Origin of the sequence: Brevibacillus agri (assembly GCF_004117055.1) — a bacterium.
GTDB classification, from domain to species: Bacteria; Bacillota; Bacilli; order Brevibacillales; family Brevibacillaceae; genus Brevibacillus; species Brevibacillus agri.
This window is the reverse complement of the sequence record NZ_CP026363.1, coordinates 2,015,647-2,071,253: the sequence shown is the minus strand read 5'-3', so window position 1 is coordinate 2,071,253 and position 55,607 is coordinate 2,015,647. Positions and strand designations below refer to the sequence as shown.

The window sequence follows — 55,607 nt, the reverse complement described above, 5'->3', positions numbered from 1 at the left end:
GTCTGCATTGATCTGGGTCAGCAAATAGTTCGCATCATCGACAGGGCCGTTGTACAGGTGCGCGTTTCCTTTTACGACATTGAGCGCAAAAGCGAGCCAGTGAGCCGGAGCGTAAGAGCTGCGGAAGCCGACGACGAGAATGTGCTTGGCGGACATAATGCGCGTGATCGCATGCTGAAGCTGCTCCTTTTGCAGCCCGCCCAGCGTTTGCCGGATGTAGGCGACATCTTGTTCCAGGTTGAAGGAGAGCAGATCGTCCTGTCCGCGCAAATTTTCCGCCGCCGCCCGCAGGCTGCTGATGGCGTCTTCTTTTTGCACTCGTTCGAGCAAGGAGCTGCGAATTTCATTTTGCAATTCGCTGTACCCGGAGTAACCGAGCGCGTAGGAGAGGCGAATGACTGTCGTTTCGCTCGTCCCACTCAGCGCTCCGACCACTTTGGCGGGCTTTTGGGCTACGATTTGTGGTTCGGCGAGAATGTATTTGGCGGCCAGCTTCTGCTGGTTGGTCAATTCCGGATAGTGCTTGCGAATGCGCTCCTGTACGTGTTCCATCGTTTTCTACTTCCTTGTCAGTTGTGGTAGGTTCGGATCGGTAATCGGATCGAGCGGGTAAAGCGGCCGGTTCGCCCGTTTGTACTCGAAAAAGCGGAAGTTCAATGTCGTCAGGCCAGGCGAATCGACCGTGATGACTTTGGCGCTGATCGGCTCGAAGGCGGCGCGGAAGTGCGTGCTCGATTTGAGCGCAACGATCTTGTAGCGCGTGACATCAATCCCGTGCAGTTGAAAAATTTGCTCATCGAGCACCTGCGACTTGACGGAGCAGACGATCACGTCCACGCCCCCGATTTGCAGGCGAACCGACTTGCCGTAGTCGGCCCGGGTGCCCCGCCCCATCGGCGTCGTCGCCACGAACTTGCCGTCGGTCAGCGCTTTGACATACGCCGTGACTTCAAGCGGCTCGCCGTGCAGGTCGTCTGTTTTCCCGCCCAGGCTCAGCTCGAGCGTGGCTCCGACTCCCGCCGCGAACGCTTGCTGCACCACCTCGGGATCGTACATGTAGCCGAAGCAGGCATCGGTCAACTGCGCTTCGAGCATGGCCCGCAGCAGATGAGTTCCGTCGCCGGGGGTTCCGCCGCCCGGGTTGTCCGATGTCTCGTTGATGACGATCGGCCTGCCTTCTGTCGCCAGCGCTTGCGCGATTCCCTCGGCAGGCGTCGGCATGATAAGCTCGAAGTCGTCCCGCCGTTCCCACACGAGCCGCGCCACATCCTCGCTCACTTTTCGCGCCAGCTCGCTGTCGTTGTTCGTGACCGCCAAAACCGCCACTCCCAGCTCGGGAATGTCCGTGTACGGAAAGCCGTGAAAAAACGCGCAGTCGATGACGTTTTCTTCCTTCTCCCAAGCCCAGCACGCTTCGTTGATTTCGCTTGCCGGAAAGTGGTGGGTAGCAGAGGTCGGGATCAACAAGGGCAATCTGGTCAAATGCATCGTCGGCTTCCACTCGCCGGCGACCATTTTGCGCGCGACATCAATCGCCTCCTGTCCACGCTCATAGCAGTCGACGTGCGGGTACAGATGGACGCCGAGCAGCGCGTCTGCTTCTTCCACCATCTGCGGCGTCATGTTCGCATGCAGGTCGAGCGTGCCGACCAGCGGAATCTCGTAGCCGACTACGCCGCGCACGGCCGCAAGCAGGTCGCCTTCCATATCGTCAATTCCTTCGGCGACGCCAGCCCCGTGCAGGGCAAGACAGATGGCGTCGGCGCCCTGTGCCAGACGCAGCCCTTCCAGCAGTTCGGCCTTCATCCGCTCGTACGTGTCGCGCGTGATCGTGCCTGCCGGATAGGCAAACGTGGAAAAGGTCGGCAAAAGCTCAATGCCCAGTTCCTCCGCCCGGTCGATCATTCCCCCTAAAAAGTTTCTCACTTTGCGGTTGCGATCCAGGATGACTTGCTGATGATCCCACTCCCAGCTCTGGAACAGGTCTAACGTGGAAGGAACGTTGGAAAACGTGTTCGTTTCGTGCACGACGCCGCCGATTGCCACTTTCAATCCGATCTCCTCCTCAATCGCTTTGCATTTTGAAGTTTAGACTTTAAATTTTGATTTTTTTGAAGTTATTCCTTTTGGCAAATTATATCGGCAAAAAAATCACGAATCAATGATTAATTCATGAACTTTTTTCCAGTTGGAATGTACTCGTTGAGCGGCAAAGGACTTGCCCCTTCCTTTTGGCAAAACGTGTTCCCGCCTGTTCGCGCCTCTGCCCGCGCACGCAAACAAAGGCCCTCCCGTTTTCCGGGAGAGCCTTCTGTCTAAGCGCTGCGAATTACGATGTTTTCCACTTCGCCAGTTCGGATGGGAACTTGTCGTTGAGCACTTTGATATATGTACCTTTCATGCCGAGCGAGCGGGACTCCAGCACGCCTGCGCTGGCCAGCTTGCGCAGCGCGTTGACGATGACGGAACGAGTCAGACCCGCCTGGTCTGCCAGTTGACTGGCGACGAGCAAGCCTTCGCGCGCGTCGAGCTGCTCCATAATTTTTTCAATGGCGATCTGTTCGCTGTAGGACAGCGAAGACAGGGCAATTTTGGCGAACGTTTTGTCGCGCACTTCATTTTCAATCTGCTCTGTGCGCTGGCGAACGATCTTCATCCCGATGACGGTCGCGCCGATTTCGCCCAAAATCAAATCCTCGGTTTCAAACTCGCCATACGCCCGCAGCAGCACGAGTGTACCCAGGCGGCTGCCGCCTGCATTGATCGGCACGATGGTCGTCATCATTTGCGGGAACAGCCCTGCCAGTTCTTTTGGCACGAAGCTGTACGGACTTTCGATCGACTCGTTTGCGAGCGTCTGTGTCACTTCCAGCAGTTTTTGATGTATGCCGCTTCGCAGTTGAGTGGAAGACTGGCCTTCTTCATTCAGCGAAATTTCCTGGTTCAAGCCGCTGCCGAGAATCGTGCCGTCCGCCGTAATGATGTACACATTTGCCGAGATGACCTCTGACAGCAACTTGGCGAGATCCTGGAAGCCTACGCCGCTGCCTCCCATTGTTTTTTGCAGCATCACATTAATTTTCCTGGTTTTTTCCAACAAATTCATAATAATATCCTCCTTGGATTTCTTCATGCTCACAGTATTGTCAGAAAAATCCAGCCCTATACATCCAAATCAAAAAATTAGAAAGACACCTCATGGAACCGGCTTTTGCCCCAAAAATAGGTGTATGCCTGCACACGTTTGCCCTGGCCTTCGACTATGTTATAGAGGGAACAAACATCACGTCACGAATTATGGGAGGATTTCAAATGGGGCTGTTTAACGGAGGCTTTAACGGATTTGCACTGATTCTCGTCTTGTTCGTCCTGTTGACCATCGTTGGCGTAGACGACTAATCGTCCGCCTTGTCAATCCACGAAAAAATGGCTGTCTGGTTCGCATCCCAGACAGCCTTCTTTTTTGCTTTCCCTTGTTTAACGCAGTTGTTGCTTGATCTTCTGCTCGATGGCATCGGCAATCACGCGAGTCGGCTTTTGCAGATCGGCCTCGTAAAGCCGGAAGCGGACATAGCGTTCGTCGAGGTTAAACGCTTCTTCCCAGGCGCCCAGGAAGCCACGCGCGCGCTTGTCGAGCTCCAGCAGCACTTCCAGCTCGCCTTCGCGCAAGTAAAAGACGACTTCCAGCTCCTCCAGACGGCTACGGTATGCCCCTGTCGGACGGAACTCAAATTCCTGCACAAACGGATACGTGCGGCCCAGGTGGCGGTTGTACTCGCAGTCGACCTTGTACAACTGGAAGCCAATCGACTGGACCGCCTCCAGTACTTTTGCCATCAAAGGATGCGGACGCACTTCGATAAAGTCGGAGTCGCCCGGATCAATCGCGTTTTTAATATCCAATCCCGTCCGCAAATAAACGGGTTGACGTCCCATAGTCAGCGGTGTCTCATAAGGAAGCTGGAACGCAAAAGGCAGTACCTTGTCCTCCTTCGGCTGCAAATAGACGCGCTCAGTCAGACGGTACTTGACCAGCGTGCACTCTTCCTTCACCTTGTTGTCATTCACTTCGCGTTCGTAGTGTGTGATAACGTACATGTAGATTTCGTCGATTTCCTGCGCTACGTCTCCACCGGAGATGTGCACTTCGCCTTTTACGAGGTCTCCAGGAACGAGGGACTCCTGCTCCAAACGGGCATCGACTTTGGCCGCTCCGATTCCGACACTGGCCAGCAACTTTTTGAACATGGACATGTACTCGCCTCTCCTTTGCGTTCACCCCAGATCTTGCGACAGATCTGCCTTCAGGTTTCTATGTAGAAATATACGGGGGAAGAAAAAGAAAGTTTCGCGCTATCTTTTGCCAGACATCGTCGGATATGACCTCTGCCGTCACAAACACTTGCAGCGTCCGCGCGATAAACACGGTCTTGATCCGCACCTCCACCATCGTCTGGTCGGACAAGACATACTCCCGGCGGCGCAGCATCTCGTGCAGCACCTGGTGAACCTCCGCGACCTGCTCTGCTTTTTTGCCTTTGAGCGAGGCGAAGTCTTTTTCGATCAAATCGACCACCTGCACGACGATCGTCCCGTGCAGCGGCTGCTTCTGGTCCGCCGTCAAGACAAAGGCGCGGACTTCCTCGATGACCTGATCCTGCTTTTTGCGATAGACCCGCTGGTTTTGCTTCAGCTCCTGATTTTCCTCGTACAGCTTTTTATTTTGCAGCTCCAGGCTTTTGCGGACAAGCATCATCTGCTCCATCTCGCGTCCGTACACAAACAAAACCGCCGTTCCGCCCAACAGGCAGCCGATGAGCAGGAGAGCGAGATAGCGTTTCCACAGGACGATCATCATGAGCGCACCTGCACGAGCCACTGCACGCAAATCGTCCCGATGTGCGCGCCCAAAAACGCGACGACGATCATGACGAGCTGTTTGAACACAGGCGAAAAGTTGCCCATCAATATTTTCTCAATCTGCAAAAACGAGTCAAAGGTGCCGCCCAGAGCACCGACCAAGCCCCAGATTTTCAACTGGTCCGCAAGCTGGACCATCGAAAAAAGCGGAGGCTTTTCCGTCAAAAAGGCGCCCAAGCCGCCGCACAAAGATCCGCCCACGACGATGCCATAGGCCACAAAAAAGGTCAAAATGACTTGTGCCATGCTGTTTTCCCACCCTCTCGACTGCGCTGCCTATGCTTATCCCTACGCAGCTTGTCTGGCTTTTATGATTGAAAAGCCGCTGCCAGGCCCGCGCGAAAGGATCGGCTGCTTGGACAGGAAAAAAAGATGGCATGCTTTTGTCGGCAGCATGCCACATGCGCTCACGGCTTGTTCTTGCCCCACCTGCGCAGACGCCTCTGAATGCGCGGCGAGTTCATCACCATGAGATCCATAAACAGGTTGACCATATTCGGGTTGCTCAGCACCTGTTTGAACACTTCCGGATTTTCCTTAAACCATTGCTCGTTGGCCTTGATCCAGGCTTTGAAGCCCTGATTCGAGCGATAGTGATTGTTCAAGCGGCGAACCGGCCGATATGCGCTCATCTCAATCTATCCCTTCGTCAAAGAATATGGAGAGGAGAAAGATGATAACGATAATCCAGATCACCGTTTCAAAGCCATCCTGGTTGAAAAAGCCGAAACCTTTCATGACAGATCCCCCCTTCACGCTGGCTCGAACCGTCGCACCTGGCATACCGCCCATGGTACCTTTCTCTATAGGTATATGTATCGGGGAAAAGTTTGGATTGGACATATGCCTGCCTGTCGCGCACATTTGTACGCTCGCCCAATTTTGTTGCATAGAGACAAACCTCTTTCACTCATACTAGAAGAGACGATACCAACAAAAGGAGGCGATTATGACAGCCTCGAGTGGAGCTCTCTGGCGTAACAAGCCTTATTTGATCCTGCTATTGCTCGTTTTTTTCATGCACCTGGCCTCGTATCTGGTCATTCCGGTCTTTCCGATCTTTTTGCAGAAGGTGCGGCAGTTGCATCTCGCCCAGGTCGGCTTCATTTTGGGCGCGGGCAGCATTGCGTACCAGATTGGCAGCCTGATCGGCGGGCCGATGTCGGATCGCTGGGGCCGCCGCGCGATCATCACGCTTGGCGCACTGCTTCAAGGAGGGGCCATGCTCGGCTATCACTACAGCGCGTCGTACGGGCTTTTTCTGCTGTTTTCCTCCGTGAACGGTCTGGGGCTTGGCCTGTTGGCCCCCACGATCAAGGCGATGATTGCCGATGAGGTGGCGGAAGCACAGCGTACAGCCGCTTTTTCGTGGCGGGGGATTCTCGCCCACAGCGGCATTATCGTAGCGGGTCTGGTCATTACCTGGATGACGTCCGTCGGCCAGCAACCGTTTATGATCGCAGCCGCGGTATTTGGCCTGCTCGCCGTGCTGACGTTTTTTTCCTTGCCAGATGATCGCTGTGTCGGGCCTGCCTGCCGCCACACGCCGATCTCGGAATACCGGCATATTTTGAAGCACCGCAGCTTCCTGTTGTTTTCCGCGATTACTTTGCTGATTTGGGCGTTGTATGCGCAATTTACGATGATCTTGCCTTTGCGCGGCGAGCACGTCCTGCATTCCGCGACGCTCATCGGCCTCGTCTGGACGATCAACTCGCTCGCTGTCGTCCTGCTGCAAGGCTTCGTCTCGCGCTTTGTCCTTTCGCGAATCAACCCGTATGTGGCGCTTGCCGCCGGAACGACCTTGCTCGGCGCGGGCCTGACCTTGATGGGCTGGGCCAATCAATTCGTCACGCTCAGCGCCGCAGCCGTCGTATTTATTGTCGGCGAAATGCTGTTCATGCCTGTCCAGGATTCGCTCGTCACTCATTTTGCCAAGGAAGAATGGCTCGGAGCGTACTTCGGCTTCTCCAACTTCGTATCCGGCGTCGGCACGGCTCTCGGGACGAGCATCGGCGGCACGATGGTGGAAAAGCTCGGGGGAGTCGGCAGCCGAAGCCCATGGATCGGCTACGGGATCATCACGCTTTTGCTCGCGGCGCTGCTCGGCTTATTCGCGATTTATGCGATGCCGCGCCACAAAAACCCGGAGCAGGCTCCCGAACCGAAATCGGGAAGAAAGGAAGGTGCCACGTAAATGAGCAAGCAAAACAACCAGGATCAAGCGGGGAAAATGCGGGAGGCAGACCGCAGCCCCCAGCCGAAATCCGTGCAAAACGACGCCCCCGGCTACGGGGACAAAAAGCTGGAAGGGCCGGATCGCCCTGCTACTTGACGGATTGCCTGTGCTGCATCGCCGCAAGCCGATGCGCAGACGAAAAAGCCATTTCCCCTGGATCGGTGGAAATGGCTTTTTTTCTTGCTCGCCTGTTTTGGCCTGTTCAGTTGATCGACACGAGCCTGTACGGTAGCGAAAACTCGTCGAGCTTTTGCAAAAAGGCCTGGCTTGCGCTCTCGTCAGGAGCTATCAACTGCAAATAGCGCGTGAAGTAAAACACAATCCGGTCCTCGCTGCCCTCCTTCAAGCGGTAGTGCGAGAGCGTGGCAATGTCTGTGAGCCCGTAAAAAAACGCATAGCGCTCAGGGGTGAGCGGCGCCTGAAACGAGCGGCTGACGACGATGCCGTTGCTGCGGTTTTCCTTGCTGTTGTCTTTCGTCGCCCCGAGAAAACGCAGCGTCTCCGCAGCGCGTCTCGCCCCCAATTTTTCCGCCAGCATGCTGTCGTTGTACTCCACTTCCACATCGGTCAGCCGCTCGCGTACAGACTCCAGCATGGACATCAGCACTTTGCGGACAGCCAGATTTTCCGTGGCGAACTGGTTGTCGAAGACGTTAAATTCGTAAGACGTCGCCTGGCCCTGGCGCTTCGTGTACAAAACAATCGCGTTCAAAAGCGCCACCTCCCCTCATTATCTCGGCAAAATCGACGCAAAGGTCGCCCGATCCAGCTTGCGCACGATGGAGAACAACAGCCGCTTGGCCGCTTCGTAATCGTTGCGGTCAATGATGGACGCATGGCTGTGAATGTAGCGGGAAGGGATGCCGATGACAGCCGACGGCACGCCTTTTCCGTGGTTTTGCACGACATTGGCGTCCGTAGATCCTTTGGCCACGTAGTACTGGTACGGGATGTTCTCCTGCTCGCAGGTCGAAATAAGCAGTTCGCGCAGTCCCAGCGGCATCATGTACAGCGGATCGTATATGCGCATCAAAAGGCCGCCGCCCAGTTTGCCGCCTTCGTCTCTCACGCCGGGAATGTCCGTGGCCGGGCTGGCGTCCAAAGCGAGGAACAAATCAGGCTCGATCGCAGCCGCGGCTGTTTTCGCCCCGCGCATGCCAGACAGCTCTTCCTGGACCGTAGCCCCGACGTAGACGACGTTCGGATGGCCCGGGCGCTCGTGCAGCTCTTTTGCCAGTTCGACTGCCAGGCTGCAGCCGTAGCGGTTGTCCCACGCTTTTGCCATGAGGCGGTTCGGATTGGCCATGACCTGCAGCGGGCATACCGGAACGATCTGCTGTCCCGGACGCACGCCTGCCTGCTCGGCTTCCGCGCGCGAGTCGACGCCGATGTCGATAAACATGTTGCGAATGTCCATCGGGCGATTCCGCTGGTCTTCACTCAGCACATGCGGCGGAATCGAGCTGATGACGCCCTCGATCGCGCCTTTTTCCGTGATGATCTGGACGCGCTGGGCAAGCAAAACTTGTCCCCACCAGCCTCCGAGCGTCTGAAACGAAATAAAGCCTTGGTCGGAAATGCGCGTCACCATGAAGCCGACTTCATCCATATGTCCGGCCACCATGATTTTCGGACCGTTTTCATCGCCGCGCATTACCCCGAGCATGCTGCCAAGGTTGTCGTAGACAAATTCGTTTGTATAGGCACCTATGTATTCCCGCATGATAGCGCGGACCGAACCTTCGAAGCCTGGCGCTCCCGGCGCTTGTGTCAGCCGATTCCACAGCTCCCATTGAAAGTCGTTTTCCATCGTGGTCAAGCCTCCTGTCATCCCTAGCAGATGTTTGTCTGTCTCTCCTATTATCCGCAAGGCTGCCGGGGGATGCAACCGTTCCCAAGCAGGAATGTGCCTCCCTTTGTTCGAATGAAGTAAAAACGAAAACCTGGATAGGAGGAAAAAGCAAATGGCAATCACCTTGCGAAAACTGACCGAGGCGAGCGAAATCGAGCAACTAGAAACGATGGAAGGAAAAATATGGGACCCTTCGTCGGCCATTCCGTACCACATGACGCTGACGATGCACAAATTTGGCGGACTGTTCCTCGGGGCGTTTGACGGGGACGAGATGATCGGCTTTTTGTACAGCTTTCCCGGCTATACCAACGGCGAGACGCATCTCTGTTCCCACATGCTCGGCTTTTTGCCCGCGTATCGCAAGCAAGGACTCGGAGTGAAGATGAAGTGGCTGCAAAAGGAAGAAGCCAAAGCGCTGGGCCATTCCAAAATCACCTGGACGTACGACCCCCTGGAAACGGTGAACGGCGTCCTGAATATCGTCAAGCTTGGCGGAATCGTCCGCACGTATTTGCCCAACTGCTACGGCGACCTCGACGACGACTTCAACCGCGGCCTGCCGACTGATCGTTTTCTCGTCGAGTGGTTCATCGACAGCGGACGCGTGGAAGCCCGCCAGGCAGAAGGCGCACCGCGCCGTGCCTACGACGCTGCCCCTGACATTTTGCGCTATGAAATAGTCGACGGCCTTCCGGCTCCAGTCGCTTTCGACACCGCGCATGAAGAGCCTGTCTTGCTGCTTCCAGTCCCGGCCTTTTTCCAGCAGGTGAAGCAGGCGGACATGAACATCGCCTCGGCCTGGCGCGAGCAAACCGGCGAGCTGTTCACCAGCTACTTCGCCAAAGGCTACATCGTCACAGACATCGTCCGCGATGAAGCGGTTGTCAGATACGTGCTGGAGAAAAAGCCGCTGTCTGCGGTACTTGGGTGAGTTGGCGTTGGGGTGGGGTTCAAACAGTCTCGCTCTTTTTGGGTAAAAGCACCCTGTCTTTTTGGCGCGTGGCAGGCGCGGTGAAAAGCGTCCTGCCCTTTTTGGCGCGGTATGCTGGCTTGTGCTTCCAACGTTCCCACCTTTTTGGCGCGACATGCGGCCTGTGCTCCAAACCCTCCACCTTTTTTGGCGCGGTATGCTGGCTTGTGCTTCCAACGTTCCCACCTTTTTTGGCGCGACATGCGGCCTGTGCTCCCCACCTGCCCCCTTTTTTAGCGCGACATACACGCTTGTGTTCCCACCCTCCCCCTCTATCTGAGCGCTAACATAGCCTCTTGTGGTAAAATGAAGGATGCCCTACCCTACAACATAAAAGGACGAGAATACATGAATCGATCACAGTACGACTATGACGTTATCATTATCGGCGGCGGGCCGTCCGGGCTGATGGCCGCTGTGGCGGCGTCGAGCCGGGGAGCGCGCGTCTGCTTGGTGGAAAAAGGCGGCAAGCTGGGACGCAAGCTCATCATTTCCGGCGGCGGCCGCTGCAACGTGACCAACGCCAAGGAGCAGGACGAGCTTATCAAGCAAATGCCCGGCAACGGCCGTTTTATGTATAGTGCGCTTGCGCAATTCGGCAACCGCGACATCATTCAGTTTTTTGAGGAACTGGGCGTCGCCCTGAAGGAAGAGGACCGCGGGCGGATGTTTCCCGTCACCGATAAAGCAGTGACGGTCGCCCAAGCGTTGATCGACCGGTTGAAGCAGCAGCATGTCGACATCCGGCTGAACGCTCCCGTGAAGGAAGTTGTCTACGAAAACGGCCGAGCCGCAGGCATTTTGCTGCAATCCGGCGAAAAGCTGACAGCCTGCTGCGTCATTATCGCCGTCGGCGGCTGCTCGGTGCCGCAGACAGGCTCGACGGGAGACGGCTACGCCTGGGCCAAGGCGGCAGGCCATACGATCACGGACCTGTATCCGACAGAAGTGCCGCTCACCGCAAACGACTCCTTCATCCGCGACAAAACGCTGCAAGGACTGTCCCTGCGCGACATTACAATGACCTTGTACGCGCCGAACGGGAAAAAGATCAACACCCAGGAAGGCGATATGATTTTCACCCATTTCGGCCTGTCCGGGCCAGCCTCGCTGCGAATGGGGCACTACGTCTCCATCAGCCAGCGCAAATACGGCGCCGTCCCGCTGGCGCTCACGCTTGATCTGATGCCTGCCAAAAGCCAGGAGGAAGTCAGCGCAGAAAGCTGGAAACTACTGGAGGAACAGCCAAAAAAAGCGGTCAAAAACGTGCTCAAAGGCTACTTGCCGGAGCGAATGATTCCGCTCATCCTGTCGCTCGCCCAGATTGCCGAGGACACGACGTTGAGCCATATGAAAAAGCAGGAGTGGGCAAGTCTTGCGGGCATCATCAAAGCATTTCCGCTGACGATCACGGGAACGCTGTCCCTGGAGGAAGCTTTTATTACAGGCGGCGGCGTCAGCGTCAAGGAAATCGACCCGCGCACGATGCGCTCGAAGCTGATGGACGGCCTGTATTTTGCCGGCGAAGTCATGGACGTGCACGCCCATACCGGAGGCTACAACATTACTATCGCCTTTTCCTCGGGACATGCGGCGGGCACGCACAGCGCCGAAGAAGCTTTGGAATTTTTTTGCGAATAACGTTTAGGAAAACACGAATCGGGGAAACTAGGAGGCAGGTACTCTTTTTTGCGAAAGAGTAATCAGCACCTTACTCCCCCCTAGTTGTAAGGTGCTGGTTATCAGACCTTTACTCCCTTTATCTTCCCTATATGGAGCATCGCCTCGTGAGCGGTGCTTCTTTTTTTGTTGCGCAAAAAAACACCTGCCGCCCGCGAGAATCGCGTCCTCGTTGCTCGTGCGACAGGTGTTTTTGCTTGTGCTCTTATCCCTATCCGGCCAACCGGAACAAATAAGCGAAGCCAGCCAGCATAAAGGCCAGGCCGAGCAAAAAAAACGTGTTGGCCCGCTGCTTGACCCGCTGTTCATTGCCCCGGAAATACGCGTTCATTCGCGCCTGCCATCTTTTGGTGCGCGGCTGGAGCATGACGAGAACGCCCGCCGCGATCAGAAAAACGGGAAGGAGTTGCATGGATGCTCACCCCTTTTTCTTTCTGCGCAAAAGCCAGCGGTTATCCGCCTCGGCTGGCGCACCTTCCACGACGAGACGCGCCTCCTCCGCCAACTGGTAAGCTTCCGTGAAGGCCAACTGCCTGAACGCCTGCTCCGCTTTGGTCAACAGCTCATTGACGTGCCGGTTTTGCCGGCGGTAGCGGTTGGTGTACTGGATGGCTCCCTCCGCCAACTGGCAGGAGGAAATCGTCTGCTCGGCCATCCGCTCGGTTTCTACGACCAGTTCGCGCGCATCCTGAATCAAAATCGCCACTTCCTCCAGATCGTAGCGGTATTGCTCCATCACCATCTTGATCCGCCCCAAAGTCTGGACGACTTCTTCAAACATATATTTGAGCTGATCCGGAATGCCCGGCAAATAGCTTCGCTTGATCTGCTGGCGCACGCGAACGAGCGTGCTGGAGATGCGCTCCAGCTCGTCGAGGGCATCGTCCTCGGTTTCGATCAGCAAATAATCCGGCTCTTCCTCCAGATGAGGCTCCTCCAACTCCGGCTCCGCCTGACTCTTCGGAATGACCAGCTCGTATTCGGTTTCCTCTTCGTGCTCACGGCTTGCCTGCTGGGCGGGCGCATGGGGCACCGAGGTTTTCTCCGGCTTCGCAGGCCGCTTGACTGCCTGCAACAGCACAGCCCGTTCTGCCTCGCTCAACTGGTCGCTCGTCCCTGCCTCAGCCTCTGCGTGTGCGGACAGATCCACCGCTTCCTCCTGCTTGGGCGCAGACAATCCTTGCGCCTCGCGCCCGAACGCTTGCGGCTCTCTGTCGATGACAAGTGGCTGCGCTGTCTCCTTGCCAGCCAGGTTCCACGCCTCCGCAGCCTGCTCGATGATCGCTGCGACCTCCGCTTCGCTGACTTCCCGTTCTTTTTCTGCCAATGCACTGTTCGTTCTTTCCGGCTCTGCCTCATCTGCGAGCGGCTCCTCTGCAAGCACAGGCGGCTTTTCCAGGGCTGGCGCCGCAGCGGCTGCTGCCTCGTGCTGAGCGAGCACGCCTTCTTCAATGCTCTGGTACGTCGTGTCAAGCAGCACGTCAAACGCCTTGGAATGAGTCATGACCATCTCCAGATTGCCCTCTTCCAGCGCGGTTTTTGCGGAGGAAAGCAACTGTTTGGCCTGCAGCAGCGCCTTGTCCAGCGAATCCTGCTTCAAGTCGAAACCGTCGCGCGTCGCCTGGCTGATTCCGTCCTCCAGTTGCTTGAACTCTTCCGGCATTTCCTTTTTCACGCGCTGCACCAGCGCCGGAATCTGCTCCATCGCTTGGCCGACCCGCTCCAGAATCTGCTGGGCCTTGAGCGTCGTATCGTAGGCGCCAATATCGTCGCCCGCCGCCCGCGACGTTTTCACGAGGTTGCGCATCGTCTCTACTTCGTCCAGCGACGCTTTCAGTTCGTGAAAAGCCAGTCCGTATTCCAGCCGCAAATCGGACAGGCGGCGCTCCATCTGCTCCACCTGCTTGCCGATCTCCGGGATGACGACCTTGTTTTCCTGTTTGGCAATCGCTACCTTTGTCGTGTCTTCCTTCAGGTCGTTCAGCTCATCCTCGATCTGCGTCAGCGTCTGCCGCGCTTCATCGAGCATGCCCAAAGCCAGGGAAAACCGGAAACGGTCGCACGCTTCCTCCGCATCCAGAATCATCATCTCCACGTCTGGAATGCGGATGCGCAGCAAGTTTTCTTTTTTGTCAGCCAGGTGGTGGTAGCGCACCTCTGTCATTCCGCTGGAGCGGCGCAACGGCTTTTCCACCTCGATGACGTTGATTTTTTCGACCAGCTCGTCCTTCCAATCCTCTACATCATCGACTTGCTTGAAGATCCCGCGGCGGCGAATCATGGCGTAGATCAGCATGACGGACAGCACCGCGAACACAGCTCCGAGCGCGTATATCCACCACGGAATGCCGCCGAGCGCGTCTTTTTCTTCCGGCTGCTCCTGCGCTGCCGCATCAGCCGCGCCCGCAGTCGTTGCAGCCTGCTTGTCGGAAAGGCTGCTCAGCTCCCGGTTCACTTCCCCGATCACAGTCTGAATGCCGGTCAAATACTGCTTCTGGTTGCGAAAAGGATCGTAGTACGACGCGATTTTGTCGTGCAACAACTCCATCGTCACGCCTTTGTTCTGCAACGCAGGCCCTGCGTACATCCCGATCTGCTCCGTGTTGTAGTCGAGCACGACCATCATCGCGTCATCAGCCAAATTGTAATTGTCAAACAGCTTCTGCGCGTACATGTCAGGGGATTCTGCTTCCGGAGCCGTGCTTTCCACCACGACAACCTTGTAGCTGCCAGGCAAGTTTTGCATCGATTTTTCAAACTTCGCCTTTTCGTCTTTTTTCAAATAGTTGTCGGCGTCCTGCACGACCTCATCGGTTTTGTCCGGAAAAGGCGTAGCGTACGCCGGATTCGTGTATAGCAACATGCCTGCCAGACAGAGCAGGAATAGTCTTCGTTTCACTTGTCAAACATCCCCTTTAGAAAACTTGGCTGCGCCAAAGCCATTGGCGGAGCCTTCGCTGCACTTGTGCAAAATAAAGTCACAGGAGAGGGCACATCCTATCCGGGCAGCAAAATCCCGCGCAAAAAGCGCATGATGGAATCGTGCAGCCATCTGGCGAACTCCTCGGAAAACAGCTCCAGGTCGTAAACCTGGCGAACCATTTGCGGTTGTAAAAACGGATATATCATCTGGCTGCTTACGGCCAGCACTATACGATCAACAGAGACAGGCAAAAAATCACCCGATGCCACGCCGCCCTCCAATACGCGCGAAAGGCCGTGCTTCCATCGGCTCATGTACAGCGTCATCACTTCACGGGCAAGCATCGACTCGACGCTCAACTCCCGGTGAACCAGCCGGGTAATCGGCGCATGCTCCATCTGGAAGCGCAAATACAACTGGATCACCTGTTCAAGTCGGTGAATGGCAGAGACATGCTCCTGCTCGGCTTCCTGTTCTTCCAGCAGCCGAAACAGCGTCTCAAAATAAGAGGCGATCAAGGTCTCCAACACTCCCTGCTTGCCCTGGAAGTGATAAGAAATCAGCGCGGAGTTCACTTTTGCTTCAGCAGCGATTTGTCTAACGGAAGTCCCTTTGTAGCCGTACGTGTCAAACAGCTTCGCGGCTGCGGACAAAATGCGCATTTTCGTCTGATCCATCGCTGGTTCCCATCCCCTTTACGCTCCGGCTTCACCAGGACCGGAAGCGACGATTGCCCAAAAGAGAAGCGACCGCGAAAATCGCAGAAGTCTCGTCTGCAAAATGCCTGATGCGGTCGCCGCAGACGCTTGGTTTCATCAGGCATCTTTCCCATTGTACCGATTATTCGACGCAAAAAGATAGACCTGTTGTTAGTTCGACAAAGTTTTCCAGTATTCCTTCTAGGAATTAAGACTCCCTCGCAAAAAAGCGCAAAGGAAAGCGGCCCGTTGTGCACATCTTCACAATGAGTAAAGACGGACAAAGTCCGCAAAGCGTTACCTCATCCTGCCTGAAAATCTTGCGAGCCAAAGCAGGCGGGCACGCACCTCCGGCCCATCCGTCACAGCAGCCGCCTTCCCGCCGCTTTTGCCATCGTCCGCGCCGCTTCGCAAACCGTCCGCCTCACGGAAAAAAGACGCTCCCTGTCCGCTGACATGGAAGGTAAGCGTCTTTTTCTTTGCTTGCTTATTTGCCGCCCTCTGCCGGGGCCGGAACCGGCTTTGCCCGCCCGTAGTTTTGCAGGTAGGTCTCCACCTGGGAATGCTCTTTTACCCGCTGGTCGTTCAAGTCGTATGCGGAGCGAATCGACATCGTCATGTTGGTCGGAAGCATCGTCGTTTTGTTGTAGTAAATCGTGTACTCCGCTTCGACGTCCATCTGATCGACCAACGCCTTCACGTCCTGGGACGGTTTCGCCTGAATCGAGGTGCCTCCCTGCCGCACGCTCGCACCTGCCCAGTCCCCATCAGAAAGCTGCATCGCCAGCTTCAGCTTCGGCTTGTGCCCGGGAAACGGCCCTGCGGCGGACTGAATCCGCGAGCCGGTGGCACTCTGCTCCTGCAGTTGCGCGGCCAGCCACGCCTTCAGCTTGGCTGAATCCAGCGTGACGCCGATCGCTTCCAGATCGTCCTCGGGGTTTTCGTCCGGCAGTTGACGGATGCCTTTTTTCATCTCATCCATTTGCTGGAAACAAAAACCAGGACTCCAGTTGTCCATCTCCTGCCGCAGCGCAACGCCTTCTCCCGGTACGGGCTTCCATTTTTCCCCTTGCCCTTGCTTGGCGTACAGCTCGCTGCCCTCGCGCAAAAGGGACAAAGTCTCCACCCGCTTTTCCTCCGGGACGGAAATTTTCACATTCATATACTCCGCTTCGCCGTCTTTTCGCCCGGAAAAGTTCACCATGTTGGCATTGGCGCTGTTTGCTGTCAACAGCTTGGTCCTGCCGTAAAACGCATACGAGCTTTGGGCCGCAAACTGGTCGCGCACCTGTTCAAAGGTGGAGCTGGGGTTTTGCTTGACGCCCATCTGATTGCAGCCGGCCAAAGCCGTGCAGGCTACAGACAAAAGGCATATCGTCCAATACTTGCGCATAGGCTTCCTCCCTCGGTTACCCTTTGGCCACTTCCAGGTGGTTCAGGGTAATTGTCCCTTTTATCGTTTCCGGGGAGGAATAGGCTTATTCTGCTTGGACAGCCAATGACAGGGATTCGTCTGGCTACAGGTGGTAGTACAAAACGCCGTCTTTCTCCTTGACTTCGACCTGGTGCAAAATCGTCAGCAGATCAATGTGCCCGATCGTCTCGGAAAGCGTCAACGGCAGCTCTTTTTCGTACAGCGTAGGGAACAGCAGCGTGGTCAGCTCGTAGGCGGTTTTTTCGCCGTCGGCAAGCAGGCTGCGCAGCGTGTCTGTGCGGCTCCAGTTTTTTTGCAGCCGGGCCAAAATCAGCTCCCGATGGTCGGTGACGATCTCGCCATGGCCGGCCAGCACCCGCTCCACCTCCATGTCTGCACACATCTGCAGCGCCGTCCGGTATTGGACGAGCGTGAGCGGCCGTGCGCCCGAACGATCCCGCGGTGGTTCGATAAAGGCATTGGACGAAATATGTCCGATGATGTGGTCGCCGCCGATCATCGTTCGATCCCGCTCCCGGTACAGGGACAAGTGGCTTTGGCTGTGCCCCGGCGTGTAGAGCACCTGCCATTCCTCCAAGTTCGGCACCCGCTGCTTGTGCTTGAGCAACACGTCAATGCGGCTTGGCTCGGAGAAGGTCTTCATCAGCTTGTGAAACTTGGCGATGATGACCAGCATGTCGCTCGGCACGCCGCTTTTTTGGTACAGCTCCAGAAAAAACTGGTCGTGAAAATGCATGAAGTCCTCATCCAGCTCCACGTACGGCGCTGCTTGCGGATGGGCCAGCGTCACGGCGCCGGAGAGCTGCCGCACCTTTTCCAGTTGACCACAATGGTCAACGTGGTGGTGCGTCAGCACGATCTGCTCGATCTCCTCCACGCGGACTCCGGCAGACTGCAATCCTTCCGTCAGCGCCTGCCAGGCCTCGTCTGTCTTCGGCCCCACATCCACCAGCGTCAGCTTGTCGCCTTTTACCAAATAGACGTTGACCGCTCCGACACTGAACGGGGTGGGGATTTCCAGACTGTATATATCCGGTGTGATTTGTGTCGCCTTGGTGCGCAGTTCGCGTGTGTCCATGGGTCAACTCCTCCATCTGCCTTCAAGTTTGTTCCCTCTTTTACCGATATATCTTATACAGAAACAAATCACGCTGCAAAAAGGCATACCGAAAAGAGAAAAGAGCCATTGGTTTGGCTCTAGGCGAGTACAACCTGGTTTCTGCCAGAATTTTTTGCTTCGTACAACGCGATGTCCGCCTGGTGGAACAAGGCTTCGACGCTCAGATTGACGTCCATCTCCCTGTTCCATTTCGCAAGACCGCACGAGATCGTCACCCGCGGGGACGTCTCCTGCTCCACGCACTCCCTGATTCGCTCGGCGACAGCGCGAGCCGTTGCCTTGTCTACGCTCGGCAGGTAGACGGCGAGCTCCTCCCCGCCCCAGCGCGCCGCAATATCGCTGTCTCTGATACTGCGGCGGATGAGGTTGGCCACCTGAATCAGCACTTCGTCTCCTACCTGGTGGCCGAATGTATCGTTTACCGTCTTGAAGAAGTCGATGTCGATCAAAATCAGCGAGCCGTAGCTGTCCTTGGCAAGCGAGGCCCTGACCTGTTCGTTCAAGTAGCGTCTCGTGAACAGTCCGGTCAAGTTGTCCGTAATGACCATTCGCTCCATTTCGTTGTGCAAAACGGCATTCGTCATGGCGAGGCTTGCGTGCTGGCCGAAAATTTCGAGCAGCTTGTAGTCGTCAAAACTAAAAAAATGATAGCGGGAATCTGCGACTAGAAGCACTCCGCTAATTTCGCCCTCGACAACAAGCGGTACCCCCATGAGCGAGCAGCAGGAATAGAGTGAAAACGGCAGCGGACCCGCGCCAGGCTGAGCCAGAAGCAGCGTCTGCTTGCTTTGCATGATCTGCTGGAACGGCTTTTCGAGCGCATTGACGACGGTGCCGTTAAAGTCGGAAAGCGACGACGAGAGTATATCGAACTTGTCTTCTCCCGGCTGCTTTCGCAAAATGGCGCAAAACTCCGCATCGAATGTCGCCTGCATCATTTCCGTCACAAAATCGAGAATTTCCTTCAAATCAAGACTTTTGTTAAGCTGTCTAGCCATTTCGTTGATGAGGCGCAACTCGCGGATCAGATTGCGCGATTGCTGGTACAGTTGCGCATTTTCAAAAGCGGTGCCTGCTGTGTCGGCCAAGATGGAAATGTAGTCCTTCTCGTGTTGGCTCAACGAAATCGGCTGCTCCGAAGTCACCTGCAAAACGCCGTAGATGCCTTGCTTGCCCAACAGCGGCGCGGCAATCACGGTCGCCCGCTGCTCGCCTTCCCCTACTTCTTCCGCGATCAAGCGGCCTTCCAGGTACGCTTTCGTGCTGGTGGACGGCTCCACCTCCTGGAACGACAACTGCTTGACAGGCGTAGTAGCATTCGGCTCCACCGTCAGGAACAGCTCGACCGAGAAATACGGATACAGGCTCGGGATGCTGGTGACGATCTCGTGGAGAACGTCATTGACGTCAATCGATGCCTGAATCTTTGACATGAGCTGGTAGAGCAAATCTTTTTTGCTCGCTTCGCGGCGCAAATCGTCAGACATGATCGCGCGCCAGAGCGCACAGCTCGCCTTTTCCGCAATCTCCTGCAGGAAAGCGACGTCCCGGATATCGTAGAAGCAGTCCTGCTCCTCGGGCGGCAGGTGCAAAAACAGGGCGTACAGCGGAACCGCGTTCAGGCTTACCGGAACGACGATGACCCGGTGGTTGTCCAGCGCCATCGGCGTGACTGGCTTATTCCCCATGCGCATGACCAATTGGGCGATATGAGCCTGACCTTGCTCCGCTTCTTGCGTCGTGACGCAATCCTGGGGGATCAGCACTCCCTCCTCGGAGAGCTTCACCGCCGAGCAATAACCTTTTGAAATAATGCTGCTGATTTGTCTCGTCAGGCTGGTCAGCAAATCCCGCGCGGTGTCGTGCAAGGTCAAATCGGTGACGATCTGGCTGGTTGCGTGCTGGATGTACGCATCGTAGCCCATGCGGATGAGCGGCTCTAATCCCCGCATGTAGCCCCGCAAATCGAAATCAATCTCTTTTTGCGGGATGAGCATGCCAATGACGGCGCGGACACTGCCGTCATGCTCCTTCAGCGGAAACGCTCCGCAGACGAGCTCGCTTTCGTTTTTGGCCTTGACGACAATCTCCTTCGTGCCGAGCGCTTCCAAAACATAATCGCAGACTTCCCCGGTCTGGACATACTGGCGCGCCGCCATAGACAGAGAGTTTCCAGATTGACTATCATGCATGTCCATGAAGTTGATTACACGGCCCCCGGAATCTGTCAAGAAAAGGATGCCTGGGCGCTTTTCCGGCCAAGATTGTATGATAAAATGGGCCGTGTAGGAAAAGACCGTCTCTAACTTCCCCAACATTTTACTTGACACGAGAAACTCCCTCTCTCAGCATTTTCTCAAGCTTCCAAATGGTCAGTATCATTTACCTGGAGCACTTCCCACCTGCGATCGGCATAGCGGAAAACGGAAATTCCCGTGTTGTCGATGCGCGTAATGCCAGTTCCCTGCTCCCCTGCTGTTACGTAGTGCAAAAAGCTGTTGATGAGACCGCCGTGCGATACCACCACAATTGCCTCATTCTGATGCTTCGCTGCCAGTTCGGTCAGAGCGGCCACCGCACGCCGCTGCATGTCCTCGAATGTCTCGATGCCGCAGGAAGCCTCGTCCTGATTTTCAAAGCGCGCGCGAATCTCCTCGTAGGTAAGCCCCTCCCACTGCCCGTAGCAACGCTCGCGCAAGGTAGGATGCGTGCCTACGGAAATGGAGAAATTTTCCGCAATTTTCGCAGCGGTCTCACGCGCGCGACTTAAATCACTGGAATAAACAGCGTGAATCTTCTCGCGCCGGAAGCGTCCGGCTACCAGCTCTGCCTGTCGCATGCCGATCTCGTTCAAAGCGATATCGCTGTGTCCCTGAATGCGCCGAATCTGATTCCACTGTGTCTCTCCGTGGCGAACGAGGTACATGATGGTTTCCAAAACGCAATAGCTCCTTTTCTGTGAAAACCGCCCTTCGCAGCCTGCAGGTCTGACGCCGAGCGGAGATTTATTCGAAGAATAGAGATGACCGCTTGCGGTCAATCAAACAGTCAAGGCTGTCTTTTTCAAGTTGAGATGGATAAGTACTACTTAATTATATAAGATGGTTGTTCACAATTCTAGTTTGATCCGTTAACATTTGGTACAAAATTCCTATCTTTCTTGCCTGTTCGCAAAATCGCTCTCTATTTTTTCTCAGGGTGAAATGAAACGATTTCGCTTTTCCCCTCGTCAGAGGTTGTAAGCAAATGCTACTACACCTCGGGGGGAATCTTTCATGAAGCCTTGGATGATCCGATCCAGCTCATTCGTATTGACAGCAAGCCTGCTGCTTCCGCTTGCACAAGCACACGCCCAGTCGCCGGAAGCTGCCACGAGCAAAATGGTCAACAGCACGCAAATGGACAAGGCGACCTTGGCTGCCACGAGCAAGGTAAAGCTGTCGAAAGAAGCGGCGCTGACCCTTGCAGCCAAGCTTGTACCCACCAGCGGGCTTACGCTGACAAACGTGTCGTTCCGTTCGGCTGACGGCTGGCGCTCGTTCCCGGAATGGTCGTTCGGCTGGAACAAAAAGGACCCGAACAACGAAAAAGTACTCCTGTCCTACAGCGTCAGCATCAACGCCAACACCGGGGAGCTGACCTCCTATTCCCACTACGACCAAAGCCGGAACAACCTGCCTTACGCCAAACGGGTGTCCTATGCCGACGCCCGCACAGCGGCAGAGCAGTTTTTGCAAAAGCACAACCCGGGCAAAGCCGCAGAAACCCGTCTCTACCTGCGCGAGCTGCCCGAGCCGAAAACGCCGCTTTCTGCCGACGTCTCCTACACGTTCCGCTTCGTCCGGGTCGTAGACGACGTGCTATTCCCGGACAACGGGGCGGACATCACCGTCAATGGCGCAGGCGTCGTCAGCGATTTTTCCTTGTCGTGGAACGACGTGAAGTTCGAGAAGCCAGACAAGCAAATTTCGTTGGAGGAAGCGGAGAAGCTGTTCCAGGAGCAGGCAGACCCGAAGCTTTCGTACCTGCTTCCGTGGAAGCGAACCGGCGCTGAGAAAAACACCGTCACGCTCGGCTATACCAATCCGTTTACGTTCTACCTCGACGCCCAGAGCGGAAAAGCGTTGAACCAATCGCTCTCGCCCCGCAGCGAAAGCAACGAGCCTGTCGCGGTCAGCAGCAAGCCGCTTTCCCCGCGCCGCTCGGGAGGAGCGCTCAGCCAGGAGGAAGCCATCGCCTGGGCGGCCAAGACGTTTGACCTTGGCAATTACGAGCTGCGCTCCGCCAACTACAGCGAGCGAGACTACCAGGGCAACCGTTCCGTCTGGAATCTCGAATACACGGAAAAAGGCAAGGAAAAGGATGGCTACGTCTTTGTCGCCTTTGACGCTGTCACCGGCGACGTTTACTCGTACAGCAAAGACCGGCCGCTGCGCAAAGAGGAAGAAAAGCCCGCCAAGACGGTCGACCCGAAAAAGCTGCAAGCAGCGGCAATGGAAACGATCCGCAAATGGACGCCGACCTCGGCCCACCAGTTGTACCTGGTCGAACGCGACGAGGAAGGCGTAGAACTGTTAAAATCCAGCCGTTACCGGATCACGCTGGAACGGTACATCGACGGAATCGCGGCTGCCAGCGGCTCGGCCTACCTCAATTACGACGCGCAGACAGGCGAACTTTTGTCCTACAGCGCTGACTTTGGCAGCGAAACGTACCCTGCCAAAGTACCTAAACATCTGTCTGGCGACGAAGCCGTCCAGGCGTGGTGGAAGGAGTCGGAGGCAGAAGCGGTGTACGCCCTGGAGCCGCTCAGCGAGGAAGACAACAAAAAGGTACAGGAGCAGCCATCCTACATTCCGAAAAGGACGGCGAAGCTCGTTTACCGCGTAACGTCCACGCCGTTTGAGCAGCCTTACTACCTCGATGCGGCTACAGGCGAGTGGCGCTCTACTGCATCCGGAAAAGTGCTCAACCTGCACCGCCAGGCACCGCTCGACCTCAAGGGCCATCCGGCCGAGAAGGAACTGCTTTTGATGTACGAATACGATGCGCTCTCGCTGGAGGATGGCAAAATCTTGCCGCAAAAGCCGATCACACGCGGCGAAATGATCGAAATGCTGATGATTAGTCTGAACCAGGGACGCCACTACCCGATGTACTCCCTGGAGCGCAAGGCGACCTACAGCGACGTGGCAAACGGCTCGCGCTTCTTCTCTGCCGTCGAAGGCGCCGTGGACCGCGGCCTTTTGGACAAAAACGCTTCCAAGCTGAACCCGGATGAGCCGATCACCCGCGAAGAACTGGCCGACATGATCGTGCGCGCGCTCGGCTACAACAAGCTGGCGGACTACCCTGGCATGTTCCAGTCGCCGCTCACCGACATCGGCAACGCCAAGCATCGCGCTTCGATTATTATCGCTACGACACTGGGCATCGTGCCGACCGACAAGACGAAGTTCCAGCCGCAGGGCGCGGTGTCGCGGGCGGATGCAGCCGTTACGTTTACCCGCTTCCTGGAAAAACGCGGCAACGCAGATACGGAGTCGGTCTTCATCCGGGATTAAACGGGAGCAACGAGGAACAGCGCCATTTCTTCCATGAATGGCGCGTTTCTTTTCTCTTGACTTATCCATACCTCGCCTAGTATGATTGATTGTATGTGTACAGGGTAGCATTGATTGTAGGTAAAAACGGAAGGATGTACCCTCTTAGTTCCCTCCCTTTACAGACTGCGGCTGAATATCTGTGAGGAGCACGATGCGGAAACGCTACCGTCCGAAGTTCGTGTAGATAAAGTAGGAACTAACCTGCCGGAAGTAAACACCTACGAATCCAATTTAAAGGAGACTGAATACATGTCACGTTACACAGGACCTCGCCACAAACTGGCTCGTCGTCTGGGCATCTCCCTCGACGGTACAGGAAAAGACATCAAGCGCAACTTCCCTCCGGGCCAACACGGTCACAACAACCGTCGTAAACTGTCCGAGTACGGAATCCAACTGCAAGAAAAGCAAAAACTGCGCCACATGTTCGGCCTTAACGAAAAACAATTCCGCCGCACTTTCGACCAAGCTAGCAAAATGGCTGGCGTAGTCGGTGAAAACTTCATGAAATTGCTGGAATCCCGCCTGGACAACCTGGTGTACCGCATGGGCTTTGCTCCAACTCGCCCTGCTGCTCGTCAGTTGGTAAACCATGGTCACTTCCTGGTAAACGGCAAAAAAGTGAACATCCCATCCTACCGCGTACAACCGGGCGATGTGATTTCCATCCGTGAAAAGTCCCGTGGTCTGCAACTGATTAAGGACTCTCTGGAAAGCCGTAACTTCCTGCCAAACTACATCTCTTTCAACGATGCTGCTGCTGAAGGTACTTACACTCGTCTGCCAGACCGTGAAGAAATGCCTTCCGAAATCAACGAAGTTCTGATCGTTGAGTTCTACAGCCGTTAATCGTCTGAAAACAAAAAGAGCAGTGCCGCCCGTCGGCCTGCTCTTTTTTATTTGTCCGGATTCCTTTGCCGCTGAAAGCGGGCAGCTTTTCCTTTTCGGACATTTTGCCTACTCTAGCTCCCCTCTCCCGGGTCGCCTCATGACACCGGGTAGTAAATCAGCATGCTGACCTGGGCCAGCCCCTTCCCCTGATTGCGATAGCTGTGCGGTCTGTCGGCCTTGAAGCGGATCGAATCGCCAGCGTGCAACGTATGTGTTTCTTCCTGGATCGCAACCGTCAACTCCCCGGAAAAAACAGTCAAAAATTCTTCCGTCCCCTCTCTGTGCGCCCCGGAGCTTAACAATCCACCCTCCTCGATCTCGACCGTGTACAGCTCAAAGCGCTTGTCCGCCTCAAAAGGAAAAGCGGGATAAATCCGGTATGCCCCGGCCTGCTCGTCCGTCAAAGCCTGCACCTCTGCCTTGCGCACTACCGTCGTGTCCGGCTGCGGCTTTTGGATGAGCGAGGTAAAGGAGATTTTCAAGCCGTTGGCAATTTTCCACAGCGTCGTGATCGTCGGACTCGATTCGCCCCTTTCGATCTGGCCGATCATCGTCTTGCTCACGCCGCTCAGCTCCGCCACCTTTTCCAGACTTAGCTTCTGCTTTTCCCGTATCTCTCTTACATTTTTGGCCAGCACGCGCTGAATGTCTTCCATGGCGCCAAAACCTCCCGTGTACAATATAACGACCGTATTGTAAAATAAAACGCATACAACATAACGACCTATACGGTCATTATAGCACACGATAGAGGAGGGAGATTCACGATGCCTGTCTTGTCCTTTTTGCTTTTTGTATTTGTGTCCCACTTCACGCCTGGTCCCAACAACATCATGGCAATGGTGTTCGCCAACAAGTACGGCCTGAAAAAGACTGTCCGCTTTTGCCTCGGCGTGAGCAGCGGATTTTTGGCCCTCATCTTGCTGTGCAGCTTTTTTCACCTGCTGCTCACGAGCTACATCCCTACGGTTACGCCTTATTTGACCTTTTTCGGCGTCTTGTACATGTGGTATTTGGCGTTCAAAATGCTCACCAGCATCCGCGGGGAGGAAAACAGCGAAGCGGACGCCAAAAACATGTTTGCGACAGGCGTCCTGCTACAGTTCGTCAATCCGAAAGGGGTGCTGTACGGGCTGAGCGTCGTCGGCACGTTCATCCTGCCCTACTTTTCCACGGCGACCAGCCTGCTCGGCTTCTCCCTGCTGCTCGGCGCCGCAGGCTTTGCCAGCTCGTTTTGCTGGAGCTTGTTTGGCTCCCTTTTTCAAAATGTTTTGTCCAGGCACAAGCGCGCCTTTCACGTCGCGATGGCCCTGCTGCTGGTGCTCAGCTCGGTTTTGCTGCTCGTGTAGCCCCTACGCTTCAACAGTTTTTGACACATTGTGACGCGGCGCGGAACTTCTCGATTGTCCCTTTCATCGCTTGTACCCTCAAGGTTCCTCGTATGGTATAATCAGGAGGTATGCTAGGGGGTCGTAGACTATGTCGAATAACCACACATCTTCCTCTGAACCGTCGAAAAAAAAGCGACGCCGTAGCCGTGGCAGACTGATATGGGTCATCGTTCAGATGGTGTTTCTGCTTGGACTCATGGGAGCTGCTGTCGCCGGAGGAATCGTGACAGGTTATGTTGCCGCACTCGTGAAGGACGAGCCAGTGCGCAGCAAGGAGGAACTGGAGGACAAAATTTTCACCAATTATCTGACTGGATTCGCCTACTACAACGACGGCTCTCTCATCGGCCAACTGCGGGCTGAGGAAGGCGACCGGCGCTTGGTGAAAAAAGCAGACGTTTCTCCTTATTTAATTAACGCCATTATTGCAACAGAAGACAAAAACTACTACCACCATTCAGGCGTTTCCTTCCAGTCCACGCTACGCGGGGCGATTCAGGAATTTACCAACCAACCTGTCGTGACAGGCGGTAGTACGATTACGCAGCAGCTTGTAAAAAATACGATCCTCTCCGCTGAAGTGAGCCACACCCGCAAAGCGCGGGGAATTTTCAGCGCCATCCGGATCGAGCGCATGTTTTCCAAGGACCAGATTTTGGAAGCCTATATGAACGAAATCTACTTCGGAAAAAACGCCAACGGCTCGAACGTTTACGGCGTTCAGGCGGCCGCCAAAGGGATTTTTGGCAAGGATGTAAAGGAATTGAACCTGAGCGAAGGCTCTTATCTCGCGGGCATGATTCAAAACCCTGGCGCCTACTCGCCATTCCGCGCCGAGAGCTACCAGCGCGGCAAGGAACGCCAGAAAATGGTGCTCGACCGCATGCTGGAAAACGGCTACATCACGCAGGCGCAATACGACGACGCGCTCAAAGCCGATCTGAAGGCGCAGTTGGCCAAGCCTACCCAGCAGGCGTATCGCGAAGTTCCGTTTTTGATGATGGAGATCGAGGAGCGGGCCGCCCGTCAGCTCGTCGATGCCGATCTCGCGGAAAAAGGGCGCGACAAGTCGACTATCGGGCGCAACGAATACCGCCAACTGGTCGAGGACAAGCGCCGCGACATTTTGCGCAAAGGCTACAAAGTGCACACGACGATTGACAAAAACGTCTACAGCATCATGCAGGCCGTCGCGGCCGACCCGAAAAACTTCGGGAAAAACCGCACCTACACGATCCGCCGCTCGAACGGCAAGACGGAAAAAATCGAGAACGCGCTGGAAGAAGTCGGCGCCATGCTGATCCACAACAAAACGGGAGCGATCCTGGGGATGATTGGCGGACGCGACTTCTCGGTCGAGCAGACGAACCACGCAACGGTTCCTCGCCAGCCTGGTTCGGCCATGAAGCCGCTGGCGGCGTACGCTCCGGCCTTTGAGCTGGGACTTTTGCAGCCAGCCTCGCCAATCGACGACGCACCTGTGCTGCTCGCCGACGGCCAGAACGGCTCTCACCTGCCGAAAAACTGGAACAACAAATGGCAAGGGATCATGAGCGCGCGGGAAGCGCTGCGGATGTCCTGGAACATCCCGGCGATCAAGACGTATTTGAAGGTCGGAATCCCTACCGCGCTGGAGTACGTCAAGAAAATGGGCATCACCACGCTGGTCGACGCAGACAACTACGCTGCGACAGGCGTAATCGGCGGACTTACATACGGAACGACGGCAGAGGAAATGACCAATGCCTACGCCACGTTTGCCAACCACGGCTCGTTCGTGGACGCCTACCTCATCGACCGGATCGAGGACAGCCAGGGCAAAGTGATCTACCGTCACGAAGCCCAACCCGTGCAAGTGTACAGCGAACAAACCGCTTATTTGATTACGGACATGATGCGTTCCGTCGTCAATGCCGGAACAGGTACGCACATCCGCAAATTCGTTCCGCGCAAGGTCGACGTGGCAGGTAAAACCGGGACTACGAACAACAGCAACGATTTGTGGTTCGTCGGCTACACGCCGGAGCTGTCCATGGGTGTCTGGGTCGGCTTTGACGAACCGTACCCGATGCCGGACGCAGACAAATACGTGCCGATGGTCGTCTGGGGCAAGGTCATGAAGGAAATTATCGAAAAGCACCCACACCTGTCTCCTCCTGACGCTACGTTCCAGAAGCCGTCGGGGATCGTCACAGCGACAGTCGACTCCAAATCCGGGCTGCTGCCAAGCGAGCTGTCCAAGCAGGCGGGACATTTGATTACCGATCTGTTCAACCGCCGCTTCGTTCCGACGAAGGTGGACGACTCGCACCAAAAAGCGCGCCTGATTACCTACAACGGCGAGCGCTATCTGGCGAAGGAAGGCACTCCGGACGATTTCGTAACCGAAGGCATCTTCTACCGCTCCCCTGATCCGCTCCCTTCCAAGGAGCAGATTCAGGCCAAAAACAAAAGCGTTGCCGTCCAGCCGCCAGATTGGGAACAACGTCTGCCGGACAAGGAAGACCCGCGCACAGAGGTCGGCGGAACGCCAGCCGCTCCAGGCGGCGTCGTCGCAAGCGGCTCCGGCAAGCAGATCGCGCTTTCCTGGCAGTCGGCAAAAGAGCCTGACCTGGTAGGATACCGCATCTACCGCGCCGATGCGCAAAACGGCTTCGTCAAAATCGCCACGGTCAAAGATCCGGCTGAGCTGACTTTCACCGATACGACCGCAAGCCAAAGCGACGTAGGCTACTATGTCACAGCGGTCGACATCGCCGGAAACGAATCTTCGCCGTCTGCCATCGCTTCTGTCGGCGCCCAGACGTGGGAGATTCCAGGCGCAAATCCGGGCACGACGCCGACTGACAACAGCGGAAACGGCCAAACCACTCCTGGCCCATCAGGGTCGGGAGACGGCGGAAACGGCAATTCGAACTCCAATGCGGGCTCGAATACGAACAGCCCGTCTGCCGCGCCGCCTTCCGCTCCGAAATCGCTGTCGATCAAGACGAGCGGAAACAGCGTGAAGCTGTCCTGGAAAGGCAACAGCCAAGCGGAGCAGGTCATCGCCTATAACGTGTATTTCAGCCCCGATGCGGCAAGCGGCTATTTGCTGCTCGACACGGTATCCGCCACGAGCTATACACACACGGCATCTGTGCCGAACGGCAGCTACTACATCACCGCCGTCAACAGTTACGGAGAATCGCCACATTCGAACAACGTAACAGCAACCACCACAGAATAGACTAAGGTAAGGAAGAATCAGCAGAGATGGTTACAATCGCCATCTCTCTTTTTCTACAAGCATTAGGGGGGGAACCGATGGAACACGTCAAACGCTATCACTCTGCGAGCATGGTCGTGAACGGAAAAGAACTGCTTATCGAAGGACCGATTACGGGGAGATATTTGGCTGACTTGCGCTTCGATGAAGGACTCAAGGCATTTCGCATCCCCGAGCAACAGCATGAGGCCCTGATTGAAATAGCGGATCTCCCGGAAGGCCGCATCATCATCGCCCGGGAAGGGGACCTTGTGCTCGGTTACGTCACCTTCCTCCACCCCGATCCGCTGGAACGCTGGTCCATGGCCAAACTGCCCGATCTGCTGGAGCTTGGCGCCATCGAAATCAGCCACAAGGTACGGGCTGGCGGCGTAGCCAAGAAACTGCTTGAAGTCGCCTTTATGGATGACGCCATGGAAGACTACGTCATTATTACGACCGAGTATTACTGGCATTGGGATTTGAAAGGAACGGGACTCGATGTGTGGCAGTACAGAAAGGTCATGGAAAAAGTAATGGGCAGCGTCGGACTGACCTGGATGGCGACAGACGATCCGGAAATATGCTCGCACCCCGCCAACTGTCTGATGGCCAAAATCGGAAAACGAGTTCCTGCTGAAACAATCGTCGCTTTTGATGCCATGCGCTTTCAGAATCGCTTTCTTTATTAGTCTGGACATCTTTTCCATAGGATGCAAGGAGGCCCTCATTCATGCGCGTAGAAGATATCATGCGAAAAAACGTCGTTTCCATTCAGCCTGCGACTACCATCGGAGAATCCCTACTGCTGCTCAGAGCCAATCGCATCAGGCATTTGCCCGTCATTGAAAATGACATGCTGGTCGGCATCGTCTCAGACCGCGATCTGCGCGATGCCCTTCCCTCCCGCCTGCTTACCCATGATGACGACGACACCGTCCTGCACAAGCCTGTGGCTGACATCATGCAAAAACAGGTCATCACCGCCCACCCGCTTGACTTCATCGAAGACGCCGCCCTGCAAATTTACGAGCATAAAATCGGTTCGCTGCCGATCGTGGAAGGAAGCCGCCTGGTCGGGATTGTGACGGAATCCGACATGTTTTCCAGCCTGATTGAGCTGTTCGGCGTCAACAAGCCCAGCTCCCATATCGAGGTAGAAGTAGAAGATCGCGTCGGCATGCTGGCAGAGGTCAGCCAGGTGTTTCGCGAAGCCCAGGTCAACGTCACCAGCGTCATTGTGTTTCCAGGCAAAAACCCCGGGAAAAAGAACCTGGTCTTCCGCGTCCAGACGATTGATCCGCGCGTCGTGACCCAATTGCTGCTGCAAAGAGGCTTTGACGTCATCGGACCGACAGACGGGGGGGTACTCCTGTGAGCCGGAACGCTCGTCTGATCTACTCCCCCGACTACACGAAGTATTACTTTCACGATGACCACCCGTTTAATCAGCGCCGTCTGCTGCTCATGCACGATCTGATGAGCAGCTACGGCCTGCTCACAGAGTCAGACTTGCTGGCGCCGCGCATGGCAACGGACGACGAGCTCGCCCTCGTCCACGACAGGCGCTACATCGAGTTCGTCCGCGAGCAGGGGCACAGCGAAGCAGAGCTGCCGCAGGCGATGAGCTACGGCCTTGGCACCGAGGACGTCCCCTGTTTTCGGAATATGCACGAATCGGCTGCCCTCATTGTCGGAGGGACGCTGAATGCCGTCGATGCTGTCATGCAAGGAGAGGCAGCGCACGCCTTCAATCCGGCGGGCGGGCTGCACCACGCTTTTCGCGGACGCGCTTCCGGCTTTTGCATCTACAACGACTGCTCCGTCGCCATCGCCTATTTGCGCAAGCATTGGAATGCCCGCGTCATGTACATCGACACGGATGCGCATCATGGCGACGGCGTCCAATGGGCGTTTTACGATGATCCTAATGTCCTGACCGTTTCCATCCATGAGACGGGAAAATACCTGTTTCCAGGAACGGGCAATCTGTCGGAACGCGGGGATGGAAGCGGTTACGGATTTTCCGTCAATGTCCCGCTCGACGCCTTCACGGAAGACGATTCGTTTTTGGAGGTATACGAGGAGCTGGTAGCCAAGCTGGCGCACGGCTTCAAGCCGGACGTGATCTTGACGCAAAACGGCTGCGATGCGCATACGTTTGATCCGCTGACGCACCTCTCCTGCTCGATGAAAATTTACCAGTCGATTCCCCGGCTTGCCCATCGGCTCGCCCATGAGTATTGCGACGGCCGCTGGATCGCGGTAGGCGGCGGGGGCTACGACATTTGGCGGGTCGTGCCGCGAGCGTGGACGCTGCTTTGGAGCGAAATGAGCGATCAGCCGCTGGAAGACGGCGACCTGCCGCCCGGCTGGCTTCAGCGCTGGCAGCCGCAGACTGATTTGCAGTTGCCGCTGCGCCTGTTTGACGAACCGTTTCCGGCGATTCCCCGCCGGGCGGAGATTACCGAAAAAAACCGGATTACTCTGGAGCGGGCAATTCTGTACGCGCCGACTGGAGCAGGCAAATGAGTTTGCTTGCTCTTTTTTTGCTCTCCTGTGCGTGGCAAGAGGCAAGAGGGAACAAAAAAAAGCGGGCAGACCGCGCATCCCCTTGCGATGCCGTTCTTCCCGCTTCTTCGTTTTTCGCTATTTTTGCACAAGTGCTTCCAACTCAGCCGGTGCAAAGCCTTTGACCGCTTTGTCGCCGACGACTGTCACCGGAACGCCCATGAAGCCAAAGCGCTCGACTTCCTCCTGGTAAGCGCGGCTGGTCATGACGTCGCGCACTTCGAAGGAAATGCCTTTTGCCGTCAGCCATTGCTTGACCATGTCGCAATCGACGCAGTTTTTCGTCGAGTAGACGATCACTCCCGGTTGCGCCGCGCCTGTGGAGGCGATCAGCATGTTGCGGACAATCGCGTACGAGCGCTGCGAGGCGAGCTTCGTAAACTCGACAAAATTGACGTGCGCAGAGCCGTCTGCCTTGTCGGACATGGAGCGCACCACGACAAACGGCACGCCGTTCATCGCACATACTTGTCCGACCGCGGCCCCTTCCATCTCTGTGCAGTGAGCGCCGAACTGCTCATACAGCCATTGCACTTTTTCCCGGCTCGCCACGAACTGGTCGCCGGACAAAATACGGCCGCTCACGACCTGGACGCCTGCTTCCAACTCCTTGCCCGCTTCGATCGCCTGCTGCATCAGCTCTTGGTCGGCTTGCCACGTCCACTGCTCGGTAAAAGGAATTTGCCCTGGGGCAAAGCCGAGCGGCGTCACGTCGATATCGTGCTGGAGGCAATCTGTCGAGACGACGATATCACCAATGTTCAATTCCGGGTGAACCGCTCCGGCCACCCCTGTAAAAATGACTCGTTCCACCTGGAACTGGTCGATCAAGATTTGCGTCGTGACCGCAGCGTTGACCTTGCCGACGCCCGATTTGCACAGCACGACTTCTTTTCCTTCCATCTTGCCCGTATAGTAGGTCACTCCGGCTTTGACGGTCGTAGCCGTCTGTTCCATCGCTTCCAGGTACAGCGCAATTTCTTCATCCATGGCGCCGATAATTCCGTACCGCATCATCCATCCTCCTATGCTGTCCATCCGCAGAACGATTACGCCTGCTGTGGCTTCGTGCTCTCCCGATACTCGATCCGGTGCGGCAGCAGCACCACGTGCTCTTCCACGTTTTCGTTGTTCATGTACTTCGTCAACAGGCGCATCGCCACGGCCCCGATATCGTACATTGGCTGCACCACGGAAGTCAGGCGCGGACGCACCATTTCCACGAGGCGGATGTTGTCGTGGCCGATGACTTCAATATCGCCCGGCACGTTCAGGCCGGAGTCCTGGATGGCGTGGATTGCGCCAATCGCCATTTCGTCGTTGGCGGCGAAAATCGCCGTTGGCGGCTCGGACAGAGCAAGAAATGCCTTCGTCGTCGACAAGCCTGACTCGTAGAAGTAGTTGCCTGTCGCCACCAGTTCCTCGTCCAGCTCGATGCCGCCGTCCTTCAGCGCCTTTTTGTACCCTTCGTAGCGCATCAGGCCGTTGAGCGGGTCGTTAGGCGGACCCGCGATCATCGCGATCCGCTTGTGGCCGCGAGAAACAAGCGCTTCTGTCGCGTCGTAGGCAGCCTGGAAGTGGTCGATGCTCACCGACGGCAGCACGTTGTCCGCATCGCGGGTCGCAGCCAGAACCGTCGGCACCGACGTGCTGGTCAATGCCTGCAAATGGTCCTCCTTGATCTCCGCTCCCAGGAACAACAGCCCGTCCACCTGCTTTTCGAGCAGCGTATTGATGAGCTGCAGCTCCTTTTCCATCCGCTGGTCAGAGTTGCAGAGGATAATGTTGTACTTGTACATGGTAGCAATGTCTTCAATCCCTCGCGCCAATTCGGAAAAAAACAAACTGGAGATATCCGGGATGATGACACCGACGGTTGTTGTTTTTTTGCTGGCGAGACCGCGGGCAACGGCATTGGGTCGATACCCCAGACGTTCAATTGCAGCCAGTACCTTTTTTCGGGTCAACGGCTTTACGTTCGGATTTCCGTTGACGACACGGGAGACGGTCGCCATCGAAACCCCCGCTTCTCTTGCCACGTCGTAGATTGTAACCGGCATCACACACCCTCACTTTCCCTATATATTGGTTTTCATAGTTATTTTCATAAATATATGCACCTATGATACGACAAGCCGTATATCGATGCAATCGTTTTTGCGGCCTTTTCCGCCGTTATTTCATTAGTTTGTTCATCGTTTTCAAAAGCTCGTCAATTACTTCGCTATCGCCTTGCTGGATGCGCTCGATGACACAGCTTTTCATGTGTCCTTCCAGCAGCATTTTGCCCACGGCATTCAAGGCGGACTGCACAGCCGCGATCTGGTTGAGAATGTCGTCGCAGTAGACGTCCTTTTCCACCATCCCGCGTATCCCGCGAATTTGCCCCTCGACCCGGTTGAGCCGGGAGACGAGATTCGATTTGATTTTATCAGGCCGCACGGTGGCGCGATCAGACGAGCAGCAGTGGTCACGATCATTCATCTGGCATTGCCTCCTTTGCCGATATCAGCACTTAAATCCTAGCTTACTTGGTCGGCCCAAGGTTCGTCAAATAAGAAAGGCCCTTCCCGCGCGCAGGAAGGGCCAGCAAACTCACTTCAAACTGTTTCGTTATCCTCTTGCAGCTACGACTTCGCCTTTGTACAGGCCGGAAGCGAGCAATTCGTCCACGAACTCGTTGAATTGAGGAATGTTGAGCTGTTGCTTCGCATCGGACAGCGCTACGTCAGGGTCCGGGTGAACCTCGACCATGACGCCGTCGGAGCCGATTGCAAATCCTGCTTTGGCGCAAGGCAGCAACAGGTCGCGGCGGCCAGTGGAGTGTGTCACATCGACGAATACTGGCAAGTGCGTTTCCTGCTTGAGCAGCGGCACAGCCGAGATGTCGAGCGTGTTGCGCGTCGCTTTTTCGTAAGTGCGGATACCGCGCTCACACAACATCACTTGCGCATTGCCTTCGGAGACGATGTACTCGGCTGCGTAGATGAATTCCTCGATCGTTGCCGCCAAGCCGCGCTTGAGCAGGATAGGCTTGTTCACGCGGCCCGCTGCTTTCAGCAATTCGAAGTTTTGCATGTTGCGCGCACCGATTTGGATGACGTCGATGTACTCGGCAGCCATTTCCAGATCGGCAGGCGTCACGATTTCGCTGATGGTTACGAGGTTGAACTCGTCCCCGATGCGCTTCAAGATTTTCAAACCTTCTACGCCAAGACCTTGGAAGTCGTATGGAGACGTACGAGGCTTGTATGCGCCGCCGCGCAATGTTCTCAGACCGCGCTTCGCGTGGTTCTCCGCGACAGCTCTCACTTGCTCGTAGCTTTCTACGGAGCAAGGGCCAGCGATCAGGATCGGACTCTTTCCGCCGAACTCGACGCCTTTTACCGTAATCACGGTGTCTTCCGCTTTTTTCTTGCGGCTGACCAGCAGTACTTTTTTCTTGTCTTCGTTTTGCAGTTCCAAAGATACTTGGAAAATTTGCTTGAACAGGTGGCGGACTGTGCTGTCGTTGAACGGACCTTTGTTGTTTTCCACGATCAGGTTGAGCATTTGGCGCTCGCGCTCAGGATCGAAGCGGCTGCTGCCCTGCTTTTCCTTTTCTTTGCCCAGCTCTTGCACCAATGTCGCCCGCTGGTTGATTAAATCCAAGATTTGCAGATTGATTTCGTCTATCTGCTTGCGCATGGTTTCAATTTGGTCGTGTGCCATGTGTCTCTCCACTCTCCTCTTTTTATATGGGTCAACTAGGTGGTTGGCGATAAATTAGGGTTATTATAATCGATTCATACTCCCTTGTCAGCAGTTTAGCGCCAAAAAGCGCGAAAGTAAATTATTTATGTTTTTTTACCTTTGCAAATTCTTCGCCAAAAACGGGAAGATTCCTTGTTTCGACAGGATTCTTTGTCGCTTGGGTCGAATCAAATGGATATATGTTCTAACTGCTTTCTTCATCTATTCCTGCAGATTTACACGAAAACGAGGGAGTGACTTGCCTTTGTCAGCCTATACAGAACCAGGCTCCCCTGAGCTGATTTTTTCCTTAGATATCGGAACGCGCAGCGTCGTCGGACTGATTGTGGAATCGACAAAAGACCAGTTTCGCGTGCTGGATTGCGCGATTCGCGAGCACGACGAGCGCTCCATGCTGGACGGTCAGATTCACGACGTCGTCGCTGTCGCGAAGGTCATCAAGCAAATAAAAGAAGAACTGGAAGAAAAACACGGCCCGCTGCACCAAGTAGCCGTGGCGGCAGCCGGCCGCTCGCTACGCACCCGGCGCGTGCGCGTGGACATGCCGTTGTCCAGACACGCGTTTATTACGCGCGAGGATGTCGTGGCGCTGGAGTTTGCCGCGGTGCAGGAAGCACAGGCTGATCTGGCGAAGGAGCTGCGCGAGCAAGATGTCACGCGCTATTACTGTGTCGGCTACAGCGTCGTCAACTACTATCTGGACGAAGAGCTGATCGGCAGCCTGATCGACCAGCGCGGCGATACGGCCAGCGCAGACGTGATCGCGACGTTCCTCCCGCGGGTCGTCGTCGACTCGCTGATCGCCGCCCTGAAGCGGTGCGATCTGGAGATGCAGGCGCTCACGCTGGAGCCGATTGCCGCCATCAACGTGCTCATCCCTGTGACCATGCGCAGGCTCAACATTGCCCTCGTCGACATCGGCGCGGGCACCTCTGACGTCGCCTTGACCGAGGAAGGCGCGATTACGGCTTACGGCATGGTCCCGGTAGCCGGAGACGAGATCACAGACGCGCTGATGAATGCCTTTTTGCTCGATTTTCCGATGGCAGAAGAGGTCAAGCGCCTGCTCTCCACCCGTGAGTCCGTCACCTTCACGGACATTCTCGGCATGGAGCATACGATGAGCGCAGCCGAAATAACCAGCGCGATTGAGGCTGACATCTCGCAGCTCGCAGAGAAGATCGCGACGAAAATCATCGAGCTGAACGGCAAAGCGCCGCAAGCTGTCATGCTGATCGGCGGCGGCAGCCTCACTCCTGGCTTGACGGGAAAAGTCGCCCAGTTTTTGAACATGCCTGCCGCGCGCGTCGCGGTCAGAGGCGGCGATGCCATCAAGCAGTTCGTGGGAGACAATCCGGCGCTCAGCGGCCCGGAGTTTGTGACGCCAGTCGGAATCGCGGTTGCCGCACGCCGCCATCCTCTGCGCTACGTCACCGTCACGGTCAACGACACGCCGCTGCGTATTTTCGACCTGCGGAAAATGTCCTTGGGCGATTCCTTGATTGCCGCCGGGCTGGACATTCGCCGTCTCTACGGCAGACCGGGCCTGGCGATGAGCGTCACCGTCAACGGCAGGATGAAAATGATTCCCGGCGGTCACGGCACGCCTCCGGTCATCTTGAAAAACGGCGAAGCGGCGAGTCTCGACTCGCCGATTGCCGACGGGGACAGCATTACAGTGGTCGCCGGAACTAACGGCGCGGACGCCAGCGTCATGGTGCGCGACCTGCTCGACCAGTTGGACACATTGGACATCCTCTGCAACGACCGTCCGCTCTCGCTCGGGCCAGTGATCCGGGTAAACGGCACCCCTGCCGAGCTTGACGACCAGTTGAGCGATCGCGCAGAAGTCGAGATTCGCCTCCCCCGCACCGTGTCCGAGGTGCTGGAGTCAGCCGGGCTGTTCCCGTCAGAAAAACAGCCTGCGCAAACCGGGCTGCATTTCAGCGTGAACGGCCAGTCTTATACGCTGCCTTCCCACAATCCGGTCCTCTTGTTAAACGGCAAGCCCGCCGCTTACAGCGATTCTGTGCGGCAAGGCGATGAGCTGCACTATCGCCTGGAGGAAGTTCCGCCGCCGGCCATTCGCGATGTGATTCCGCTGGAAGAGTGGGTCCAGGAGACGATGACTGTGTACTTTAACGGCGAACGCGTAGTGCTGCCAGTGGCGCAAGTGTCGATCACCGTGGACGGAAAAGCGGCCGCGGCAGACGAGCTGGTGCCGGACGGCGCGGTGATTACCGTAAAATCTACGCCAGCCGCTCCGCCTGTATTCAGCGACGTCTTCCGCTTTGTCAACTTCTCGCTGGAGAAGCCGGAAAGCGAAAGCATCTCCGGTTTTGTCATGCTGGTGAACGGCGAGCAAGCCAGCTTCCAGACCGAGCTGAAAAGCGGAGACAAGCTGGAGCTGTATTGGGAGTAGCCATCTGAAAAGCTTGACTCACCAAGCCGTGAGGAAGATTTATCTGCACAAAAAAAGAGCTGCGGAATTGAACCGACAGCTCTTTTTTGCGTGATGATGTCTTTTAAGCCCCTACCGCCTGGCTGATCGCATCCTTGGTAATTTTCCAGTGCGACGTGTGCCATTTCACTTCGCCGTCTTCCAGCAGGAAAATTTGCGGGGATTCGTGCTTGATCGCAAAACGCTCGGCGACCGCGTTGGACACCGGGCGATCTTCCCGCACCAGGATGACAGCCGCTTCCAGCGAATGCTCCAGCAAGTACGCCTGGAACTCCTCGTAAGCAGACGTGCTGATCGGGCAGATGGTGCTATGCTTGAACAAAAGCTTTTTGCCTTTTTGGGCCACGAACTGGTCCAGTTCCTCGAGCGAATGAAGCTGTTTTTGTGCCACCATGTATCTCTCCTTTTGAGTCGCTATTGGTTTTCAGTATAGCGAAATCTGGATAGCGAAGTCTACGTTTGCGGTGCAGGGAGCAAAAAGCGGCCGCGCGGACATACCAAAAAGGAGCCGCCTGCAACAGCGCCTCCTTTTTCTTATACCATGATTTTTGTCAATCGCTCACGCAATTCCAGCATCCATTTTTGATCGCCTAGGGACTGCGCCAACAAAAACAGATCCAGAAGCTCGTTGACCCTCTCGCCCAGCACTTCTCGCACCGAAGAGTCTGCCTTCTCATTAGCAATAAGTACCAATAAGTTGGATAACTCTGACAACTCTTCAAACTCGATCGCCTGGCGCTGCGGATGTTGGCCCAGTTCCTCCATGAGTGATTTCAAATCATCCTTAATCACATCTACCACCTGGGAATGAGCGCAGCAATCGTCAACGCAAACGTGTACGGGCACATTCATGATTTTCACCCGTTTTTTATACACGACATTGCGCAGGACGATCTCCATGTCATTCCCGCAGCGGCTGCATTTCTTTTGCACAAAGTTCACCCCTAACTATCTACATATGTATACCTCTCATACTATTCGTGACCGCCTTCTTCAATCCTGCTAAACGCCAGGTGGTACATGGTGGATACAGTGGCAGATATAGTACGGCACAGACTGGTCCTTTTGGCACTGGAACAAACGTTTTTCTCCGCATATAAGCCCAGCGCCCGCACGTGAAAAAACGAAAAAACGATGCCCTCCAGCTTGAGAGCATCGTTTTTGGCTGCCGGCTTTTGCCGTGCTTATGCGTAAATCGCGTTGACCTTTTCACAGTGCGGGCAGACAGCTACCTTGCCGGAATGCCCTGCCTCGTCTTCCACCCGGTATCCTGTAATGCGCTCTGAAAAGCAAAACAAGCATTCCGTATTGAAATCCATATCGTACTGGGCTTTCCACACAATGGATTTGAAATCCTCGCCTACATTGATGGTAATTGGGACAAGATCGTGCGCAAGACTCGATAATGATCTTTGCATCGCCATAACATCCTTTCGTTTTTTGCAAAGTCTTTTCGTATCCTCTAGCTTTTCCTGCTTTTCAGAATAATAAACATGCAAAGTGATGTGGGCCAAACTGAAAGAATCTTCCCAAAAATGGGCGAATGCCCGTATCGGGACTGTGCAAAAACCCATATGTTATGGATGTAAGCACAAGAGGCTTAACACACAACAAGGAGGATGTTCATCCTATGAGCAGCATTTTCAATGGAGACCTCGATGATTTCACCTTAGTGTTGATTCTTTTTATCCTGCTGGTCATCATCGGCTGCGGCTGCGATTGACATAGCCATATTGGCGCAGGACGCTGCATATACATGAAGAACCGAATCCTGTAAACGCGTTTCCTCCGCACGCTACCCTTGCATGGGTAGCTTTTTTCTATGCGATTTGTGTACAATACATACTGATATGATATGGAAAGCGAGGGATCCCCTTCCTATGAAAGATCCGCGTATTGAAAAATTGGCAGACGTACTGGTCAACTACTCCACCCGCGTGCAAAAGGGTGAAAACGTTTTAATCTACGCCGTCGGCAATGTGACGGACTTGACGAAAGCAGTCATTGCCAAAGTGTACGAAGCTGGAGGCAATCCTTACGTTCAACTGATCGACCAGAGCATCCAGCGCGAGCTGCTGCTCGGCGTAAACGAAACCCAGCTTGGCATCATGCGCGAGGCAGACGTCTCCTTCATGAAGCAGATGGATTGCTACATCGGCATTCGCGGCGGCGACAACATTAGCGAGCTGGCTGACGTGCCTGGCGACAAAATGCAACTGTACTCCAAGCTGCTGATGCGCCCTGTGCTCGACGTGCGCGTGCCGGAAACGAGATGGGTCGTGCTCCGCTACCCGAACGCTTCCATGGCCCAGCTTGCCAACATGAGCACTGCTGCCTTCGAAGATTTTTACTTCAAGGTGTGCACGCTCGACTACGGCAAAATGGACAAAGCGATGGACAACCTCGTCGAGCTGATGGAAAAAACCGACAAGGTGCGCATCGTAGGACCAGGCACAGACCTGACCTTCTCGATCAAAGGCATCCCTGCGATCAAATGCGCGGGCGAAGCCAACATTCCGGACGGGGAAGTCTTTACGGCACCTGTGCGCGACTCCGTCAACGGCACGATCGCCTACAACACGCCATCCCCGTACCAAGGCTTTACATACGACAACATCAAGCTGACGTTCAAGGACGGAAAAATCATTGAAGCGACCGCGAACGACACGAAAAAAATCAACGAAGTGTTCGACACCGATGAAGGCGCGCGCTACGTCGGCGAATTTGCGATCGGGGTCAACCCTTACATCCAAAACCCGATGAAAGACATCTTGTTCGATGAAAAAATCGACGGCAGCTTCCACTTTACACCAGGGCAAGCTTACGACGACGCTTTCAACGGCAACAAGTCCTCGATCCACTGGGATCTGGTGATGATCCAGCGCCCAGAGTGGGGCGGCGGCGAAATCTGGTTTGACGACCGCCTGATCCGCAAAGACGGCCGCTTCGTCGTGCCTGAGCTCGAATGCCTCAACCCGGAAAACTTGAAGTAAGCTGTCTGGACCTGGCTTCGCCATGCTTTTTTCGGCCGGCGAAGCCTTTTGCTTGCACAAAAGGCGAAGGACCAAGCGTGTCCAGCTTGCTGCAGCGCAAAAAACAAAGGCTTCGCCGACTGTTTCTGGCGAAGCCTCTTTTGCTTATGCGGTTATCGGTTGGAAAAGCTCATCTGCCGGCCTTATGCTTAGCCGGAGGCAGCGGACAAGGCTGGCTGCTTCACGAGAGTCGGCATCTTTTGCTCCAAAAAGGCAATCGTCGACTCCAGGTGGTGAATCGTGTATTCCCAGCAAAAGCGCTGATATTCGTCAAATTGCAGTTCCAGCTTTTTAAAAGACGCCCGGCTTTGCTGAAGCATTTGCCGTTGCAGATTCAGACAGCTTTCCAGCATGTCTCTTTGCTCCTCTGGCGTGCGGCTCTTGCCGAAGAAAATTTTCACCAGCATGTCGGAGCGCAGCACCGGAGGCAAAATCGGCGTCTGGATTTCCTGACGGAACACTTCTTTTCCTTGTGCCGTGATCTGGTACAAAATTTTATTGGGCTTTCCAGACTGGATCACTTCTTGCTTGGTGACCAGTCCTTCTTCCTCCAGCTTGCGCAGCGCAGGGTATATCGCTCCAAAGCTGGCGTCGTAGAAAAATCCAATGCTATTGGAAAACGCCTGCTTGATATCGTACCCACTCATCTCTCCGTAGCTCAAAAAGCCAAGTATGATCGTTTTTACATCCATCTCTTCGCATCCTCCATTATCTTTCTTTTTCTCTCTCTACAGACAAGGCAGATTATTACCTCTTTTCAGACAAGTACAGGTATTCATCTGCTTAGCCTTTATGTTCAAAATATTCTCTAACTACATGTATTATAATTCGATTCTAATAATTATACCAATGCTATTTCTTTATTATATCAATCAAAAATAATGATATAACACACTGGCCGAACCAAATTGGGCGTCCCTTCCCTTTCGCCCCTCCATAAGATGATATATACCTAACTACTGCTGTAGGGGGAGAGATTTGTGAAAAGTAAAAGATGGTCCCAATATACGCGAGTAAAGTACCCTGTGAGCAGCAGCAGTCTGCACCCGTTCAATTTTTTTGTTCCGATTGTAGAGCGAGTTCAGGAGGGAGTCGTCTCCATCGTGACAGAAGACGCCCCCCTTGCTAAAGACGTCGATACCCTGATCCGCAGCCTCATCGACCACGAAGATAAATCGACGACGCCTACCGAGCGCAGCTTCGGCTCCGGATTTATCTTCCATCCTAGAGGTTATATCTTGACCAGCCAGCATGTCATCGGCAAATCGAAAAATATTTTTGTCAAGCTGTTCAACGGCAAGGTATTCGAAGCCAAGCGCATCATCGCTGATCGAGTCAGAGATTATGCTGTCATTAAAATTGACGCGGACTGCAAGCTTTACCCTTTGCCGCTCGGCAACTCTTCTCATACCAAGGTTGGTGAATGGGTCATCAGTGTCGGTTCCCCGCTTGCTGCCATAGCGACAAAAACCAGGCTATCGCTCAGACTCCGGCGCGGCGCACCTTCTCCGGAGCCATCCGGTTTTGCCTGCTGCGGGCAAGGTAGAGCGCGAACTGCACCGGACGCTCGATGGCTTTGGCATACGTGTCCAGCTCCCCGATCTGGCGAAAAACTTCGCGTCCCGGCTTCGGATTGACCTCGATCAGCCACACCTGCCCGTTCACATCCACTCCGATGTCCAGACCAAACTCCATCATCCGGCCGAAATAGTCCTCCAAGGTGCTCGCCACCTCATGGGCAAGCAAGTGGCATTCCCGGATGGTGTGCGGCGCCTGCCTTCTCCCGAAACAGCTTTCGATCAGCGGCACAAATGGAACTGCCCGTCCTCCGCCGTGCAGATTGGAAGTGGAGCTGCCTGGCTCCCCGATGCGAACCCCGCTGCCTGTCACACTCCATTCGCCTTCCGCGTCTTTTTGGATTAACACCCGCACATCCGCCACATGATTGGGGATCAGCCCGAGATCAAGCCCTTGCTGCACCAAAAAGTTGCCATCGGCAATTCGCTGCTCCGCAACCCAGCGGCCGACCCAGTTCTCCACGGCCGCCTTGCTGTCCAGCCTGGCCGTATGCACCTGATACTGCTTGTCGCGCCCGGAAAGGGCATATTCCTTGCCGACAGCCGCTACCCGCAAAATGCTTTTGCCGCCGGAACCGTTCCCCGGCTTGACATACACCAGCGGGTAACGCGCCAGCATGCTTGTCATTTTCTTTTTTTCGTACAAATGCGTCTCGGGAATCCAGCGTTTGACCCGTTCGTCTTTGGCCAGCAGTTGCGTCACGCGCCACTTTTTGGAAAACGGGCTGTTCGCAAAGAAAAACAGGTCGCTGTTGCGCATGCGGATGTACTCTGGCACGCGCCGCCGATAACGGTCAATAACCACCTCCGGCCAGGGAAACCATCGGCTGGTCCAGCCGCCCCCTGCTTTCGGCACAAAGCCTCTGATCTTTTTTTCTTTTCCGTGTACGTCCTGATGCGAAAACAGGTAGATTTCTGCCCCCAGCTTCTGCCCGGCCAGCACGAGCTTGCGCAAATAGTCCGGCTCGCCAAAGCGCTGTCCCTGGCGCCAGGTCAAAATCCCGATCACCCGTTTGGGAAGCATCTTAACACCCTCTTCTTCTCGAATCGTTCGCCACAGTTTATGTGCGTTTGCCTGCATGCGAAACGCTTCGTTGGCGAATCGGGCTTGATCGCCTCCAGGCCCATCCGCAGGCGGTCGGCCAAATTCGTCCGCATACATACGGGCCCAATAGGCAACAACATAGAGGGGCGGTCCCCAAACACTTCGTTACTTACTTTTTTCAAGCTTATCTGGTACAATAAGCGATAACACAACCATGCAATATAGAGGTGACGCCGACATGAGTCAAGAGTTTGCTGGCGAACACATGTGTCCCAAGTACGAATGCGCCATTAATGTCCTGGGCAAACGCTGGACAGGTCTAATCATTCACGTGTTGCTGCGCGGCGCTGTTCGCTTCAAGGATATTCGCGAGATGGTTCCGCACATGAGCGACAAAATGCTCTCGGAACGGCTGAAAGAGCTGGAGGAGCTGGGAATTTTGGAGCGCAAGGTATATCCGGAAATCCCTGTTCGCATCGAGTATGAATTGACAGAAAAAGGAAGGGATCTGCGTCCGGTCATTGAATCCATTCACGAATGGGGACAAAAATGGATGTAGCGTCGCCCCACTTGTCCAAAAAAGGATGAGCGGGGTTTTTTTGTGCTTGGAAACGCCGAGTTTTCTTTTGCGGGCCAGGCATACAAACCGGCATTTTGCTGTAGACTCTAGCAACCTCAGTCGACGGGAGGGAATCCGATGCGAACGGCTGTCTACATGCGCGTCAGCACCGAAGACCAGGCGCGGGAAGGCTTTTCGATCCCGGCCCAGCGGGAAAAGCTGTTGGCTTACGTTCACTCTCAAGGGTGGGAGGTTGCGGCGATCTACGCCGACGAAGGGATCAGCGCCAAGGACACAAACCGCCCCGCGCTCAAGCGGCTCCTGCGCGATATCCGGGAAGGGAACATCGACGTCGTGCTCGTCTATCGGCTCGATCGCCTCACCCGCTCCGTGCTGGATTTGTATCGGCTGCTGCAGGAGTTTGAAAAGTACGACGTGCGCTTCAAAAGCTGCACGGAGGTGTACGATACGACGACGGCGATCGGCCGGCTGTTTATTACGCTGGTGGCGGCGCTCGCGCAGTGGGAGCGGGAAAATTTGGCGGAGCGGGTCAAGCTCGGCATGGAGCAAATGGCGCGGGAACGCAAACGGCCAGGCGGCCCGCCGCCTTTTGGTTACGAGCTTCTGGCCGGGGAATTGACTGTCCAGCCCGCGGAGGCCGCTGGCGTGCGCGAGATGTTTGCCCGCTACGAAAAAGGCGAGTCTCCCCGCCAGATCGCCGAGTGGGCGAACCGCGAAGGTCTGCGCGGAAAAAATGGCGCACGCTGGAGTGCAAGCGCCGTCCTGCGCCTGTTGAAAAACCCGGTGTACCACGGGGCTTTGCGCTGGAACTACACCGATTCGCTCCAGCGCCAAAACGCGCCCGAGGAGTGGATTATCGAGGAAGCGACGCATCCTGCGATCATCGACAAAGCGTGCTTTGCCCGCGTGCAAAAAAAAATGGCGGCACGCGGTTCGCTCCATCCGCGCGTCCTCGGCTCGTCGTTTTCTTTTTCCGGTCTGCTCTACTGCTCGCGCTGCAACGCGCCGATGCGCGGAAAAACGGCGAAGAGCAAAAGCGGCGGGAGGCTGTATGTGCATCGCTACTATTTATGTAAAAACAAGCAGGCTGGTCGCTGCGACGCCCCTGCCATCCGCGAAGATCGGCTGGAGCAGGCGATTCTCACCGAGCTGATGCGCTATGCAAAAGAAGCGCTCGCCGCTTATGCGGAAGCACGGGAATCGCTTCGCCCAGTCGCTGGCGCGAGCGCAGAGGAGCTGGAGCGGAAGCGGGAGCGCAAACGGCGGCGCTGGGAGGCAGCCTACGAGGAAGGGCTGCTCTCCCTCGAAGCGTTTCGCGAAAAAATGGCGGCATTGCAATCGGAAGCGGACGAATCGAATCCTCCGCGAGCTGCCTTCCTCCCTGCTGCTCCTCTCCCCGACCCCAGCCTGCTGACCGAGTGGCCCCTCATCTGGTCCCATGCCAGCGAGGAAGAACGCCGCCTGCTCGTCTCCATTCTCATCCGGCGCGTGGAGGCAACCGTATCTTCCACCGCGGCGGGGCAGCGCCAAGAGCGCGCCATCTGCCTTCAGCACCTTGTCTTTCATTAAATAGTCTGCCTCTTTGCACACAGGCGGTTCTCCACTTGGATTGGAAAACTCTGTAACTGCTGGAATCATCAGCGCCAAAAACCGCCGCCTTCAGGTTGCCAAGCGAATGTACGAAGAAATTTTCCAGACCGATGCCGCCATCAACCCCGGCAACAGTGGTGGGCCACTCATCAACCTGAACGGCGAGGTTGTGGGGCTCAATGCCTTTATCATTCAATCCAGCCAATGTTTGGGCTTTGCCATCGGCATTGACGCCCTGAAAGCGCAACTGGAGCAGTACGTCTTTAAATAAAGAAGCAACTGCCCAGCAAAAAAGTATGGGAAAAGAAAAAACCCCGTCTAGGATGACGGGGATTGTTTTTCAAATGCGATCAAATATACGTTTTGACCTTCGGAATTGATTTGTTCCTCTGCCTCTTTCAATTGTTGCAACTGCACGGCCGTCAGTTGCGCAATAGGCAGTTCGTTCAAACGGTTTTGTTCCATACGCCATTCCTCCGTTGGTATCAGACTCACGAAGTAGTCTGTCCACCTGAACGGGTATGTATTTACGCGGTCAGATCGAAAGCTTTGGCAATCGCGGAACACGAACGCTTGCAGAATACGATCGGCAGCTCGCGGTCCTTCGCCTGGTTTTTCACTGTCTTCGCCAGGTTGTGGTTCACGAAGTCAGTCAGCACCAGAATCATGTGGATGCCTGCAGGGATTTTCACGCCTGTTTGGGAGCTTTTGCGACCTGTCACGTGATGGATGTCCTTGAATCCTTGCCCGTGCAACAAGTCGACGATATTACCGAGGCGATCTCCGCCGATAACTAAAATGGATGACATAACTGTTTTCCTCCTTAAATTGAGTGAGTGTAAAATGTATGTTCTGTTTCTCTGTTTTTCTAATTGATAATGAATATCACTCTTATTGATAAATATTATCATTCCCATTTAGCTTTGACAATACTCTCCATGATAACTTTTTTGTAAAAATATAAAACTACTGTTAACAGCTCCTTGCTGCTCCACAGGTCTCACTCGCCATTGCCCGTAAAAAACGCCAGATATGAACAGAAAACGCCGAATATCTACATATGTATTGCCCGGTTCATTTTTCCAACTGTATAATGAACAAATAGATCGTGAATGAGGAGGTGGCGGAGGGTGCAAGAAATTACACAACTGCACGCCATTTTTGATCGAACCAGAGGGTACATCAATCGTTTTATGGGAATCATCCAGCCGATTATCGACGCTGCCCAGGACGAGCATACACGCTTGTACTACCATCACATTTTGGAAGAAGAAGAACAGCGCATGGGACGACTCCAGGAACTGGTTCCTTACCTGGAAAAAGTGTCCGAAAAAGAAACGCTTGCCGAGCTGAGCGACCGCGAGCTTTCGCAAATGCTGTCAGATGTGAACCTGGAGCGTTTTGGCCTGCATAACTTCCGCGAGCACCTGGAGCTTTCCCTGTACGAGTTTCAAGATGACGAAACTCGCCAGACTCTGGACGGCATGCGCGAAAAAACCCACGCCGACTACTTGCAGGTGAAAGAAATCATGGCCGCGTTGAGCGAGCGTTTTTCGGACGGGTCCCATCCCGATCTGACTGACCACGACGAGGGACACGACATCCATCAGGTGGATCACCTGAAAGCTTCGGCTTCCGCTGCTCACGGTGTTGCTTCTGTCATCAAGCATTCCGCTCCTGCCCATGCCGTTTCCGGCAACATTTCCGGCAAAAAGGGGCTTACAGTAGGAAGTCTGAAAGGACTGTAAAGAAACAACCATCTTATATGACCTGGAGGTTACGCTATGGACAAGCTTCGCAAATACCCTGACTCTCCTTTGACGAAAGATGAATGGAGCCAGTTGGATGCCACTGTAATCGACATGGCGCGCCGTCAACTCGTGGGACGTCGTTTCATTGATATCTACGGTCCGCTCGGAGAAGGCATCCAGACGATTACGAACGACGTGTACGACGAGTCCCGCTTTGGCGGTCTCTCCCTGCGCGGCGAATCGCTGGAAATGACACAGCCTAGCCGCCGTGTGAGCATGACGATTCCGATTTTGTACAAAGACTTCATGCTCTACTGGCGCGACGTGGCGCAAGCGCGCACACTCGGCATGCCGCTCGACATGAGTGCTGCTGCAAACGCGGCTGCCGGCTGCGCCCTGATGGAAGACGACCTGATTTTCAACGGAGCGGCTGAATTCGATCTGCCGGGCCTGATGAATGTAAAAGGCCGCCTCACTCACCTGAAAAGCGACTGGATGGAGTCCGGCAACGCGTTCGCGGATATCGTGGAAGCGCGCAACAAGCTCTTGAAAATGGGCCACAGCGGCCCTTATGCCCTCGTTGTGTCTCCAGAGCTGTACTCCTTGCTGCACCGTGTGCACAAAGGCACCAACGTGCTGGAGATCGAGCATGTGCGCAACCTCGTCACAGACGGCGTGTACCAATCGCCAACCATCAAAGGCCGCTCCGGCGTGCTGGTGGCAACGGGCCGTCACAACCTGGACCTGGCGATTGCGGAAGACTTCGACTCCGCTTTCCTCGGAGACGAGCAAATGAACAGCCTGTTCCGCGTTTACGAGTGCGTCGTGCTGCGCATCAAGCGCCCTAGCGCGATTTGCACGCTGGAAGAAACCGAAGAATAAAAAACGGCCTGGCTTGGCTTGAGTCGGCTTGTGGCTCAGTCAGACAGCCGCCTGTGAAGTTCATCGCTCACAGTGCCATTTCATCTGCAAAAAACGTGTCCATTTGACTTTACCGTCGATGGGCACTTTTTTGTGGGGGAGCTGGGACAGTCTTTTCAGGAAAAATATTGCAAATCTTCCTCTTGCTTTTTCCAGAAATGAGATTATAATAAGAACAAATGTTCCCTATCAAAATACTTCGACTTGAACTTATTCGGAAGAGGTGTTTTTATGAGTCATTCGCTTCACGATGTCCAGTTTTATCAGGAACAACTCGGTTCCGGCTTTCCGATTGTGATGCTTCACGGCTTTTCCCTCGACCACCGCATTATGCAAGGCTGCATGGAGCCTGTTTTCGCGGAGCGCGAAGGCTTCCGCCGCCTGTATATTGACTTGCCAGGCATGGGAAAGACGCAAAATTACGACAGCGTGCAAAACACGGATGACATGCTGGAGGCCGTCCTGCACTGGATAGATCGGGAGTTGTCCGGCAAGCCCTTTCTTCTTGCAGGAGAGTCTTACGGAGGTTTTTTGGCCAGGGGCGTGATCGAAAAGCGCAGAGAACAAGTAAAAGGCGCTCTTTTCATCTGCCCGAGCGTCATTCCGCAAATGAAATTGCGCACCTTGCCGGAAAAAGCGCTTCTCGTGGAAGACAAACTGCTGTGGGACAAGCTGACCGAGACGGAGCGCACCGAGTTTGCGTCCATGGCCGTCGTGGCGACGAATGAAACATGGGAGCGTTACAAAACAGAGATTATGAGCGGATACCACATCGCGAACTTCCCCTTTTTGGAAAGACTGAAAACGTCGTACGGCTTCTCCTTCCCGCTCGACACGCAGCCTTTTTCCCATCCGAGCCTGTTTGTCGTGGGCAAGCAAGACCACATCGTCGGCTACCAGGACGCTTGGAGCTTGCTGCCTCACTATCCGCGCAGCTCCTTTGCCGTTCTCGACTGCGCGGGACACAACCTGCAAATCGAGCAGCCAGCGCTGTTTACCGAGCTGGTGCACGAGTGGCTGGATCGGGGGGAGAGGGAGCTGGCTGTCTAGCCGTTCCCGGAAGCTTTGGCTTCGCCATGGCATTGCGTTTGGCGAAGCTGGGAGCTGCGGGGCTGGCCCTTTCATTTGCGGAACATCAGAAACAAAAAAAGACAACCAGCCAGTTTTTTTGGCATGATTGTCTTTTTGGGCAGAGCTTTCTTGTCGTTCGCGAAACGGTTTCGCGGGCGAAAGACGCTGCTACTGTGTCACCAGGCTTTGACTGTATGCTGTAAATGCTTTGCCAAGTCTGGAAATTGCCAGTTGAGTGTCTTCCCGGTTGAGCAGCGTGTAGTTCAGGCGCATCGTGTTGTGTTGCGGCTCATCTGCGTAAAACGGCTTGCCCGGGACGAATGCCACGCCTTCTTGCACAGAGCGGGCCAGCAGTTTTTCCGCGTCCACATGCTCGGGCAAATTCACCCAGAGGAACATGCCTCCCCTTGGCTTCTCCCAGCGGACGCCTTCCCAGTTTTGGGCGAGCAGCAGCTCGTTCATCCACTCCATCCGCTCCTTGTAGGAAGCGCGGATTTTTTCGATGTGGCCTTCCAGATCGAATTGGGAGAGCAGTTCATGGAGCGCGATCTGGTCGATCGTGCTGGATTGCAAGTCGACGGCTTGCTTCGCCTTGACCATCATCTGGATGACGCGCTTGTCGCCGATAGCCCAGCCGGTCCGCAGACCAGGCGCGACGATTTTGGAAAACGTGCTCGTGTACACGACACAGGAATCTGTCGGGTGCTCATCGAGCGAGAAAATGGAACGGTACGGAGCTTCTCCGTCAAACTGGATTTCGCCATACGGATCGTCCTCCAGAATGAGAATGTCGTTCGCTTTGCACTGGGCGAGCAAGCCTTGGCGACGTTCCAGGCTCCATACTTTCCCGGTCGGATTCGCAAAAGTCGGAATGACATAGACCATTTTCGGGCGATACTGGGCGATTTTTTGCGCGAGATCGTCCAGATCCATCCCTTCTGCGTCCCCTTGCACCGGAATGGTGCGAATCCCCCGAAATTGGAACAATTGGACCGCAGCCAGATACGTTGGATTTTCTACCAGCACGACGTCGCCTTCGTCCAAATAGACTCGACACAGTAAGTCGACGGCCTGCTGGGAGCCGGTGGTCAGCAGCATATTGTCCAGGCCTACGTTCATATGTTTTTGCTTCATCCGTGAGGCAACCCACTCGCGAAGCGGAATGTATCCGTCAGTCAAACCGTACTGCAAAGATTTGGCCCCCAGATCGAATGCCCGATTGAAAGCTTCGCGCATAGCTGCGATAGGAAAAGAATCCTCGGCTGGCAGTCCACCTGCGAGCGAGAGCACTTGATTGCCTTGGGTCAGCTTCAAGATTTCCCGGACAGCCGAGGAGGATAATGCGTCAACTGATTTTGAAAATGAGTACTCCATGTTCCGTTCCCCCTTGATTTTGCTTATTCTTGTTTTATCACTGACGCCAGGCAAAGTCCAATCCCCGCTAGCTATGAGCAGATAGGTTTTGACTATGTCGAGCGATTGTTCGATCGAAGCTGCTGCTTGCATCAGCGCTGCTCCCTAGTTTTCGCAACCTTCATTTTTACCCCATGCCGCCATGCGAAAATCCGTGTACGTCCCTTTTTCTTTGGTCGAGCAAGAATAGCTCTTGCGACAGGTCAAATCCACCAGCGTCAAACGAAGTCCGTGCTTCGCTCCGGTATCAATGCCGATTCGGTCTGGCCGTATCCAGATTTCCCCCGGTGCGGCTCCCATCCGATGTGTGGGCGTGTGCCCGAATACAATCACTCGCTCGAACTGCGCCGCACTGTGCCAAAACTCTTCCCTGATCGCGAGCAGATCGTAAGGCTGCTGGGAAGCGAGCGCAATTCCCGGGCGGATACCCGCGTGTACGAACAAGTACGGCCCGTGCTCGATGTAGTGCGGCAATCCGGCGGCAAACTTCAGCCATGATTTTTCGCCAGCCGTTTGCTCTTCCTTTTCATGCTGATCGAGCAGCCATTGCTCCAGATTTCCGCGCAGCGCTGCTGCTCGTACGACGCCGACCGTCACCGTTCCAGCGCCCTCAGCCATTGCTCCAGATTTCCGCGCAGCGCTGCTGCTGCTGACCGCCTGAAAGCTGCGGCGGCAAGCGTTGCTCCAGCCCTTCCAGGCGCAACAGCTTGACCAGTTCGGCGATTTTGGCCTGAATCAAATCTGCTTTCATTTTTTTGCGCTGGAGTCCGTACGCGATATTGGCGTAGACGCTCATGTGCGGCCACAGGGCGTAATCCTGAAACACCATGTTGAGATTGCGCTTTTCCGATGGGACCAGCCGCGAGGGCGACGCCACCTGTTCCCCTCTCAGCAGCACCTCTCCGACATCTGGCCGGGTCAGTCCGGCGATTACTTGCAAGAGCGTAGATTTCCCGCAGCCGGATGGTCCCAGGACGCTGATGATTTCTCCGCTGCGCACGGACAGGTTGATTCCGCGCAAAGCGGCATAGCTGCCAAACGATTTTTGTACGCCTCGCACTTCCAAAATCGGCTTCAAGCTTGTTCTCTCCCTGCTTTCCATTTTTTCGGCTGAAACAACAGCTCGACGATGACGATGAGCAGCACAACGAAACCGCCGCCCACCAAGGTCGAAGCCGCTGCGTAAGTCGCCGTCGATGGGGAAGTGCCTTGTCCGCATCCCGCAAAAAGCAAGGTAGTGGAGACGAGCAGCGATGCTACTGTTCATTTTTGTTGCCGATTTTTCCTGGTCATTCCGATTTCCCTCCCATTTCATTTCCTACCGACAACTGTACGCGATTTGTGTGAGGGGAAAGTAAACCGGATGCTAAGCTTGTGTTAAATAGAGTCTATGTTTATTGATAGATCCATAGAGAATATCTATACTGAGGGCGGAAGGGAGCGATCCGGTGAATATTCAGCAATTGCGTGTGTTCGCTGTAGCCGCCCAGTGCAAGTCGTTGACGGAAGCTGCCGAGGCGCTGGGGATCAAGCAGCCAACCGTCAGGTTTCACCTTAAAAAGCTGGAAACCGCCCTCGGTGTGGAGCTGTTCTACAAGCAGCCGCGGCATTTTCGGCTGACCGAAGCGGGGAATGCTTTGTTGCCGTATGCCAGAAGAGTGTCCACCTTGCTGACAGAAGCCGGGCAGATCATGGAGGAGTTTCGTCACGGCGGCAGAGGCACGCTGAAAATCGGAGTGAGCTACACGCCTGCCACCTACTTTCTCCCCCCCTTATCTCGCCGCATTCCAGGCGGAGTACCCGCATGTCCTGCCGATTTTGACCGTAGTCATAACCACCGGCTTAGCCGGTGGCTTCCATTAGCCCTATAAGGGCATGTTACAAGCAAGCGCCTTAAAGGCGCACTGAAAGTCTGCCAACCGCGTGTTGCCTCGGGCTGCCCCTAAAAAGGGGCTTTTTATCTGCCCTTTTTGACCGACTCACCCGTAAACGGGTCGACCAGCTCTTTCATCGTTAATTGCTCGTAATTTTTGTCCTCCACTAACTGATTGCGAATGTACTCTTCAATTGCCTTTCTGTTTCTCCCCACTGTATCCACATAGTACCCTCTACACCAGAATTGTCGGTTCCCATATCGGTATTTCATGTTCGCAAACTTATCAAAAATCATCAGGGAGCTTTTCCTTTTTAAGTCGCCCATGAACTCGGATACGCTTAATTTCGGTGGGATGCTCACCAGCATATGAATATGATCCACGCAGGCTTCTGCTTCGATAATCTCCACCCCTTTTCGTTCGCATAACTCCCGCAATATCTTTCCAATTTCTCTTCTTAATTTTCCGTATATCACTTGTCTGCGATATTTCGGCGCAAATACAATATGGTATTTGCAGTTCCATTTGGTATGTGCTAGACTGCTTTTGTCCATCCTTTGTCCTCCTGTGATTCGTGTGAGCGGTTGGCAGACCGGCTCTCATCTTATCACCGAGTTCAAAGGATGGCTACTCATAGCTATAAGCTTTCCTGAACCCCCAGTCGAACTGGGGGTTTTCGTTATACAAAAAAAGCGCGGCCGCTCATGGAGCTGCTGCGCGACTTCGAAATTGATCTGGCTATTGTTTCGCTGTCCATGCAGCCCCAGGAAGGCTTGCACGTCATTCCGCTGCTGGCGGACGAGCTGCGTCTGGTTCTCTCTCCGCAAAATCCGCTGGCGCAAAAAAAAGACAATCGAACTGGCCGATTTGCAATCCGAGCCGTTCCTCATCCACGAAGCCGGCTCCACCTCCCGCGAGCTGGCCGAACGCTGGGCCCAGGAAAACCAGTTGCGCTGGCAAGTGCGCATGGAGCTTGGGGCGATCGAGACGATCAAGGAAGCGACGAAGCACAATATGGGCGTCAGCATCCTCCCCTATCGCAGCGTCGTGCGCGAAGGCGAAACGGGCGAGCTGGTCATTCGCGAGCTGCCTGGCTACGTCAACCGCAGACATATTTGCCTCGTCTATCGTCAGGATGACCTCTTGCCTTATCCGGTGACCAGCTTCATCCGTTTTTTGCAGCACCGCCGCCTACCAGACGCAAAAAGCCCCTCTCCGCTGTAAAAGGGAAAGGGGCGAATATGTAATTCGATGGGAACACTCTACGCGATGCGGACAACCCGCTTTTTTTCCACTTGCGGCAGGAAGGACAAATCCACATAAGAACGCGCTTCCTCCAGCCCGATGTCTTCTGCCAAAAGCAGCGCTTCTTCCTGGAAGGTAGGCGTACAGCTTCCTTCGTTCAGTTCACAGAGACGCTTCAGGCGTTTCAGGCGCTCTGCGCACTTTTCAGCCCGCATGCATTCATTGGCAAGCTCACATACATTGACGTGGCGCGCGTCTGCGATCATGCTGATGTCGTCCACATGCACAATCAGCCGCTTGCCTTCTTCTGTCACGAAGCCGATCGAGCAAAAATGCGCACCTGACATTTCCAAACGAGTGAGAACCACATTGGTGAAAACCTCTCCTGTGCGCAGTCGAACTTGAGCTGCTTCAATGGCTCCACCGATCTTCCGCTCGTTGGCGATCACCGTGTACATGTCAGTGTAACCGTTAATCTGATAGCGCATAGTACCCTCCCGCTCCTGATGAGATCAATTATCATTAACATCGTATAATGAAAATCATTATCTGTCAACGATGAGAATGATTTTTATTACTACTGCACGTCTTATGGTGCGGGAGGGGGGTTCGACTGGTAATGGATTGACAAGCAGGTGATAAAGCGTGGGCAGTGGACGGCGCGGGCAAGGGGGCAACGCAGACAAGCGCAGGTCAACATGGGGAAACATGGATGATCCTGAGATACGCGAGCAACCGACCAACGCACCCCCGGCAGTCTCACGCAACGCAGCCCCCAAAAACAAAACCACACTCCCCACCCCCAGGAAGTGTGGTCACCCGCTCTCCTACTTACTTCGTTTTCGCAAAAAGCCCCAACTGTTCGATCCGCTGAACCGCTTCGGCCAGGCGTTGTTCGTCCGACAGCAGGGCGGCGCGAACGTAGCCTTCGCCGCTTGGGCCGAAGCCGACGCCTGGTGCGACGACTACATGTGCTTTTTCCAGCAGCAAATCCGAGAACTCCACCGAAGTAAAGCCAGCCGGGACGGGGAGCCAGGCGAAAAACGAGCCTTGCGATGGCGGGGCCTGCCAGCCGATGCGGTGCAGATTGGAGAACAGCGCATTGCGGCGGCCTTCGTAGACGGCTACCAGATCGCGGACGCACTGCTGCGAGTCTGTCATCGCTTTGGCTGCGGCCATTTGGACCGCTCCAAACAGGCTGACGAAGTAATGGTCCTGAATCAGATTGATGAGCCTTACCAGCTCGCGGTTGCCGACCATCGCGCCTACGCGCCAGCCGGCCATATTGTACGTTTTGGACAACGTGTAAAACTCCACGCCCACCTCTTTTGCCCCCGGCACCTGCATGAAGCTGACAGGCTTTTTGCCGTCGTAGCTGATCGCGCCGTACGCGAAGTCGTGGCAGACGACGATCTCGTGCTTGCGCGCAAACTGGACGGTTTCCTCGTAAAATTCAAACGGGGCGTTCACCGCTGTCGGGTTATTCGGATAGTTCAAAAACATCAGCTTGGCGCGGTCCAAATCGGCTTGCGGGATTTTGCTGTAGTCAGGCAAAAACTGATTTTCGGCCGTCAGCGGCATCATCGACATCCGGCCGTTTACGACCGCTACGCCGGACCAGTAATCCGGGTAGCCAGGGTCCGGTACGAGTGCCACATCGCCTGCGTTCATCAGCACCTGGCAAATTTCCACGAGGCCGGTTTTGCTTCCGAACAGGATCGCCACCTCTTCCTCCGGGTCGAGGTCCA

General features: G+C 55.1%; 58 protein-coding genes and 2 pseudogenes (2 of these 60 only partly in view). 25 read left to right on the top strand and 35 right to left on the bottom strand.

Going from position 1 to position 55,607, the window contains the following annotated elements; all coding sequences use genetic code 11:
• From BA6348_RS10260 to codY, 3 genes are all read right to left on the bottom strand, one after another.
• Window positions 1–552, bottom strand: the 5' portion of a protein-coding gene (locus BA6348_RS10260; RefSeq protein WP_005828200.1) for a MurR/RpiR family transcriptional regulator. It extends 321 nt beyond the left edge of the window; the window shows 552 of its 873 coding nt (coding positions 1–552); it begins with the start codon at window positions 550–552; its stop codon lies off the left edge, out of view.
• A 6-nt stretch (window positions 553–558) separates the two neighbouring features.
• Entirely contained in the window at window positions 559–2,052 is a 1,494-nt protein-coding gene (locus BA6348_RS10255) for a M81 family metallopeptidase (RefSeq protein ID WP_122952672.1), read from the bottom strand.
• 277 nt (window positions 2,053–2,329) lie between these two features.
• Window positions 2,330–3,106: a GTP-sensing pleiotropic transcriptional regulator CodY gene (gene codY, locus BA6348_RS10250; protein ID WP_005828198.1), complete on the bottom strand. Its 777-nt coding sequence runs from the start codon at window positions 3,104–3,106 to the stop codon at window positions 2,330–2,332.
• 191 nt (window positions 3,107–3,297) lie between these two features.
• Between codY and BA6348_RS10245 the strand changes: the two genes are divergently transcribed.
• Complete coding sequence (locus BA6348_RS10245; protein WP_035317240.1) at window positions 3,298–3,399, top strand: YjcZ family sporulation protein; 102 nt, start codon at window positions 3,298–3,300, stop codon at window positions 3,397–3,399.
• A 78-nt stretch (window positions 3,400–3,477) separates the two neighbouring features.
• Here the strand turns inward: BA6348_RS10245 and BA6348_RS10240 are convergent, their stop codons facing one another.
• From BA6348_RS10240 to BA6348_RS10220, 5 genes are all read right to left on the bottom strand, one after another.
• Complete coding sequence (locus BA6348_RS10240; RefSeq protein WP_005828196.1) at window positions 3,478–4,254, bottom strand: sporulation protein; 777 nt, start codon at window positions 4,252–4,254, stop codon at window positions 3,478–3,480.
• Window positions 4,255–4,312: 58 nt separating this feature from the next.
• The gene (locus BA6348_RS10235; protein ID WP_005828194.1) at window positions 4,313–4,858 is read right to left on the bottom strand and encodes a sporulation membrane protein YtrI; all 546 of its coding nucleotides are present in this window, start codon (window positions 4,856–4,858) and stop codon (window positions 4,313–4,315) included.
• Window positions 4,855–5,166, bottom strand: coding sequence for a YtrH family sporulation protein (locus BA6348_RS10230; RefSeq protein WP_007783237.1), 312 nt, complete (start codon window positions 5,164–5,166; stop codon window positions 4,855–4,857). The genes BA6348_RS10235 and BA6348_RS10230 overlap by 4 nt, the downstream gene beginning before the upstream one ends.
• A 161-nt stretch (window positions 5,167–5,327) precedes the next feature.
• A complete protein-coding gene (locus BA6348_RS10225) occupies window positions 5,328–5,552 on the bottom strand; it encodes a hypothetical protein (RefSeq protein WP_005828188.1) in 225 nt (74 codons plus the stop codon).
• 1 nt (window position 5,553) lies between these two features.
• Window positions 5,554–5,811 (bottom strand): hypothetical protein, encoded by a 258-nt coding sequence (locus BA6348_RS10220; protein WP_005828186.1) that lies wholly within the window; start codon window positions 5,809–5,811, stop codon window positions 5,554–5,556.
• A 58-nt stretch (window positions 5,812–5,869) separates the two neighbouring features.
• Between BA6348_RS10220 and BA6348_RS10215 the strand changes: the two genes are divergently transcribed.
• Window positions 5,870–7,117, top strand: coding sequence for an MFS transporter (locus tag BA6348_RS10215; protein ID WP_025843932.1), 1,248 nt, complete (start codon window positions 5,870–5,872; stop codon window positions 7,115–7,117).
• Window positions 7,118–7,255, top strand: coding sequence for a hypothetical protein (locus BA6348_RS26625; protein ID WP_005828182.1), 138 nt, complete (start codon window positions 7,118–7,120; stop codon window positions 7,253–7,255). It abuts the gene before it with no gap.
• 106 nt (window positions 7,256–7,361) lie between these two features.
• Here BA6348_RS26625 and BA6348_RS10210 read toward each other — a convergent pair whose 3' ends face one another.
• Both BA6348_RS10210 and BA6348_RS10205 read right to left on the bottom strand, forming a co-directional pair.
• Window positions 7,362–7,871, bottom strand: coding sequence for a hypothetical protein (locus BA6348_RS10210; protein ID WP_005828179.1), 510 nt, complete (start codon window positions 7,869–7,871; stop codon window positions 7,362–7,364).
• A gap of 18 nt (window positions 7,872–7,889) precedes the next feature.
• A complete protein-coding gene (locus BA6348_RS10205) occupies window positions 7,890–8,969 on the bottom strand; it encodes a M42 family metallopeptidase (protein WP_005828177.1) in 1,080 nt (359 codons plus the stop codon).
• A gap of 154 nt (window positions 8,970–9,123) precedes the next feature.
• On the opposite strand from BA6348_RS10205, the gene BA6348_RS10200 reads away from it, so the two are divergent.
• Both BA6348_RS10200 and BA6348_RS10195 read left to right on the top strand, forming a co-directional pair.
• On the top strand, window positions 9,124–9,945 hold the full coding sequence (locus tag BA6348_RS10200; protein ID WP_005828175.1) for a GNAT family N-acetyltransferase: 822 nt from the start codon (window positions 9,124–9,126) through the stop codon (window positions 9,943–9,945).
• Between the two features lie 387 nt (window positions 9,946–10,332).
• Window positions 10,333–11,625 carry a BaiN/RdsA family NAD(P)/FAD-dependent oxidoreductase gene (locus BA6348_RS10195; RefSeq protein WP_122952673.1) on the top strand — a complete coding sequence of 431 codons (1,293 nt, stop codon included), beginning with the start codon at window positions 10,333–10,335 and terminating at the stop codon, window positions 11,623–11,625.
• A gap of 250 nt (window positions 11,626–11,875) precedes the next feature.
• On the opposite strand, the gene BA6348_RS10190 is transcribed toward BA6348_RS10195, so the two are convergent.
• The 7 genes from BA6348_RS10190 to BA6348_RS10160 all read right to left on the bottom strand — a co-directional run bounded on the left by BA6348_RS10190 (window position 11,876) and on the right by BA6348_RS10160 (window position 20,778).
• Window positions 11,876–12,076: a hypothetical protein gene (locus tag BA6348_RS10190; RefSeq protein WP_005828171.1), complete on the bottom strand. Its 201-nt coding sequence runs from the start codon at window positions 12,074–12,076 to the stop codon at window positions 11,876–11,878.
• 6 nt (window positions 12,077–12,082) lie between these two features.
• A complete protein-coding gene (locus tag BA6348_RS10185) occupies window positions 12,083–14,563 on the bottom strand; it encodes a septation ring formation regulator EzrA (RefSeq protein WP_122952674.1) in 2,481 nt (826 codons plus the stop codon).
• A gap of 98 nt (window positions 14,564–14,661) precedes the next feature.
• Complete coding sequence (refZ, locus tag BA6348_RS10180) at window positions 14,662–15,264, bottom strand: forespore capture DNA-binding protein RefZ (protein WP_005828166.1); 603 nt, start codon at window positions 15,262–15,264, stop codon at window positions 14,662–14,664.
• Window positions 15,265–15,772: 508 nt separating this feature from the next.
• Window positions 15,773–16,678, bottom strand: a complete 906-nt coding sequence (locus BA6348_RS10175; RefSeq protein ID WP_122952675.1) for a hypothetical protein — start codon at window positions 16,676–16,678, stop codon at window positions 15,773–15,775.
• A 124-nt stretch (window positions 16,679–16,802) separates the two neighbouring features.
• Complete coding sequence (locus BA6348_RS10170) at window positions 16,803–17,798, bottom strand: MBL fold metallo-hydrolase (RefSeq protein WP_007783218.1); 996 nt, start codon at window positions 17,796–17,798, stop codon at window positions 16,803–16,805.
• A gap of 119 nt (window positions 17,799–17,917) precedes the next feature.
• Window positions 17,918–20,158 (bottom strand): sensor domain-containing diguanylate cyclase, encoded by a 2,241-nt coding sequence (locus BA6348_RS10165; RefSeq protein WP_025843927.1) that lies wholly within the window; start codon window positions 20,156–20,158, stop codon window positions 17,918–17,920.
• 38 nt (window positions 20,159–20,196) lie between these two features.
• The gene (locus tag BA6348_RS10160) at window positions 20,197–20,778 is read right to left on the bottom strand and encodes a histidine phosphatase family protein (RefSeq protein WP_122952676.1); all 582 of its coding nucleotides are present in this window, start codon (window positions 20,776–20,778) and stop codon (window positions 20,197–20,199) included.
• Window positions 20,779–21,115: 337 nt separating this feature from the next.
• Between BA6348_RS10160 and BA6348_RS10155 the strand changes: the two genes are divergently transcribed.
• Both BA6348_RS10155 and rpsD read left to right on the top strand, forming a co-directional pair.
• Entirely contained in the window at window positions 21,116–23,404 is a 2,289-nt protein-coding gene (locus tag BA6348_RS10155; RefSeq protein ID WP_122952677.1) for an S-layer homology domain-containing protein, read from the top strand.
• A 291-nt stretch (window positions 23,405–23,695) separates the two neighbouring features.
• The gene (gene rpsD / locus BA6348_RS10150) at window positions 23,696–24,295 is read left to right on the top strand and encodes a 30S ribosomal protein S4 (protein WP_005828154.1); all 600 of its coding nucleotides are present in this window, start codon (window positions 23,696–23,698) and stop codon (window positions 24,293–24,295) included.
• A 137-nt stretch (window positions 24,296–24,432) separates the two neighbouring features.
• Here the strand turns inward: rpsD and BA6348_RS10145 are convergent, their stop codons facing one another.
• Window positions 24,433–24,993 carry a helix-turn-helix domain-containing protein gene (locus tag BA6348_RS10145; RefSeq protein ID WP_005828152.1) on the bottom strand — a complete coding sequence of 187 codons (561 nt, stop codon included), beginning with the start codon at window positions 24,991–24,993 and terminating at the stop codon, window positions 24,433–24,435.
• A gap of 111 nt (window positions 24,994–25,104) precedes the next feature.
• Between BA6348_RS10145 and BA6348_RS10140 the strand changes: the two genes are divergently transcribed.
• The 5 genes from BA6348_RS10140 to BA6348_RS10120 all read left to right on the top strand — a co-directional run bounded on the left by BA6348_RS10140 (window position 25,105) and on the right by BA6348_RS10120 (window position 31,507).
• The gene (locus BA6348_RS10140; protein WP_007783211.1) at window positions 25,105–25,686 is read left to right on the top strand and encodes a LysE family transporter; all 582 of its coding nucleotides are present in this window, start codon (window positions 25,105–25,107) and stop codon (window positions 25,684–25,686) included.
• 130 nt (window positions 25,687–25,816) lie between these two features.
• Window positions 25,817–28,957, top strand: coding sequence for a penicillin-binding protein 1A (locus BA6348_RS10135; RefSeq protein ID WP_122952678.1), 3,141 nt, complete (start codon window positions 25,817–25,819; stop codon window positions 28,955–28,957).
• Window positions 28,958–29,034: 77 nt separating this feature from the next.
• Window positions 29,035–29,667: a hypothetical protein gene (locus tag BA6348_RS10130; RefSeq protein WP_005828146.1), complete on the top strand. Its 633-nt coding sequence runs from the start codon at window positions 29,035–29,037 to the stop codon at window positions 29,665–29,667.
• 41 nt (window positions 29,668–29,708) lie between these two features.
• A complete protein-coding gene (locus BA6348_RS10125) occupies window positions 29,709–30,353 on the top strand; it encodes a CBS and ACT domain-containing protein (protein ID WP_007783205.1) in 645 nt (214 codons plus the stop codon).
• A complete protein-coding gene (locus BA6348_RS10120; protein WP_005828143.1) occupies window positions 30,350–31,507 on the top strand; it encodes an acetoin utilization protein AcuC in 1,158 nt (385 codons plus the stop codon). Before BA6348_RS10125 ends, BA6348_RS10120 begins: the two co-directional genes overlap by 4 nt.
• A 117-nt stretch (window positions 31,508–31,624) precedes the next feature.
• Here the strand turns inward: BA6348_RS10120 and BA6348_RS10115 are convergent, their stop codons facing one another.
• From BA6348_RS10115 to BA6348_RS10100, 4 genes are all read right to left on the bottom strand, one after another.
• A complete protein-coding gene (locus BA6348_RS10115) occupies window positions 31,625–32,560 on the bottom strand; it encodes a 5'-methylthioadenosine/adenosylhomocysteine nucleosidase (RefSeq protein WP_122952679.1) in 936 nt (311 codons plus the stop codon).
• A gap of 35 nt (window positions 32,561–32,595) precedes the next feature.
• Entirely contained in the window at window positions 32,596–33,606 is a 1,011-nt protein-coding gene (ccpA, locus tag BA6348_RS10110) for a catabolite control protein A (protein ID WP_007783203.1), read from the bottom strand.
• 115 nt (window positions 33,607–33,721) lie between these two features.
• Entirely contained in the window at window positions 33,722–34,030 is a 309-nt protein-coding gene (locus BA6348_RS10105) for a metal-sensitive transcriptional regulator (protein WP_005828137.1), read from the bottom strand.
• 129 nt (window positions 34,031–34,159) lie between these two features.
• Window positions 34,160–35,257 carry a bifunctional 3-deoxy-7-phosphoheptulonate synthase/chorismate mutase gene (locus BA6348_RS10100; protein ID WP_005828135.1) on the bottom strand — a complete coding sequence of 366 codons (1,098 nt, stop codon included), beginning with the start codon at window positions 35,255–35,257 and terminating at the stop codon, window positions 34,160–34,162.
• A gap of 286 nt (window positions 35,258–35,543) precedes the next feature.
• Here BA6348_RS10100 and BA6348_RS10095 point away from each other — a divergent pair, with 286 nt between their 5' ends.
• Entirely contained in the window at window positions 35,544–37,721 is a 2,178-nt protein-coding gene (locus BA6348_RS10095) for a cell division protein FtsA (protein WP_122952683.1), read from the top strand.
• A gap of 103 nt (window positions 37,722–37,824) precedes the next feature.
• Here the strand turns inward: BA6348_RS10095 and ytxJ are convergent, their stop codons facing one another.
• The 3 genes from ytxJ to BA6348_RS10080 all read right to left on the bottom strand — a co-directional run bounded on the left by ytxJ (window position 37,825) and on the right by BA6348_RS10080 (window position 39,178).
• On the bottom strand, window positions 37,825–38,151 hold the full coding sequence (gene ytxJ, locus BA6348_RS10090) for a bacillithiol system redox-active protein YtxJ (RefSeq protein ID WP_025843920.1): 327 nt from the start codon (window positions 38,149–38,151) through the stop codon (window positions 37,825–37,827).
• 143 nt (window positions 38,152–38,294) lie between these two features.
• The gene (locus BA6348_RS10085) at window positions 38,295–38,693 is read right to left on the bottom strand and encodes a hypothetical protein (protein WP_005828130.1); all 399 of its coding nucleotides are present in this window, start codon (window positions 38,691–38,693) and stop codon (window positions 38,295–38,297) included.
• Window positions 38,694–38,944: 251 nt separating this feature from the next.
• Entirely contained in the window at window positions 38,945–39,178 is a 234-nt protein-coding gene (locus BA6348_RS10080) for a hypothetical protein (RefSeq protein ID WP_007783191.1), read from the bottom strand.
• A gap of 212 nt (window positions 39,179–39,390) precedes the next feature.
• Here BA6348_RS10080 and BA6348_RS10075 point away from each other — a divergent pair, with 212 nt between their 5' ends.
• Both BA6348_RS10075 and BA6348_RS10070 read left to right on the top strand, forming a co-directional pair.
• Window positions 39,391–39,483, top strand: coding sequence for a YjcZ family sporulation protein (locus tag BA6348_RS10075; RefSeq protein WP_007783189.1), 93 nt, complete (start codon window positions 39,391–39,393; stop codon window positions 39,481–39,483).
• Window positions 39,484–39,640: 157 nt separating this feature from the next.
• Complete coding sequence (locus tag BA6348_RS10070; protein WP_005828126.1) at window positions 39,641–40,753, top strand: aminopeptidase; 1,113 nt, start codon at window positions 39,641–39,643, stop codon at window positions 40,751–40,753.
• A 188-nt stretch (window positions 40,754–40,941) separates the two neighbouring features.
• On the opposite strand, the gene BA6348_RS10065 is transcribed toward BA6348_RS10070, so the two are convergent.
• Complete coding sequence (locus tag BA6348_RS10065) at window positions 40,942–41,484, bottom strand: PadR family transcriptional regulator (protein WP_005828125.1); 543 nt, start codon at window positions 41,482–41,484, stop codon at window positions 40,942–40,944.
• A 288-nt stretch (window positions 41,485–41,772) separates the two neighbouring features.
• Here BA6348_RS10065 and BA6348_RS27305 point away from each other — a divergent pair.
• Window positions 41,773–42,186 (top strand): annotated as a pseudogene (locus tag BA6348_RS27305) (trypsin-like peptidase domain-containing protein); the annotation flags it as partial.
• A gap of 88 nt (window positions 42,187–42,274) precedes the next feature.
• Here BA6348_RS27305 and BA6348_RS10055 read toward each other — a convergent pair.
• Window positions 42,275–43,393, bottom strand: a complete 1,119-nt coding sequence (locus tag BA6348_RS10055; RefSeq protein ID WP_007783182.1) for a YheC/YheD family endospore coat-associated protein — start codon at window positions 43,391–43,393, stop codon at window positions 42,275–42,277.
• Between the two features lie 259 nt (window positions 43,394–43,652).
• Between BA6348_RS10055 and BA6348_RS10050 the strand changes: the two genes are divergently transcribed.
• The 3 genes from BA6348_RS10050 (at window position 43,653) to BA6348_RS10040 (ending at window position 45,855) form a co-directional block, all read left to right on the top strand.
• Window positions 43,653–43,973 carry a winged helix-turn-helix transcriptional regulator gene (locus tag BA6348_RS10050; protein ID WP_005828119.1) on the top strand — a complete coding sequence of 107 codons (321 nt, stop codon included), beginning with the start codon at window positions 43,653–43,655 and terminating at the stop codon, window positions 43,971–43,973.
• A 138-nt stretch (window positions 43,974–44,111) separates the two neighbouring features.
• The gene (locus tag BA6348_RS10045; RefSeq protein WP_005828118.1) at window positions 44,112–45,563 is read left to right on the top strand and encodes a recombinase family protein; all 1,452 of its coding nucleotides are present in this window, start codon (window positions 44,112–44,114) and stop codon (window positions 45,561–45,563) included.
• A gap of 13 nt (window positions 45,564–45,576) precedes the next feature.
• Window positions 45,577–45,855 (top strand): S1C family serine protease, encoded by a 279-nt coding sequence (locus tag BA6348_RS10040; RefSeq protein WP_025843917.1) that lies wholly within the window; start codon window positions 45,577–45,579, stop codon window positions 45,853–45,855.
• Between the two features lie 47 nt (window positions 45,856–45,902).
• On the opposite strand, the gene BA6348_RS26620 is transcribed toward BA6348_RS10040, so the two are convergent.
• Window positions 45,903–46,049 (bottom strand): hypothetical protein, encoded by a 147-nt coding sequence (locus BA6348_RS26620; protein ID WP_005828114.1) that lies wholly within the window; start codon window positions 46,047–46,049, stop codon window positions 45,903–45,905.
• Window positions 46,050–46,111: 62 nt separating this feature from the next.
• Window positions 46,112–46,393 carry a DUF2325 domain-containing protein gene (locus tag BA6348_RS10035; RefSeq protein WP_005828113.1) on the bottom strand — a complete coding sequence of 94 codons (282 nt, stop codon included), beginning with the start codon at window positions 46,391–46,393 and terminating at the stop codon, window positions 46,112–46,114.
• Window positions 46,394–46,714: 321 nt separating this feature from the next.
• On the opposite strand from BA6348_RS10035, the gene BA6348_RS10030 reads away from it, so the two are divergent.
• From BA6348_RS10030 to BA6348_RS10020, 3 genes are all read left to right on the top strand, one after another.
• On the top strand, window positions 46,715–47,332 hold the full coding sequence (locus BA6348_RS10030; RefSeq protein WP_007783174.1) for an IMEF encapsulin system ferritin-like cargo protein: 618 nt from the start codon (window positions 46,715–46,717) through the stop codon (window positions 47,330–47,332).
• Between the two features lie 36 nt (window positions 47,333–47,368).
• Window positions 47,369–48,217: a family 1 encapsulin nanocompartment shell protein gene (locus BA6348_RS10025; RefSeq protein WP_007783173.1), complete on the top strand. Its 849-nt coding sequence runs from the start codon at window positions 47,369–47,371 to the stop codon at window positions 48,215–48,217.
• Window positions 48,218–48,487: 270 nt separating this feature from the next.
• Window positions 48,488–49,306, top strand: a complete 819-nt coding sequence (locus tag BA6348_RS10020; RefSeq protein WP_122952680.1) for an alpha/beta fold hydrolase — start codon at window positions 48,488–48,490, stop codon at window positions 49,304–49,306.
• Between the two features lie 189 nt (window positions 49,307–49,495).
• Here BA6348_RS10020 and BA6348_RS10015 read toward each other — a convergent pair whose 3' ends face one another.
• From BA6348_RS10015 to BA6348_RS10005, 3 genes are all read right to left on the bottom strand, one after another.
• Entirely contained in the window at window positions 49,496–50,701 is a 1,206-nt protein-coding gene (locus BA6348_RS10015) for an aminotransferase-like domain-containing protein (RefSeq protein ID WP_005828106.1), read from the bottom strand.
• Window positions 50,702–50,845: 144 nt separating this feature from the next.
• On the bottom strand, window positions 50,846–51,358 hold the full coding sequence (locus BA6348_RS10010; protein WP_122952681.1) for a hypothetical protein: 513 nt from the start codon (window positions 51,356–51,358) through the stop codon (window positions 50,846–50,848).
• Window positions 51,351–51,818 (bottom strand): ABC transporter ATP-binding protein, encoded by a 468-nt coding sequence (locus tag BA6348_RS10005; protein ID WP_005828528.1) that lies wholly within the window; start codon window positions 51,816–51,818, stop codon window positions 51,351–51,353. Before BA6348_RS10005 ends, BA6348_RS10010 begins: the two co-directional genes overlap by 8 nt.
• A gap of 370 nt (window positions 51,819–52,188) precedes the next feature.
• On the opposite strand from BA6348_RS10005, the gene BA6348_RS10000 reads away from it, so the two are divergent.
• The gene (locus BA6348_RS10000) at window positions 52,189–52,611 is read left to right on the top strand and encodes a LysR family transcriptional regulator (RefSeq protein ID WP_129552188.1); all 423 of its coding nucleotides are present in this window, start codon (window positions 52,189–52,191) and stop codon (window positions 52,609–52,611) included.
• An 86-nt stretch (window positions 52,612–52,697) separates the two neighbouring features.
• Here the strand turns inward: BA6348_RS10000 and tnpA are convergent, their stop codons facing one another.
• Entirely contained in the window at window positions 52,698–53,168 is a 471-nt protein-coding gene (gene tnpA / locus BA6348_RS09995; protein ID WP_122952522.1) for an IS200/IS605 family transposase, read from the bottom strand.
• Window positions 53,169–53,318: 150 nt separating this feature from the next.
• Here tnpA and BA6348_RS27995 point away from each other — a divergent pair.
• Window positions 53,319–53,402: pseudogene (locus BA6348_RS27995) on the top strand (hypothetical protein); the annotation flags it as partial.
• Between the two features lie 79 nt (window positions 53,403–53,481).
• Window positions 53,482–53,838, top strand: coding sequence for a LysR family transcriptional regulator substrate-binding protein (locus BA6348_RS09990; RefSeq protein ID WP_373926031.1), 357 nt, complete (start codon window positions 53,482–53,484; stop codon window positions 53,836–53,838).
• A 38-nt stretch (window positions 53,839–53,876) separates the two neighbouring features.
• On the opposite strand, the gene BA6348_RS09985 is transcribed toward BA6348_RS09990, so the two are convergent.
• Complete coding sequence (locus BA6348_RS09985) at window positions 53,877–54,347, bottom strand: hypothetical protein (protein ID WP_005828520.1); 471 nt, start codon at window positions 54,345–54,347, stop codon at window positions 53,877–53,879.
• A gap of 343 nt (window positions 54,348–54,690) precedes the next feature.
• Window positions 54,691–55,607, bottom strand: the 3' portion of a protein-coding gene (locus BA6348_RS09980) for a pyridoxal phosphate-dependent aminotransferase (protein WP_005828518.1). The gene runs 265 nt beyond the window's last position; the window shows 917 of its 1,182 coding nt (coding positions 266–1,182); its start codon lies off the right edge, out of view; its stop codon occupies window positions 54,691–54,693.

What these genes read in the sequence shown, in the direction of transcription:
- BA6348_RS10200 (WP_005828175.1), top strand. Translation starts at nt 9,124, where the DNA reads ATGGCAATCACCTTGCGAAAACTGACCGAGGCGAGCGAAATCGAGCAA.
- BA6348_RS10080 (WP_007783191.1), bottom strand. Translation starts at nt 39,178, where the DNA reads ATGCAAAGATCATTATCGAGTCTTGCGCACGATCTTGTCCCAATTACC.
- refZ (WP_005828166.1), bottom strand. Translation starts at nt 15,264, where the DNA reads ATGGATCAGACGAAAATGCGCATTTTGTCCGCAGCCGCGAAGCTGTTT.
- BA6348_RS10125 (WP_007783205.1), top strand. Translation starts at nt 29,709, where the DNA reads ATGCGCGTAGAAGATATCATGCGAAAAAACGTCGTTTCCATTCAGCCT.
- BA6348_RS10170 (WP_007783218.1), bottom strand. Translation starts at nt 17,798, where the DNA reads ATGGACACACGCGAACTGCGCACCAAGGCGACACAAATCACACCGGAT.
- BA6348_RS10240 (WP_005828196.1), bottom strand. Translation starts at nt 4,254, where the DNA reads ATGTCCATGTTCAAAAAGTTGCTGGCCAGTGTCGGAATCGGAGCGGCC.
- BA6348_RS10205 (WP_005828177.1), bottom strand. Translation starts at nt 8,969, where the DNA reads ATGGAAAACGACTTTCAATGGGAGCTGTGGAATCGGCTGACACAAGCG.
- BA6348_RS10245 (WP_035317240.1), top strand. Translation starts at nt 3,298, where the DNA reads ATGGGAGGATTTCAAATGGGGCTGTTTAACGGAGGCTTTAACGGATTT.
- BA6348_RS26625 (WP_005828182.1), top strand. Translation starts at nt 7,118, where the DNA reads ATGAGCAAGCAAAACAACCAGGATCAAGCGGGGAAAATGCGGGAGGCA.
- BA6348_RS10190 (WP_005828171.1), bottom strand. Translation starts at nt 12,076, where the DNA reads ATGCAACTCCTTCCCGTTTTTCTGATCGCGGCGGGCGTTCTCGTCATG.
- BA6348_RS10155 (WP_122952677.1), top strand. Translation starts at nt 21,116, where the DNA reads ATGAAGCCTTGGATGATCCGATCCAGCTCATTCGTATTGACAGCAAGC.
- BA6348_RS26620 (WP_005828114.1), bottom strand. Translation starts at nt 46,049, where the DNA reads ATGGAACAAAACCGTTTGAACGAACTGCCTATTGCGCAACTGACGGCC.
- BA6348_RS10135 (WP_122952678.1), top strand. Translation starts at nt 25,817, where the DNA reads ATGTCGAATAACCACACATCTTCCTCTGAACCGTCGAAAAAAAAGCGA.
- BA6348_RS10230 (WP_007783237.1), bottom strand. Translation starts at nt 5,166, where the DNA reads ATGGCACAAGTCATTTTGACCTTTTTTGTGGCCTATGGCATCGTCGTG.
- codY (WP_005828198.1), bottom strand. Translation starts at nt 3,106, where the DNA reads ATGAATTTGTTGGAAAAAACCAGGAAAATTAATGTGATGCTGCAAAAA.
- BA6348_RS09985 (WP_005828520.1), bottom strand. Translation starts at nt 54,347, where the DNA reads ATGCGCTATCAGATTAACGGTTACACTGACATGTACACGGTGATCGCC.
- BA6348_RS10215 (WP_025843932.1), top strand. Translation starts at nt 5,870, where the DNA reads ATGACAGCCTCGAGTGGAGCTCTCTGGCGTAACAAGCCTTATTTGATC.
- BA6348_RS10035 (WP_005828113.1), bottom strand. Translation starts at nt 46,393, where the DNA reads ATGTCATCCATTTTAGTTATCGGCGGAGATCGCCTCGGTAATATCGTC.
- BA6348_RS10115 (WP_122952679.1), bottom strand. Translation starts at nt 32,560, where the DNA reads ATGCGGTACGGAATTATCGGCGCCATGGATGAAGAAATTGCGCTGTAC.
- BA6348_RS10140 (WP_007783211.1), top strand. Translation starts at nt 25,105, where the DNA reads ATGCCTGTCTTGTCCTTTTTGCTTTTTGTATTTGTGTCCCACTTCACG.
- BA6348_RS10145 (WP_005828152.1), bottom strand. Translation starts at nt 24,993, where the DNA reads ATGGAAGACATTCAGCGCGTGCTGGCCAAAAATGTAAGAGAGATACGG.
- BA6348_RS10225 (WP_005828188.1), bottom strand. Translation starts at nt 5,552, where the DNA reads ATGAGCGCATATCGGCCGGTTCGCCGCTTGAACAATCACTATCGCTCG.
- BA6348_RS10025 (WP_007783173.1), top strand. Translation starts at nt 47,369, where the DNA reads ATGGACAAGCTTCGCAAATACCCTGACTCTCCTTTGACGAAAGATGAA.
- BA6348_RS10050 (WP_005828119.1), top strand. Translation starts at nt 43,653, where the DNA reads ATGAGTCAAGAGTTTGCTGGCGAACACATGTGTCCCAAGTACGAATGC.
- ccpA (WP_007783203.1), bottom strand. Translation starts at nt 33,606, where the DNA reads ATGCCGGTTACAATCTACGACGTGGCAAGAGAAGCGGGGGTTTCGATG.
- BA6348_RS10235 (WP_005828194.1), bottom strand. Translation starts at nt 4,858, where the DNA reads ATGATGATCGTCCTGTGGAAACGCTATCTCGCTCTCCTGCTCATCGGC.
- tnpA (WP_122952522.1), bottom strand. Translation starts at nt 53,168, where the DNA reads ATGGACAAAAGCAGTCTAGCACATACCAAATGGAACTGCAAATACCAT.
- BA6348_RS10175 (WP_122952675.1), bottom strand. Translation starts at nt 16,678, where the DNA reads ATGCGCAAGTATTGGACGATATGCCTTTTGTCTGTAGCCTGCACGGCT.
- BA6348_RS10130 (WP_005828146.1), top strand. Translation starts at nt 29,035, where the DNA reads ATGGAACACGTCAAACGCTATCACTCTGCGAGCATGGTCGTGAACGGA.
- BA6348_RS10015 (WP_005828106.1), bottom strand. Translation starts at nt 50,701, where the DNA reads ATGGAGTACTCATTTTCAAAATCAGTTGACGCATTATCCTCCTCGGCT.
- BA6348_RS10055 (WP_007783182.1), bottom strand. Translation starts at nt 43,393, where the DNA reads ATGCTTCCCAAACGGGTGATCGGGATTTTGACCTGGCGCCAGGGACAG.
- BA6348_RS10165 (WP_025843927.1), bottom strand. Translation starts at nt 20,158, where the DNA reads ATGTTGGGGAAGTTAGAGACGGTCTTTTCCTACACGGCCCATTTTATC.
- BA6348_RS10195 (WP_122952673.1), top strand. Translation starts at nt 10,333, where the DNA reads ATGAATCGATCACAGTACGACTATGACGTTATCATTATCGGCGGCGGG.
- rpsD (WP_005828154.1), top strand. Translation starts at nt 23,696, where the DNA reads ATGTCACGTTACACAGGACCTCGCCACAAACTGGCTCGTCGTCTGGGC.
- BA6348_RS10070 (WP_005828126.1), top strand. Translation starts at nt 39,641, where the DNA reads ATGAAAGATCCGCGTATTGAAAAATTGGCAGACGTACTGGTCAACTAC.
- BA6348_RS10105 (WP_005828137.1), bottom strand. Translation starts at nt 34,030, where the DNA reads ATGAATGATCGTGACCACTGCTGCTCGTCTGATCGCGCCACCGTGCGG.
- BA6348_RS10010 (WP_122952681.1), bottom strand. Translation starts at nt 51,358, where the DNA reads ATGGCTGAGGGCGCTGGAACGGTGACGGTCGGCGTCGTACGAGCAGCA.
- BA6348_RS10220 (WP_005828186.1), bottom strand. Translation starts at nt 5,811, where the DNA reads ATGCAACAAAATTGGGCGAGCGTACAAATGTGCGCGACAGGCAGGCAT.
- BA6348_RS10020 (WP_122952680.1), top strand. Translation starts at nt 48,488, where the DNA reads ATGAGTCATTCGCTTCACGATGTCCAGTTTTATCAGGAACAACTCGGT.
- BA6348_RS10100 (WP_005828135.1), bottom strand. Translation starts at nt 35,257, where the DNA reads ATGGCACACGACCAAATTGAAACCATGCGCAAGCAGATAGACGAAATC.
- BA6348_RS10065 (WP_005828125.1), bottom strand. Translation starts at nt 41,484, where the DNA reads ATGGATGTAAAAACGATCATACTTGGCTTTTTGAGCTACGGAGAGATG.
- BA6348_RS10045 (WP_005828118.1), top strand. Translation starts at nt 44,112, where the DNA reads ATGCGAACGGCTGTCTACATGCGCGTCAGCACCGAAGACCAGGCGCGG.
- BA6348_RS10075 (WP_007783189.1), top strand. Translation starts at nt 39,391, where the DNA reads ATGAGCAGCATTTTCAATGGAGACCTCGATGATTTCACCTTAGTGTTG.